Raw genomic sequence first — 57,671 nt, 5'->3', positions numbered from 1 at the left:
ATGGATATCGAAGCGGCATTAGAACTGGCTAAACGATTAATTGTGGCCCAAACCGGGAAACCCTTAGACGATTTGCCAACGAACATTCTTCGGGGAGCTTTGGAAGGTAAGTCACTCAGCGAAATTGCCGAGTCTTATTCCTGTAACGAGAGTTACGCCAAAGAAGTTAGCTCCAAGTTATGTAAACTCCTATCGGCTGCTTTGGGTGAGCCGATCGCGAAAAGAAATCTGATATCGACGCTAGAACAACGCCTGCGCCTCGAAAAACAGAACTCTGAGGCTGGGATTATACAATTTGAAGGGTCGATCGCACATCCCTCAATACCAAACCACAATTTTGTGGGACGCGAAGGGGCGATCGCCCAGCTCAACACCCGCATCAACCAAGGCGCAAAAATCATCGTCATCAAAGCATCCGGCGGTATAGGTAAAACAACCTTGGCGCGGCAATATCTCAATTCCCAAGGGTTTGATTTAGTGCTAGAAATCCCGATGGCGAAAGAGACGGAAAATATTACTCCCGTCGAAAACGTGATTGAAGAATGGCTGAAGCGAGACTTTGATGAAGAACCGGGGCGGGAATTTGGAGTGATGCTTGGCCGGCTCAAACGACAACTTCAAACGCGCAAAGTAGGAGTGTTGATTGATAACCTGGAACCAGCGCTAGATGGACAAGGTAGATTTATTCAACCCCATCGCCGCTATATAGAATTGTTGCGAATTTTGGCTGACTCGACGGTACTGTCAGTGACGCTAATTACCAGTCGCGATCGCCTGTGTGATCCTGAAGTGAGTGTCGATCATTACGAATTACTCGGATTGGATGAATCGGCATGGCAACAGTTTTTCGGCAGTCGCAATATTGATATTGATATTCCGACTCTCAATGCAATGCACAACACCTATGGTGGTAATGCAAAAGCAATGGGTATTTTGTGCGGTGCAATTCGAGAGGACTTTGACGGAAATATGGTGGCTTATTGGCGGGAAAATCTCACAGATCCGTTAGTTAAGACAGATTTAAAAAATTTAGTAACCAGTCAGTTTAACCGTCTCCAAGAACTCGACTCCGCCGCCTATAAACTCCTCTGCCGTTTAGGATGCTATCGCTATCAAGATGTGCCGACTGTGAGCGCTGAAGGATTGTTGTGTTTATTGTGGGATCTGCCAGAAATACAGCGCAGACGAGTTATTGAATCGTTGCGAAATCGCTCTTTGGTAGAATTCTGCAAAGGAGAATATTGGCTGCATCCGATGATTCGGGAAGAGGCGATCGCACGTTTGAGAGCAAGTGAAGATTGGGAAGAGGCGAATCGCAAAGCAGCAGAGTTTTGGACGGATAGTGCTAAGACTGTTGAAACTGTAGAAGATGCACTGAGGGCTTTTGAGGCTTACTATCACTGTGTAAAAATTAACGACTTTGAGCAAGCTGGCTCTGTAATTGTGAGAAGGAGAGATACCAGTTGGAAAAAGGGAGAACGTCTGGGGGTTGCGTTTTATAGGTTGGGTTTGTTACAACCAATGGTTTATTCAATTAATTCAATTATTAGCGAAGTTAAAGATAATCATATACTGAGTATGTGGTTGTATAATCTTTTAGGGGATTTCTACTGGTTAACTGGATATATAAACCCAGCAATTGAATGTCACAGTTTATCATTCAAAGCAGCGGACTGTACCCTTTTATCTATTAATTTAAGCCCTTCAATATATTTTGAGGCTAAAAAGTGGAAAACTTGGTCTTTAATTAATACAGGACTTTGTAAAATCGATTTATGGGAACTTGAAGAAGCTGTCAAATTGTTTGAAAACATAGAAGTTATTTGTAATCATCACGATTCAGAACATGGCTTGTCTAAGAATGAGAAAGACTATTTATACTGTTTAGCATTTTTGAACTCATGTTTAGGCTTTAAAGAGAGCGCTCTGAGTTATGCACAACAAGCAGAATTAGTTATTTCTAAAATAGATAATAGTTATTGGAGTAAAGGATATAGCTTATTGTTTATGGGCCTAACTTATAAAAATTTAGGAGAACCTGAAAAATCTTTTGAAATGTTCCGCCAAGCGATCGCATTTGCCGAAAAAACTCACTACACTCAGGTTAAGGCTAAAGCTTTAAGTGGTCTAGCAGAGCTTTATCGAGAACAGGGAGAATTTGCAACAGCGCTTTCCCATCATTCAGAATCAATCGAATTGCTAGACAAAATCGGCGCAAAATGTGACTTAGCTGAAGCTTACTATCAGCTTGCCTTAACTTACCAAAAGATGGGTGATGCCGAGAAGAGTCAGACTGCGTTTCAAAAGGCGATTCAACTCTTCAATGAAATGGAAGCACCTAACCAAGTTGAGAAAGTGCGAAAGGCCATAGGTAAGAGCGACGAAGTTTAGTTTTGGATATATAAATCAATACGGTTCAGTTAAGCCCGATCCCCCCTAACCAAGGGCGGGCACGGGGGCACCGCCCCTACGAAGGGGGGGACAGGAATCTTCTCAAAGTCCCCCTTCTTAAGGGGGATTTAGGGGGATCGAGACTCAGGTAAAAACGAGATTTATCAGGATTTTAGTCTTAAGTTGATACCAATGGGCTCTTGAAGTGTCCCTACTCAACTAAAGCTTGCCGCTGAGCCTCCAACAATTCTTGAATCCCGGTTTCTGCCACATCCAAAATTTGATTTAACTGACTCCGACTAAAACTTCCCTCTTCCGCAGTTCCCTGAATTTCGATGATATTCAAATCTCCATTCATTACCACATTACAATCAATTTCAGCCGCCACATCTTCCAGATAATTCAAATCTAAAAACGGCTCGCCTTCCAAAAGTCCCACAGACACGGCCGCCACTTGACGAATAATGGGCGATCGCACCAAATCACCTTTTTGCACCAACTTATTCAAAGCGTCAGCCACAGCCACAAACCCGCCAGTAATTGAAGTCGTGCGAGTCCCCGCGTCCGCTTGCAAAACATCCGCATCGACAAGTATGGTGCGTTCTCCCAATAGTTGCATATCCAAACACGATCGCAAACTCCGGCCAATCAACCGCTGAATTTCCTGAGTGCGCCCCGATAACTTCATAAATTCCCGCTCTTGCCGCTGCGGCGTAGATCCCGGCAACATTCGGTATTCCGCTGTCAGCCAACCTTGTCCGGTATTCTCCAGAAATCTCGGCACTCCCGGCTTGATTGTAACGCTGCAAAGTACCTGAGTATCGCCACTTTTCGCCAGTACGGAACCGCTAGCAAATTTGGTAAACTGTCGATCGAAACTAATCGGACGAATTTGATTTGGTTGTCTGCCATCGGGACGTTGGAAAGACATAAGCTAATTAGTAATTGGGCATGGGGCATTGGGCATTGGGCATTGGGCATTGGGACAGTTGTACGCTCGCGTAGCCGAAGTATCGGGGATTCGTAATTCTTCCTACTGACTACTGACTACTGACTACTGACTACTGACTACTGACTACTGACTACTGACAATTTTTAGAATATCCTGCTGGACTTGTTGTGGAGATTGAGCGCCATCAATAGTTAACAGTTTGTTGCGGTGTTCGTAATACTCTAAAAGAGGAATAGTGCGTTCGTGGAACAAATCGAGCCGACGCTGTAAAATTTCAGGATGGTCATCCGATCGATCGCGCTCGATCGACCTACTCAGCAAAACCTCGATCGGCACTTTCAGCCAAACGGCCCAATCTAGCTCCTGCGCCAAATCCTCTAATAAAAAATCCAACTCCTCAGCTTGAAAAGCCGTTCGCGGATAGCCCTCCAACACCCAGCCATTAAAGACATCCCACAGCAGCAGCCGGCGGCGAAAGAATTCAATCATAGTTGCGTCGGGAACTAATTCCCCTTTTTCGACATAAGACACCGCCAGCTTGCCTAAATCTGTGTCTTCTGCGATCGCCTCCCGTAGAATGTCCCCCACAGCCAGCAAAGGAAGGCTCAAATTGCTGCACAGTAGTTCAGCCTGAGTTCCCTTTCCCGCTCCTGGCCCTCCCAGAATCACCACTCTCACAGTCCCTGCTCCTAGTGCCGCGACATTCAAATTTTACGCGATGTGTGTACTTTTTCTTCACAGTCCAGGACGCCGCAAGACTCTCATCACCTTGGTTTTTTACCCTATAACTGTATAAATGTCAAGCTCCACGCCGTATTTTAGTAAAAACAACCGCTTTCTGCCTAAGTGCTAGTTAAGTTCAAAAATCGAACAAACGACTGCGAATGCCACTGCCGCTAGCTTTTGACAACTTGTATATATAGTGTTTGATCCGATGTGCACTCGGCCCAGTACACTATATATTGTCAAGCAGGCTTCAGCCGCGTCAAGGTCGGAGCTGCACTCAAGACTTAGTTGCTGATTAAATATTGCCCTATGGTTGCTCAGTTACAAACCCCTAAACTCAATTTAACCCACAGCTTGCCCTACACAGTTCAAGGGCTGGTGCAAGTTTTTACAGGCCCGCACCGCTGCTTTTTTACCAGTGTCATGGCTCAGGCCCTCAGAATTGCAGGACAGGGAGCTCCGGTGCTAGCGGTGCAGTTCCTCAAAGGGGGAATTAATCAAGGGCACCAGCATCCGGTGCGGCTGGGGCAAAATTTAGATTGGGTGCGCTGCGATTTGTCACGCAGCATTGAGAATGCTGATTTAGATGAGCTGGAGACGCGATCGATCGAACAATTGTGGGAGTATGTTCAAAATGCGGTGCGCGAAGGTCGTTACGCCTTAGTTATTCTCGATGAATTGAGTTTAGCGGTTAATTTGGGGTTGATTCCCGAAGCCGAAGTGGTGGCATTGATTGACAACAAGCCGCATCATTTGGATATGATTTTTACCGGGCCATCCATGCCCCAAAGAATTTTGGATGTTGCCGACCAAATTACTGAAATTCGCCGCAGTTAAGGACAATCATTCTATTTGCGATCGCCTGTTTAGCGATCGCATTTTTTATGTAAAAAAACAGTATCAAAAAAAAAGAGGCGATCGCTTAGCTCAAAGAGCGATCGCACGCCGATCAATTTACCAGCGACGTTACGATTGAACTACCGGATCGAACACAACACTTAATCGATCCGTCGGCACCATCCGCTTGAGAATTTTCAAGTGACCGTCAGCATCAGACCAACTGCGAAACTCACCCACAACCACCTTTTCCACATTTGGAAGTGAGCGAACTATAGTCCACGGCTTAAGACGTTTTTCTTGCAACATACTAGATAAATCTCCTTGGTAAATTGGAGCCAAAGCCAGTCCCCCTCGTTGGCCACGACCGAAGACTGGCTTTTGACTTTGCAAACTTGCCCTTCTCTAAGAACATAGCACAAAAAAAATAGTTTGTGATTATATCTTATTTTTCGCTTTTTTTAGAGCTACTTTTTACATAACAGATGATTAAACTCCACACTTATTAACTCTTTAATTCCCAACTCAAAACTATAGCAGTTCTCAATCTTGCTGAGGTATTCCCGATGCCCGATGCCCGATGCCCGATGCCCGATGCCCTATATCAAGCGTGCACCTCATGTTACTGAGAAAGGCTATATTTCATAACTAACACTTCGACTTCGCTTGGGGTGCAGCCTGACTAATAAATTCTGCCTTCTACCTTCTACCTTCCTTTTACTGAGATATTGCACCATTCTCAATAAGTTTTTTATGAACAGGCAAGATGCCTGTTCCACAAGAAAATTCACTCTTTGTGGAACAGGCATCTTGCCTGTTCTTGAGAATAGTGCAAGATGTGAGTTTTACAAATCCCGCCGCGACAGCAGAAACCAGATCCCACCCAAACCCAAAACACCGCACAAAACCCCGCCTTCCCACCCAAAAACAGTCCCCCCCGGCAAATGTCCAGGCTTTGCTTTAGAAGTAAAATTCAGCTCCGAATAGTATACCCACTGGCTGTTAACCCGCCAGCCCACTCGATCGCCAAACTTCTCCCAAACTGTAGCATCATAAACACCAGGCTTTCCCCCCAACTTGAGCCACAAACCCTTTTGCACAGAAAAACCAAATCTGCGGTGACTGTGCCGCACCCAAAGTTGATCGATAGTCTGCAAATCCTTAGCTGGAAACTTCCTAATATCTTCCTCACTCAAATAACCCCGTGAATTTTGCTGCATCACCTCCAGCATTTTCACAGAAGTTTCCTCATCAGCACCACGCCAATTTTTAGCAGCCAGCAGCCTTGCCAAGTGAGAATAATCAATACCTTTTTCGGACTCTAAATTCACAGAAATTAGCGGAGTATCAGTCACAGGTTGAGTCGGAACCGAAGGACTAACAACAGTTACCTGCTGCGACTTTTCCAGCACTGGGACAACAATAACAGGAGGTTTTAAAGCATCCAAAACTTCCACAGCCGATTTGTAGCGATCTTTAACATATTCCTGAATCAACTTATCCAAAACCTGACCTAAATCATCGCTAATTTGTGTTCCTTTTGGCAAAGCCTCCCTCCAAAGCCATCGGCCTTCAAGCGGATCGTAAAGGTCATCGTGAATGTCCCCGTAGATATCCAGATAAGGCATAACAGAAGTCAGCAAGCGAATGCAAGTCACCCCCAAACTATAAAGGTCGCTAGCAGGAACAGCCCTACCGTGACGCTGTTCGAGAGCCGCGTAGCCGGGAGTTCCCAACTTCGTTCCTGTTTTGGTGGGAGCAGCAGCTACTACCTGTTTGGAAACCCCAAAATCTATCAGCACTAACTTACGATCGCGAGCTCTGCGGATCACGTTCTCAGGCTTAATATCGCGGTGAATCACATTTCGGTCATGAACAAACTTCAATAAAGGCAACAAATCTAACAGCAGTTCGCAAGTTTTAATTTCGCTATAAGCACCGTACTTATCTAACTCATCCTTTAAATTATTGCCATCAATAAACTCTTGGACTAAATACAATCGCCCATCTTCCTCAAAATAAGAAATTAACTGAGGAATTTGCGGGTGCTTCAGTTCGTATAACCGCCTTGCCTCTTGTTCAAACAGTCGAACATATTTTTTAAAATGACCGGGCTTCCGTTGAAACTCTTGAGGAGGTGACAACTGTTTTATCACGCACAATTCCTCAAATTTGCCATGATTAACAGCTCGGAAAGTCCTACCAAATCCCCCATCGCGCAGCGGTTCAGTTGCTGCATAAAGGTCTTTTAGCAGCAGCTTTGAACCACAATTAAGACAATACTTTGTGCCTGGTGGGTTCTGACGCTTGTCTCTTGGGCAATCGAGATTAAGGCAGTATGTCATATATTAAAAAAATGCGAACAAAATTATAGTCAGGGTTTTATATTATTCAAGAGTCCGATCGCGAGCTGGTTTTTGTAGAGGCGATACCTCGAACCTTACGGAGGCGGCAGCCACCTTCGCCATCAGAGGGGGCGCTCTCACCAGACTGCCCCTGAGCAAGTATAACTCTCTTGAGGGTTTGACCTCAAACTCGAAGTCCTCATCTAACCTTAGACTCCGCTCCGTGCAATACATTTGATTTAGCGGTCAAAGAGCCACCAGATCAAACAGAAATAGTAATTTATTACCAGCCCCGTGAGTTCTGCAACGCCAAAAAAACTGAGGATTCCGCCTGAGATATAATTTTATTGCCAGAGAGAAGCACACTAACGGGAGCCACAGCTTCCGTCAAGTTCGATCGACCTTAATATTTTACCCGTAAAATATTTAACTTAACCAGGCATAATTAACAATCCAAAAATCCCCAACAAACGCACGTTAAAATAAAGACTAGCTTCCGCGATCGCCATCCGATCTCGATCAGACACTTAGCCAGTTTTCCCTGTTTCCTTTTTTCAGCTATTACCAGTTACATCTAATTCGATCGGTCTACTTAATTAGGAACCGCTAGTGACACCAAAACTACAGCCCTCTCAAACTCCAAACTCCCGCAAAAAATCACCAAAAGTACCTTGGTTCGAGCGATTCATGGCACTGGTCGCCCTAGGAAATTTAAGCCTAGTATTATTTGACATAACTTACGTCCCCGGACGAGATTTCTACTTCCGGCAACTCCCAGTTCTAACTCAAGTATACGACCCATTTAAAGGAATTAAACCCCACCGAGACACCCAGCAATATCTGGAAACCTTAGAAGAATTAAAAATTCAAGTAGTGCAAACAGGATTGCCCTCTCCCCAAGTAGCAGCCAAATTGCAGGAAATAAACAATCTGAGCGCGAAAATGATCGACGAAGATCCCTTTCGAGTAGCATCAAAAAGTGGCACCCTAGAAAAAATAAAAGACCGGATGCGCGATCGCGCCCCGAATCCGCAAGACTCCGCTAAACAATCATTCCAAAGATTCTGGAGCCCTGACTATTTAAACAAACAAGGCTGGCAAAAAGAAATCCAGTGGTTTGACTCCAAAATCAAGCCATTAATCGCCACTAACTATTACCGCGCGATCGGAGACAACGGCGAATTCACCGATAACTTCTGGCTAATCGACCTGCCATTCATTGCCATATTCGCGATCGAATTTCTAGCCCGTACCTACCTGATCAGCCGCCGCCACCGCAGCGTCACTTGGCGATCGGCCATGCTCTGGCGATGGTACGACATCTTCCTGCTACTCCCATTTTGGCGCCTGTTGCGAGTATTACCCGTCACAATTCGCATCCACCAAGCCAAAATGCCAGATCTCCAACCCATACGCACCCAAATCAGCCGAGGTTTCGTCGCCAACTTCGCCCAAGAATTGACCGAAGTTGTAGTAATTCAACTGATCAATCAGATGCAACAATCAATTACCACAGGCGAACTGGCTCGTCAACTATTTCAATCTAAAAAACAGCGCTATCTAGACATCAACAATATCAATGAAATAGAAGCGATCGCCACCCATCTAGTGCAAATAACCGTCTACAAAGTGCTCCCCCAACTCCAGCCAGACCTAGAAGCCCTCCTCCGGTACAATATTGAAAACTTCCTCAAACAATCCCCCCTCTATCAAGGATGGAAGCAAGTACCCGGTCTGGGAAACTTGCCCGAACAGCTAGCACAGCAATTAGTTGCAGAACTCTCAAAATTAGCCACCCTCGGCCCCCAAGATGCCTACGAAGCCTTCAAAATCGCCAGCGAAGACCCCATAAGCATCAAACTCTCCAGCCAGCTAGTCCAACATTTCGGGCAAGCTTTAGGAACCGAACTGCAACAGCAGCAAACCTGGCAAGAAATACAACTGCTGCTGTGCGATTTCCTAGAAGAGTTCAAAATCAACTACATTCAGCGGTTGAGCGAAGAAGACTTCGAGAAAATTTTAGAACAAGCCAAAGAACTGCAACGGATAGCCCCGCGTTAGGGCAAGTCTCCCCACGCGATGCCGGGGTAGCGGTACAACACCGCTTCCACGAACAACCAATTTTAGGCAGGCTGTCCCACCCACATCACCTTCACCTCCGCGCCACAAATCTTTGATCCTTTCCCACTGTTAATCCCGTAGGGCATAACGGCGACTTGTCGTGGCGATCGAATCCTTCTAGTCGGCTGTATCTCCAGCAAATGAAACTTGCTGGAATTGTAAAGTTTCATGTGCGATCGGCATTCTCTACGAAAGTCATCGGCAGGGTTGTGCATCACATCTTCAGCGCGGTAGTGAGTTAGACCGCCGTTAGGGTTCTCACCGGCCTGGGGTGTCATGTTTTTAGCGAGAAATGTCAATTTTTTTAGACGTACATTATATCAATTTATATGTAAGTTTGATGAGATTCTACTTTTTAGAGGTTCTCTGTAAAGTAAAGTTAAAAACTACTACACATAGCTCTAAACCAAGTAATCTATTAGATATGATTACTAACGGGTTTGCTAAAGGCTAAAATAATTTACCAATGCTATAAAAAAATAAGGCGCGTCAGTATCTTTAGTCCCCTCTTATTATACCCTTACCATAAAAAATACGTAAGTAGCCATTTTTGTTTAAGCAAGTTACTGTCTCAAACTTTTCACTAATTATTATAGATTGCTTTTCAATATATATTTCCTCAGCCTCATTTCACTAAATCCCCTGAGATTTTTCAGCCAACTCGTTACCCCAGGAGTAACACCAATCAATGTCACAGACCTCTGTAACCACTTTCCTGTCAAACCGTTTTAAAAAAAAGGTGTCCCTGCGCCTAATTTTAGTATTCCCATTCGTTCTGCAAATATTTGCCGCTGTTGGGCTGACCGCTTGGGTGTCGGTACGCAACGGACAAGAAGCTGTCAATAATGTTGCGAATCAACTCCGCAGTGAAGTCTCCGAACGCATCAATCAGAAGCTTAACGAATATTTAGAGGCTCCCCACCTAGTCAATCAAATCAATCTTGAGGCTGTCCGCCTAGGTCAAATTGACGTTCAAGACTTGCCACGCCTAGAGCGGTACTTTGTGCAGCAGGTACAGTTATTTCCGACTGCCGGTTCCATTATGTTCGGTAGTCAAAAATATGATGTGTTTATTGGGGCATTAAAACCTAAAAAAGATACCTTGCAAAGCATGGAGGCAGGCCAAGCTACAGGGGGAAGTGTTCGATTTTATGATATTACTAAAGACGGAGAGCGTATCAGGCTCATTCAGGAAAAAGCCGACTTCAAGATAGAGGGACGACCCTGGTACGTGGCTGCCGTGAAAGCAGGCAAACCAGTGTGGGGCGAAATATTTTCCTATCACGCTTTCCCAGAAATGGTTTTGCCTGCTAGTGTTGCTCTAAATGATAGTAACGGAGCAGTCATTGGGGTATTCGCCGACCATTTTTTCCTAGCACAAATTAGTGACTTTCTTAAAAGCCTAAAAATTGGTCGTTCCGGTCAAACTTTTATCATTGAGCGTTCGGGGCTAATCGTGGCTAGTTCTACCTTGCAGCAGCCATTTTTGGTAGAAAATGCGAAAGCTAAACGCATCAATGCAGCTAAAAGTACAGATCCCTTAATAAGCTCTGCTACGAAACAATTACAACAGCAATTTGGCGACCTAAAACAAATTGCCCAGCGAGAACAGCTTGACTTATGGCTCGATGGCCAACGACAATTTCTACAAGCGCTTCCTTATAAAGATGATCGCGGTTTGGACTGGTTGATTGTAGTCACAGTTCCCGAAGCTGACTTCATGGAGCAAATTAATGCTAACACCCAAGTGACCATTTTGTTGTGTTTGGGAGCATTGGGGCTGGCTACCGTTTTAGGAATATTAACCGCACGCTGGATTACCAACCCGATTCTTCGTTTGAGCGAAGCTTCTAGGGCAATCGCGAGTGGAAATTTAGATCAAAATGTGCAGGTAAAAGGCGTAGAAGAACTAGAAGTTCTGGGGCAGTCTTTCAACCTTATGGCACAACAGTTGCGCGAATCCTTTGAGGCGCTAGCCAAGACCAATTCCGAGCTAGAAATCCGAGTAGAAGAACGCACCGCTGAACTCACGGAAGCCAAACAAATCGCTGATACTGCCAACCAAGCTAAAAGTGAATTCTTAGCGAATATGAGTCACGAATTGAGAACACCACTCAATGGAATTTTAGGATACGCTCAAATCCTAGAACGGTCAAAAACGATGGCTCCGAAGGAACTCCAAGGCATCAGTATTATTCACCAGTGTGGCTCCCACCTGCTAACCCTGATCAATGACATCTTAGACCTCGCTAAAATTGAAGCTCAGAAATTGGAACTGTACGCGAAAGATTTCCATTTTCCTTCCTTTTTGCAGGGAGTCGCAGAAATCTGCCGCATCCGAGCCGAACAAAAAGGAATTGCTTTTGTTTATCAACCCAGTTCGGAAATTCCTGCAGGCATCTACGCTGACGAGAAACGCTTGCGACAGGTACTAATTAACTTACTGAGCAATGCAATTAAGTTTACAGACTCGGGACGAGTGACTTTTAAGATAGAACATCTGGAAAAGGGGACAGGGGAAAAGGTACAAAGCAATGACCAAAAGCCAGCCTCACCAATTCACAAAATTCGGTTTCAAATAGAAGATACTGGCGTTGGTATGACACCAGAACAATTAAAAAAAATATTTTTGCCTTTTGAACAAGTAGGAGACAGCAATCGTCAGGCGGAAGGAACCGGACTCGGTTTAACAATTAGCCAGAAAATTGTCGAAATGATGGGTAGTACCATTCAAGTAAAAAGTCAGTCACGAACAGGCAGTGTTTTTTGGCTAGATTTGGAGTTACCGGAAGCGGCAGACTGGGCAAATACAGCCACGATTGCCAAGCAAAGAAAGCTGGTTGGCTACCAAGGTAGAAAACAGAAAGTTTTGGTTGTGGATGACAAATGGGAAAATCTCTCAGTCATTGTCAATCTCCTGGAACCCCTCGGCTTTGAAGTAACCGAAGCTAAAAACGGTCAAGAAGGTTTAGAAAAAATAGAAGAGTGTAAGTTCGATTTGATTATCACTGACTTAGTGATGCCAGTGTTAGATGGCTTTGAGATGATGCGCCGTATCCGAAATTTGTCAGACTATACAGACGTGGCAATCATTGCTTCATCTGCCAGTGTATTTGCTACCGACCAACATAAAAGCTTGGAGGGGGGAGCCAACGATTTTCTCGGTAAGCCTGTGCAGGCAGAAGAGCTATTTGAGATGTTGCAAAAGTATTTAAAACTTGAATGGATATATGAGGAACGAAAAAATGAAAAAATCAGCAATATTCCCTTTTCCTCTGAGCCTCAATCACTTTCTGAATCGACCTCTGTAGTAGCGCCCCCGCCCGGAGAAATGGAACTCCTACTTGAACTGGCGATGAGAGGCAACGTGAAAGGAATTGTGAAGCGCAGTGAGCACCTAGAGAAATTGGATCAGAAATTTGTGTCCTTTGCTGTTGAGCTGCGCCAGTTAGCCCAAGGCTATCAGGTGAAAAAAATAAAAGAGTTTATTACATCCCACAGGATAGAAAAAGAATGAAGGCAGCAAATATCGAAACAAGTAGCATCTTAATCGTCGATGATAATCCTAGCAATCTGGACGTGCTTTCTGAAGCTTTAGCGGGTTTTGGATGGGAGATATTGGTAGCAACTGATGGCGAAACTGCCATCGAACAGGCTGAATATACTCAGCCTGATTTGATTCTGTTAGATGTAATGATGCCAGGAATTGACGGGTTTGAAACCTGCCATCGCCTGAAGGCAAGTCCGTTGACGAACGAAATTTCGGTAATTTTTATGACGGCTCTTTCTGACATAGGAGATAAAGTCAAAGGCTTTAATCTAGGGGCTGTGGATTACATTACTAAGCCCTTTGAACAAAAGGAGGTGTTAGCTCGCGTCAACCTCCATTTAACACTGCGTTCTTTGACTAAAACTCTCGCAGACCAAAATCTGCTTCTCAAACGGGAAATTGAAGACAGGCTCGCAGCAGAAGCAGCGTTACATCAGCTCGCGCAGGAGTTAGAAAAACGGGTGGAAGAACGAACGGCTGAACTTTCTCAAGCTTTGGAGAATCTTAAAAAAGCTCAAGTGCAAATCGTTCAAAGTGAAAAGATGGCTTGTCTTGGTCAACTTGTAGCTGGGGTGGCTCACGAAATTAACAATCCAGTTAGTTTTATCTCCAATAATATCCCTATTGCCAAGGAATATATTGCCGATTTGATCGAGATGACTCGGCTTTGCCAGCACAACGTTACTTCGACATCAGAATTTGAGGATAAGTCCCAGGAGATTGAGTTAGATTTTATTGTTGAAGATTTGCCCAAAATTATTGATTCAATGGCGCTAGGAACAGAGCGACTTTACAATCTTTCTATGTCACTGCGTAATTTCTCTCGGTTGGATACATCGGCACTAACGCCAGTGAATATTCACGATGGGCTAGATAGTACCCTGTTGATTTTAGGTCATCGATTGAAAGGTAAAGGCACTCACCCAGCTATTAAGGTTATTAAAGAGTACGGCGAATTACCGCTGGTCGAGTGCTATCCTGGGCAAATAAATCAGGTGTTTATGAATGTATTAGCGAATGCAATTGATGCTTTAGAAGAGTCTACGATCAGTTGTCCGCTCTGCGGGGAAAAGCAACAGAGCAATGACAATCCACAGATTCGGATCTGCACTGAAATGCTTCAGGGCGACAGAGTGGTGATTCGGATTGCTGACAATGGGCTGGGGATAACGCCGGAGATAATGCAGCATTTATTTACGCCGATGTTTACTACAAAATCAGTGGGTAAAGGGACAGGTTTAGGCTTGTCTATTAGCCGTGAGATTGTAGAAGCAAAACATGGTGGTAAGCTGACTTGCATTTCCTCGCCCGAATGGGGGGTAGAGTTTGTAATTGAGCTTCCAATCCAGCATTAGTAAGGGGACTTTTTTAGGGTAAATCTTAGTTTTGCTGTTTTGTCAAGATACCGTTAATCATGCGATCGCCCATGTCCAATCTACCAATCACCCTCACTGTCAAACTCTTGGCCGCCTATCAAGAAGCAGAGGGCTTGTCCGAACTGAAATTACAATTTCCCAAAGCAACTCCCGTATCGCAAGTCCTAGAACGCCTGAGTGCCACTCCCCCCCTGTTCTAGGAGCGATCGCACATCTTGCACCATTGTCAATAAGCTTTTTAGGAACAGGCTTTCCGGCCTGTTCCACAAGAAAATCTACTCTTTGTGGAACAGGCCGGAGAGCCTGTTAAGCGAGAATGGTGCAACATCTCAGATCGATCGCACCTGCTTGAATATCAACCAGGAATTTGCCCTCGCCCCACCCCACTCCAAAACGGTGATGAAGTCGTCCTTATTCCCCCTCTCAGCTCTCCCCTTCTGCCCTCGGACAGTCCGCCGATGCCGATTCGGTTTGTCACCGGGCGGGCGATCGAGCTAAACTGAGAACTGAGGCCTGCCTTCGATCAGAAGAAGTCCTCAAACTTCTTGGAAGAAATTGTTTTACCTAGGAGTGGGTCAAGCCCACTTTTTTTGTTGCATTAGTCGCAGGAAAAGAGCTCAGGGCGTCTGACTTGCAAGTTGAGGACTGATTTAGTAGGGGTACCCCCCCGCTTGAGATCCCCTGCTGGGATGTTGGGTAAGTCCCAAAGTTGAAGACGAAAGTCGCAGCCACCTAATCAAACCACCTCAAAGCCAAGCAATCTCAACACCAAATTTTTCCTTGCCGTGTCCGAGTTCAGGAGTTTTAACTTAAGTATTCGATATGACTCATCCCCTAATCCCACAAATCATTGACTTAGCTACCCCCGTTGCGGAAACACTGGGATTGGAAGTAGTGGGAGCAGTGTTTCACACCAACCAAAATCCTCCCGTCTTGCGGGTAGACATCCGCAACCTCCAACAAGACACTGGTTTAGCCGACTGCGAGCGCATGAGCACAGCCCTCGATGCCGAGTTAGAGGCAGCCGACATCATACCCGATGCCTACGTGCTAGAGATTTCCAGTCCCGGAATATCCCGATTGCTCAGCAGCGATCGAGAATTTATTACCTTTAAAGGTTTCCCCGTGACAGCCAAAACCACCGAACCCGACTCGCGAATCAAAGAGTGGAAAGGACTACTCCTGGGCCGGGATGAAACAGCGGTTTATCTCAATCAAAAAGGGCGACAGGTTAAAATTCCCCGCCCTCAGATTGTCAAAGTTGAACTAGACGAAGGAAAGGAGATGTAAAGGGAAGTTTTGAGTTTTGAGTTTTGAGTTTTGAGTTTTGAGATTGCCTCGCAGCAAGCTGAAAACGCTTGGCTGCGAGTTAATTTTTAACAAGCATATCTGTATCAGCGGCTTGAATAGGGACAATAAATAAATTGTTAGAGCAACAATTTCCCCTGAGCCTATTCAGTAACTCATCACTTTTCTGTCATCACTTTTACTTGAAAATTTCCCAGTACCAATTACCGATTACCAGTTACTTATTACCACAGCAAAAAAGGAGAGTTTTATATGTCAATGGTTCCCCTGCCCGGACTCAAAGAAATGGTCGAAGGTATTAGCAAAGAACGCAATTTACCCAAACACGCCGTCCAAGCAGCCTTGCGAGAAGCCCTGCTCAAAGGATACGAACGCTACCGTCGCACCCAAAAACTCGATCACTTCAGCGAAGAATACTTCGACAACTTTGATGTAGAACTCGACGCAGAACAAGAAGGTTTCCGCGTTTTAGCCAACAAAACTATTGTCGAAGAAGTCATCAATCCCGATCACGAAATCTCACTTTCCGAAGTGCAAGAAGTAGCCACGGAAGCTCAGCCGGGGAGTATCGTGCTCGTAGACGTAACACCAAATCAAAAAGAATTTGGTCGCATGGCCGCGATCCAGACCAAACAAGTTCTCGCTCAAAAACTGCGCGACCAACAGCGCAAAATGATTCAAGAAGAGTTTAAAGATTTAGAAGAAACCGTTCTTCAAGCAAGAGTGCTCAGGTTTGAGAGGCAGTCGGTAATTTTAGCAGTTACCAGCAGCTTCGGTCAGCCAGAAGTAGATGCCGAACTCCCTAAGCGCGAACAGTTGCCCAACGACAATTACCGGGCCAACGCTACATTCAAGGTTTATCTCAAAAAAGTAGGCGAAGGCTCAACTCGTGGGCCGCAGTTACTTGTTTCTAGAGCTGACGCAGGTTTGGTGGTGTACCTGTTTGCTAACGAAGTACCAGAAATAGAAGACGGGGTGGTGAGGATTGTCGCCGTAGCCAGGGAGGCAAATCCGCCCTCCCGGCACGTTGGCCCCCGGACTAAAATAGCAGTTGATACTCTCGATCGCGACGTAGACCCTGTAGGAGCCTGCATCGGAGCGCGGGGATCGCGGATTCAGGTAGTAGTCAACGAATTGCGTGGCGAAAAAATCGACGTGATCCGCTGGTCTCCAGACCCAGCAACTTATATTGCTAACGCTCTGAGTCCCGCTAGAGTAGATGAAGTGCGTTTAGTTGCTCCAGAAGGCAGGAGAGCTCACATTTTGGTCGCTGAAGACCAACTGAGTCTTGCCATTGGCAAAGAAGGTCAGAACGTCCGTCTCGCAGCCCGCCTAACTGGTTGGAAAATCGATATCAAAGATATTGCTAAGTACGATCGCGCCGCCGAAGACAGCAAATTGGCAGCAGAAGCAACTAGGCTCGAAGAACTAGCAGGCGACTACGACGCAGACGAAGCAGGCGACTACGACGAGGAAACCGCAGAATTTGAGGAAGAGGAGGCAGCCGCGACAGAGGAAACCGAAGCCGCAGTCTAAAAACTGTGACATTTACAAGATTTTCTCTCGAAGGGAGACCAGGAGGACTTGTCCCCTACTCCCCCCTCTCCCCCTACTCCCCCTCTGACAAGAAATGAAACCGAACTACCGGTGCTGTGCAAGTTGTCGAAAAATAGCTCCTAAGGAAGCTTTTTGGCGAGTAGTCAGGCTCTATCCTTCTCATCAGGTACAATTAGATCGTGGCATGGGCCGTTCTGCTTACCTTTGTCGGGAAGCCGAATGCCTCAAAGCAGCTCAGAAAAAAAATCGACTTGGGCGATCGCTCAAAGCGTCTGTGTCTGACGAACTGTACCAAACACTTTGGCAGCGTTTAGCCACATCTGACTGTACATCTTACTCTGGCCTAGCCGGACGAAAAACCGACAATAGTTCGGCATCGACTGTATAAACCCTCTTGGCAGCCCTACCAGTAATTACCGGTAGCGCCAGCTATAAAACCCCAATCCGATCTGCCCACCAGTCTGGAAAGATTTGTGTCAGATTAGATAAGGGTAGGGTACTAGCAGAGGTATCCTCAAGGTGGAAAGGCCAACTTTGAAGCTTGAGAGAGTGGGTTTTGCCAAAACTCAGACTTCGGAGTTCCAAGTTCCCAAACAGACTTGAGAATTCTTCAACCGCAGACTTCAGCGAGTTGCATCTTTTAGATAAAATTGCTGAGCGAGTACCAAAACCCCGATTCCTGACACTGAATCAATCACACCGAATGATGTCGTCATTAGCACAAAAAATCACAATGTAAAAACTGGTTGGCACAAAAGAGGGCAGAGTGGATGAACAACGGCAAAGTAAGAATTTACGAATTATCACGGGAACTAAATTTGGATAATAAAGACATCTTGGCAGTTTGCGAGCGGCTCAATATTTCAGTCAAGAGCCACAGCAGCACAATTACAGAATCCGAAGCAGAGCGCATTCGCAAAACGGCGGAAAAATACGTAGCCAGTAGCCACTCTTCCCCCGGCAAGCCAGCTCCACCCGAAAGAGCAGCAGCGCCATCTAGAGAATCTGGCCCTCACCCTAACGACCAACAAAAAAAGCAGCAAATTTTAGAAATACGCAGTCCAAAAGTACGCCCGGCTGGTGCTTCCTCCCAGCCTGCAGGCAACGAGGAGAACAAAAACCAGCCCGCGGCAACCGTGGCAACTCCTCCAAAGTCGCCTGCAGCTCAACAACTCCAGCCTCCAGCTAAACCGAATATCAATCGACCTGTACTGTCGAAGCCAAATGTCGCTGTCCCGGCGGCTCCGTCAGAAACAGCGTCAGAAACAGTGTCAGAAACAGTTTCGGAAACTGTAGGTGCGATCGCCCCGGAAACAACCGCCCAGGCTCAGGCACCTACAGCACCTCAACCGCCGTCGGAAAAGGCTCCCGAACGCACCAAGCAACCGCCGCTCGCCCCCCCTGCGCCGTCGGCAAAACTCACGTCGCCCCCAGTCAGAGGGGCATCAGAGTCGGCTAGCCGTACCCCACAAAATCTGGGGAACAAGCCGGTACTCAAACTTGCAAAAACCGAGCAAGAGCAATCAGAACAGTCAGAAACTCTGGAAGCGCCGGCTAAACCGAGCCGCCCCAGCAGACCGACACCGGGAGCTCCTACCGAATCTCGCGACACGCAAAGACCGCGCCGGGAAGGCGCTGGTGGCCCAGTCAAAACTCCACTGGCCGCTCGACCCCAGCCCGGTGGCCCGCGCCGGAGCCTGGCCCCCGCAACGTCAGCTACCGGGCTGCGTAGCCGCGGCGGTGACACCGGAGCCATAGGGGATGACACTGATGACAATGAAGAAGATAATACGCCGTTGCTGGAGATTCCTCTCCTCGAAAGGCCCTCCCTTCCTCGTCCTGCCAAAAAGACATCGGTCATTTGGGAAGAAGATGATGACGAAAACTCAGATGCTGCCAAAGCTGCCAAGGCAGTTAAGGCAAAACGTTCTCGCCTCAAACCCATAGACGAGGATGACGATGACTTAGAAAACGGCTTGGATCTGCCAGCACCAGTCACGGTCAGCCTGTCCCTAGCCCGCCCAGCTAAAGCGAAGGGACAAGCAGCACCCAAGTCAACACCAACTCCGGGCGCACCCGGAAGCAGCGGAAAAAATAAGAGACCAGGCCCTTCTCACGATAAAAGTTCTTCAGGTTCCAGCGGGGGACGCGGCAACCGGGGCAAAACAGCCGAAGCTAAGGTAGAACGTCCAGAAAAGCTCCTGCTGAGCAGGCCGATGACCGTTCAAGAATTAGCACTTACTCTGGCTGTTCCCGAAACCGAAATTATTAAGCGGCTGTTCTCTAAAGGAATTGCGGTAAATATTACCGAAACCCTGGACATTCCAGCGGTGAGGATGGTAGCCGAAGAAATGGGCGTAGAGGTGGAAACTCCAGAAAAAGTAGCTCCAGCTATCAAAGTGATCGAGATGCTGGACGAAGCGGATTTGGAATACCTCGAACGCCGTCCGCCAGTAGTAACGATTATGGGACACGTGGATCACGGCAAAACTACCTTGCTCGACTCGATCCGCAAAACCAAGGTGGCTCAGGGAGAAGCTGGGGGAATTACCCAGCACATCGGTGCTTACCACGTGGATGTGGTACACGAAGGCAAGAGCCAGCAGGTGGTATTTTTGGATACGCCCGGTCACGAAGCCTTTACAGCGATGCGGGCTCGGGGAACACGGGTTACGGACATCGCCATCTTGGTGGTGGCGGCGGACGACGGCGTGCGACCCCAGACAATTGAAGCGATCAGCCACGCGAAAGCGGCGAAAGTGCCAATTGTCGTGGCTATCAATAAAGTTGACAAGGAGGGTGCTCAGCCGGAACGGGTGAAGCAAGAGCTTACTGAGTACGGCTTGGTCGCAGATGACTGGGGCGGCGATATCACGATGGTGCCAGTCAGCGCGATCCGAGGCGAAAACCTGGATACGCTGTTGGAAATGATTCTGACAGTCGCGGAAATGGAAGACCTCAACGCCAACCCGCACCGACCGGCTAAGGGTACTGTGATTGAAGCTCACCTCGACAAGGCAAGGGGGCCAGTGGCAACTCTGCTGGTGCAGAACGGCACTCTGCGAGTGGGCGATATTGTGGTCGCAGGCTCGGCTTTGGGCAAGGTGCGCGCCATGATCGATGACCGGGGCGATCGCGTAGAGCAAGCAACTCCATCCTTCGCGGTGGAAGTGCTGGGGCTGCGGGAAGTTCCTCGCGCCGGAGACGAGTTTGATGTCTTCGCAAACGAAAAAGAAGCTGCGGCGATCGCAAGCGGAAGAGCTACCTCCCGACGAGATTCACGCCTGCTGCAAGGCGGCCGGATCAGTCTCAGTGGCTTCTCTCAACAAGCTAAGGAAGGCGTTCTCAAGGAACTCAACTTGATCTTGAAGGCAGATGTCCAAGGCTCCCTCGAAGCAATTGTCGGCGCTCTGACTCAACTTCCTCAAAAAGAAGTTCAACTGCGACTGCTGCTATCTGCTCCTGGGGAAATTACAGAAACAGATATTGACCTCGCGGCAGCCAGTAATGCTGTAATTATCGGGTTCAATACTACTCTCGCCACCGACGCTCGCCTCGCGGCTGACCAAGCTGGCGTAGACGTGCGGGAATACAGCATCATCTACAACCTCTTGGATGACATTCAAGGGGCGATGGAAGGCCTGCTGGAACCCGAATTGGTGGAAGAACCTTTGGGTCAAGTCGAAGTGCGCGCTGTCTTTGCGATCGGTCGCGGGGCTGTGGCTGGATGTATGGTACTCTCTGGCAAAGTCATCCGTAACTGTAAGGTGCGGGTGCGCCGGGGCAACAATGTCGTTTACGAAGGTGTCCTCGACTCCCTCAAACGGATGAAGGAAGATGCCAAGGAAGTCAATGCTGGCTTTGAATGCGGCATTTCCTTGAGTGGGTTTAGCGACTGGGCGGATGGCGATCTTATTGAAGCCTACCGGATGGTTACTAAACGCCGGACTCTCTCTCAATAGTTTTGAGTTGTGAGTGTTGAGTTGGAAGAGAATTTTTGAGCGATCGCAACCAAATTGCCGATCGCTCGCAACTCTTCTCTTCACTCAATACTCCCAAACTCATCACTCCCAACTTTTGTTTTTAAGTTATAGCAGCAGCAAGAAGCCAGAAGGCAGAAGGTTTTAGTTATCGAGGTGAGAAGGAAGAAGGAAGAAGGAAGAAGGAAGAAGGTTTTAGTTATCTAGGAAAGAATGCAGAAGCAATACAAGCAAAGATGTTAGCAATTAACAACGTCCTAATCGTCTTGGCTGTTGCTGAAAATTCAAAATTTAAAACTAAAATAAGACTTACGCAAAGCAACCGAGTTGCCTCCCACAATGCTCGGTTTGACCGCTAGATATGTACTCTTCGCACGGGTTTCTTGGTTAAGAGTGCGTCCCAGACTATCAAAACTCAAAATTCAAAACTCATAACTCATAATTATTTAAAGTGCGTTCTTTTTGGTCAGATCCTTTTTTGTGGATTCACCTTTCTGGGGCGGCTACACTGCCGATATTCCTGGGACTGTGCTTGCTGGGACTCGCAGTGGGTTCTCCCCTGCTCCCTGTCTGGTTAGAACTGTTTTTAGTGGCTGTAGCAGCTATTGTTCCTGTGCTGTGGATGCAGTGGTTCCGCCCTTTTTACATTTTTAGTATTTTAGTTGTGGCGGTGAAACCGCAGAATTTAACTTCTTTGCAGCAGCAGATTCTGGCTCGGTTTAAAACTAAGTTAAATCAAGGAATCGCTCTTTTTGTGGCTGTTTTGCTGGGAGTAATTTTGTGGCAACTCTACCGATTGGCTCCTCTCGCGGCTTCGGTGGCTCCCTTTCCTCCTTCCTGGCGGTGGGCTGGATTGTTGTTGGCAGTTGCTGCTTTTTTAGCTAGCAATTTGTTTTTGCAGGTGTCTGCTAGTGTCATGGCGGTTTTGCTGACGCCGGAATCAGAATTTGCAGCGACAAAACCTCATGTTTTAGAAAAAATTAGGCAGGATTTTACGATCGCGCCTTGGCAAGTCGATCGACTTTTGCCGGCTTTTGCAGCCGAGACAACTGCCGGTGTGGCTGCACCCGTAGAGTCAATTGGGCCAGCATCCGGCATAGCGAATTCGTCAGCCGGCAGTATTGTCAACCCAAAGCCTGCTGACACCAACGGCGTTACATCTCTACCCGAACAGTCGAGCGAAAAAAAGTGAAATAAAAAATCAAGAGGGGGACAATTGTAGTTTAAGCTACTTTAATTTGTACAGATGTATGCTGTGAAAAAATAGGTAAGGCCCCTCTTCTGATAGAGATTATTAATAGTCTTAATATTTAATTTTTAATTGCAAGTTGTGGATATTTTAGGTTGGCTCTTTGGAGAGAAGAATCTATAATAGAGAGTGTCAAGGTCAGCTTTAAATCCTTACAGGGGATTAAAACAGAGGTATAACAATATGGCGAATTATCTACCGATCGCACAAGAACCTCAAGCCGCAGAGCCGATCGAGCTGTGCGAAGATTCTGAAATCTGGGGCAGTCTCAAATCCGCGATCGGCGCAAGTTCAGGATTTCAACGCTGGCAGCTAGAACTCAATTTTGAGCGTCAGCAGCAAAATGCCACCATCGATCAGCAGGTTCGGTCCTATCTGCGGGAAACTTTAGAAACTTTGGCTTACTGAGTGCCGTAAAACCACCAAATATTGTCACGGTTTGTGAATTTTATAGCCCAATTCTGCTGGCATCCCCTCCAATATGCTAGGTTAATGCCGAGAGTGAGTGTCGAGAGTGAGTGTCGATCGGAACTTCGGAGATCAAATTGCAGGGGACAGTATTTCTCGGCGTTGCTGATTTACGGTATGAAAGGCTAAATATGCCAGTCATAGAAACCAGTATCCACAAAGCTTCTGCCTTTTAAACTTATTTTTTTCATACCCTAATTAAGCAACGCCCCGCAAACCCTATTTAAATTACTCACTCATCTCCAAATATTTGACTTTCCCAAGCTTTTTAGCTATGGTTGTTTCTCATAAATCATTTAGGATTGCTATACTTCAGGAGCAACTTTTCGTAAACTCTCGAACATCTATCCTGAGATAGATTTGACAGCGAAGTTATATGATTTTAGATTTGAGAATTAGGAATGACTGATTCCCGTCAGGTTTGGATCTTGCCGGGAGTTAGATTTTTTTTTAAGCTTGTGTAAAAATTAGGCAAATTTTGCACAAAAAAAATGTAACTCCCCTGTAATTGATGCAGGGTAAGCGCACCTCAAACGCAGTTGCCATCTAGATTGTAGGGCTGCTACTTTTAGAGAGTTCAGGGAGCGCTGCAACTAATACCTTCACCATATAATCATCGCTCATCGCAGCCAGTCTCGTTTTCTGGACTAAACTGCGTTTTTTACCTGTGGATTCTCGATTGAGGGCATTGAGGGCGAACCGTCGTAAAACAGCCAGGTTCTGAGGACCATGCATCGACCGAACCCGACAGGCATCTTCGCCAAAGGTGACATCTAGAACCCAATGTTGGGAGTTCTCAATGCCCCAATGCTGGCGAATGGCACTGCCAATGCGAGGGTTGTCGGCGTCTAAACTCGTGAGGTAATACTGGATCTCATGGGTGGTTTTATTCCATAACTGACGGGTTCGTTCAACGATGACAATGGTCTGTAATCCCGCCCAGTCACCCGCTTTATACAGGGCTGGCATCGCACTGAGGGGAAGGGTCCAGACCTGACGCTTTTCAATCCGATGATGCCCCGATTCCACCCTGTGTTCTAGGCTTTTCGGTAACCTGCTCTCAGATCGCGCCGTCTTAAACCAGGTCTCAACTTGGTTAAATAGCGTCGGATGATTCCCTTTTAAGCACAGGATATAGTCCGCATTGGCTCCTCGAATCTGTGCCGCGATTGCCGTTTGCGTCCCCATGGCATCCAAGGTGACAATGCAGCCGGAAATATCCAGCAGTTCGAGCAAGGCGGGAACCGCTGTGATTTCATTCGATTTATCCTGAACTTTCGTTTGACCGAGAACCAGGCGATGGTCGGCAGCCCAGGCACTCACCAAATACAAGCATTGCTTCCGGTTGTTGCGATCGTAGGAACCCTTCAGTTTTTTGCCATCAATGGCGACGACTTGGACGCCGAGATCCGTGACTAAGGTGCGAACCCAGGTCTCGAATGCGGCTTCCATCTGTTTCGGGTGGAGACGTTCAATCACCCGCCGAAAGGTATCGGGGGTGGGGATGCCATGGGGGAGTGCCCTGAAGGTGGAGAGCCAAGCTTGTTTGCTACTGCCATAGAGTTCCATGGCTTCCCACCCTTGTCCGCCTGCAATGGTAGAGAGAATCGCAACGATCAGAATATCGGATAAAGGATGCCATTGTCCCCGTTCCACTCTGGGATCTTGGACGGATTTAAAACAGTCTACTAAGCCTTGACTTAATGCTGAGACTTCTAAGGGCACGGCACGAGGGGTGCTCAGTTCCACAGCGGATGCAAATCCTTGAGACATACGGGAACCAATAAGTGGGAATGCCCTCCAGTGTTACCTGATGTCAGCCTTGAAGCGAGGAAATCTAACAAACCTTTAGCATTGAACCTTTAACATTAGTATCTGACTTATTAATCTGTATCCTGAGCTACTATTTAACGTGCGCTTACCCTGGTAATTGATGCAGGTTCAGCAACATTATGCGATCGCTCGAAGCAATCAACCGTCCTTGACCAAATCCACTACAATCTAGGCAGACGAATCTTGTTCAAAATGTCTTGCAGCCGTTCTGAAACTCCGCCCAATTGTTCTGACAAAGCTACAAGTTTGCCGTAAGCTTCAACTAAGCGATCGCCCTCAACATAAACTTCTGGAGTAGGATAATTCTTCATCGCTTCCAGCATTGTAATCTCGTTATCATTAGTTGCAGACAGCACCAAGGCAGATCTCAAAGCTTCTCGATTTGCATTCCCAGAAGGAGTGCGAATTACCTGACCTACCTCATCGAGAATTATTTCCCCAACCTTGCTGTTAAGCGTCCGATCCAAAAAGCTTTGACTGACTTTTACTGGTCTCGTCAGACTGTTGCGAACCGCTTCTGGGTCTTTTTTTGCCTTTCCCAGCAACATTTCTAACGCGGGCGACATTTTCCCAGTTTCTGCAAAAATTTCTAATTCGCTGACGGGTAAAGTCATTCGGATCGCACTGTATTTGAGCACTACCTTTTCGGCCGCCGCCGCCCCATTGCTGTAAAATACAATTCCCGCCCCCGCTGCTAAAAATAACGTCCACCGCCCTGTGAAAAATGATCGACCCATAGTAAAATCTCCCAACATCTTTTTCTACTTCGACTTTGACACATCTTATTAGTTACTGTACAGGCTAAGGTCTTCGGGAAATGCCACATTATTCGATCGCCCCAGCACTTATACCATTTTAGATTTTAGATTTTAGATTTTAGAACTGCGAATAACTGATGACGATCTTGGTCTCGGTCACGGGTCTACAGTTCCATGATTTTTGGGAACTGGTATTACCTATATCGGATGCTAGGCAAAAAACTCGGGTCAGGGCGCTGGTACGGGTCTCGCTGTACGCGGTGCACACCCTACTGATAACACTCAACCATTCAGTTTTGCGACCGCGATTCAACAGTCAACAGTCAACAATCACCGACAGTGCAACCGGAATTGATATGATTCTCTCTCCCAAGATCCCGATCCTCGCCAAATGCCTAACGCCAGCTCTTCTATCAGTGAAGGCTGGCGCTGGGCTTAAATTGATTTTATATATTTAGGGTCTTTATGAAAGCTGACCCCAATTGAACGAACTACGAGCGGTTTATGATTAGGGCCTTTAAATTTGCTGACCCCAATTGAAGCCACATCTTTATCATTACAGGGATCGCTGATAAACCAGGATTTCATAATAATTTCTTTATATTTCTAACTTTTCCTTGCCTCATATAGATTTTTGTCTCGATTTGTAAACTTTTGTTACTTCGACTTCGGGGATCGGCCCTCGCCGCGCTGCTCCCAGCGAAACAGGAACACCATCAGGGCCACCACTCCGACTTGGAGGGCAAAATTAGGCAAAGCAGAGCCAATTTCCCGGCCCGAGGCAATTTTAGCGAGGAAAACCAAGCCGCCGATAAAGCCCGAAGCGCCACAAGCTACGTAAACAAACTGTCGCAGAGGCCGGTAGGGAGTGGCCATTTCTGCGGTTAAACGCTCGTATTGTTGGCGGCTGAGGTTGCGGGGGTTTTTTGGGATGTTTGTGCGATCGTCCGAATTTGGAGCTGGCATAGATTTAAAAAATAAGTAAATTAGGATTGGGCCACAAAAACCCGGTTTCTACCAAAAATCTTCTGGCTGAGGTGGCCAATACTGTCGAAAAACCAGGTTTTTGGTACTGTGGGCGCAAGTCGAGTGAATATTAGACTACAACAAATATCTCACAACTGCCGAAACAAATCACCGCTGAATCCAAAGCACAACTGTCTGTAAACAGCCGACAAAAACGCCCAAAATGCCTCCTAAATTTACAATTCCCTGCAACTCGCTTTTGACAATTCCCTGAATTGCTAACTCCAACTCTTCAGGAGAAGTACCTTTGACTCGATCGACAATCACCTGGTCAATATTCAAAATCGGGATAGCCTGAGCTACAATATTTTCTAAATCCCGCTCTAAATAACGCTCTAAAACCAAAGCCAGTTCTTTGCTGACAATTTCCAGGGAAGCGCTCATCACCGCTGAAGTTTGCAAGCGATTGAGAATCAACCGCGAAATATTTTCCCAGTCAATAGATTTGCTCAACCCCTCAAGTACCTCTGTACCCCGCTGTTGAACATAGCTGCGAACACTGTCGCGCATAGTTTTTCGCAACTGTCTCACAGTCGAAACCGGTAAATTTTGCATCGACAAATTTTGCAGCCATTCCTGAATTCGCCCGCGAATTCCCAAAGAAATAGTTAACTCTGCTAACCGCTGATTTGTCGCCTCTCTATCATCCAGACAAAAAGTCCGCAGCCGAGTTAAAGTGTTCCGCAAACCAAACAAATTTGCTACTACCCAATAAGTGCCGCTGGTTTTTTCTCGAAACCCTTCATCGATGATCGAAATATTGCGATCCGTCAAAAAGTCAATTAAAGCCTGCCGCAGCACTTCCGGGGGTATTACTACCTGCAACAACCACTCAGCAAGCTGAGCCGCCTGAGCTTCCGTTAGCTGAATCTCCAGCAAAACTTGATCAAAAATTTGATTAAGCTGAGCTTCTAAAAAATCTTCCCGGCGCGCCAAAACTTTGAGAATTCGCGGCACAGATTCCCCCAGCAAATCTCGCAGAATGTTAGCGAGAATTTTAGCCGTTTTTTGCTCTGCGTCTGCTTTTACCTGATCCAGCGCCAACTGTAACAACCAGAGAATCACCGACTGCATCCGCTCGGTTTGCAGGAGGCGGCGCGCCAAGTTTTGCAGTTCCTGTGGCGTCAGCAGCGAACCCATAATTGTGTCGGAAATTCGCTTTGCTAAACGCTCTTGGTTGCGGGGGATCAAGCCGGGAGTGAAAGGCAACTGTCGCCCTTTGATGTAAATAGCTCGATAGGGGCGGAACAGCATTTTGATAGCTATATCGTTAGTGAAATAGCCAATAATTCCTCCCACTACAGGTGGGGCCAACAACAGCCAAATGTCAGACGGATTCATCAATAATTGGGAATTGGGAATTGTTGATTGTTGACTGTTAACTGTTAACTGTTGACTGTTGACAAGTGACAACTGACAACTGACAACAGTCAACTGACTAATACCAATACTCCCATCATAGCTCCAGCAATGGGGTAGTGGGTGGCGTTGGCAAATCCGGCTTTGTTGGCGAGCGCGACTTGCTCCTGGCCGATCGGGAATTTTTCTAAACTAGGATTAATGTAAGCATATTCTTGAGTCATGCCAAATTGCTGAGCAATGGGCACTACGAGAGTGTCTAGATAAAACTGCTGAAAGCTCCGCATTAGGGAATTGCTGGGGCGGTGGAGGTCGAGAATAGCTGCTTTGGCACCGGGTTTGAGGACGCGGTGCAATTCCTGAAGACTGCGGGGGATGTCAGTCACGTTACGCAGGCCGTAACCCATTGTGGCGCAGTCGAAGTAATTGTCAGCAAAAGGCAAGTCTAGGGCGTCAGCTTCTACCCAGGAAATGGGACTAGCAGGGGTGAGAAAAGGTCTCGCGCGCTTGGCCGCCACGGCCAATTGTTCGGCGGAAAAATCTACTCCAAATACGCAACCAGTCGGCCCTGCTTGTTTGGCCAGCAACAAAGCTAGATCCCCGCTACCGCAGCACAAGTCTAAACAAGTATTTCCTGGGCCCGCACTGCTCCATTTCACCGCCATTTGCTTCCAAATCCGGTGTTGCCCAAAGCTCAACCAGTCGTTCAATTGGTTGTAAACTGGTGCAATTCGATTAAATATAGTTTTAATTTCTTCGGCGTTATTAGTCATTGGCCATTGGTGGTTGGTGATTGGTAATTGGTGATTTGTAATTGGTAACTGGTAATTGGTAACTGCTACTTTGTCATCACATAAAAATAATTAATCCGTCCATTTATGTCATGCTGTCGCCAGTCATTAATGCTTTTTATTGTTAGCTATCCGCGAGATTTTGTCTTCTTTAATCCTTCGTTTGCTATTATTTTAAACTCAAGACAGAGAGCCGACTAATAACTAATGACTGACAACTAATGACTGATGATCCCGCCCAAAAACAGGTACAAGCTCCCGACAATCGTCGTGGAGATTCCAAAATTTTAGACTTTTGTTCAAGCTCCAAGATTCACTGCGCTGCAAGTAAATCTCAAATCTCAAATCTCAAATCGACTGACTGATTACTAATGACCCTGAAAACTCGTCAATACCAAAGCAACTTCTTGAGCGGCGAGGTGAACTGTTGTGAGTTCGTCGGGGCGCAGGGAACAAGGTTGCTTCCACTGCATGGAAATTAGGGCGATCGATCGACCTTTATGAATCACTGGGATGCTCAGGTGAGCTTGAATGCCGGATTTCTGATAGTGCGGCAAACTCGCTAGGTTGGTGTCGAGTCCAATATTCACAACACCCTGAATAGTTTGAGAGGTAATTGCTTCTCGAACCAGAGGGTCATCCGCCAGCCAATTTTCCACAGTTGAACCCGTGGTGTGACAGCCTTGGACTGGGATTAAAACATTTCCTTCCACCAGTTGCAAAATGCAAAAGTCCGCCAAAAAATTATCACTTATAGCAGTAGCAATTGGATCTAAACTTGCTTCCAAACTCGGATAATCCACAGCCGTTTGCATGATTGTTGCTAACAGTTGTATTTGATTTTGAGCGCGATCCAATTCCTCAGTCCGCTGCTTGAGAATTTCATAAGTCTCGGCCGCCTTTTGCACCACCATTTTCAGTTCGTTCGGGTCCCAAGGCTTGGTGATATACTTATAAACCTGTCCTGAGTTAATCGCATCCACCAAGTCTTCAATATCCGTAAAACCAGTCAAGATAATTCTGACCGTATTCGGAAACTGGGGCACGGTTTTGCTCAAAAACTCCGTTCCCTTCATTTCGGGCATCCGCTGGTCGGAAATGATGACGGCGACCTCGCCTTCGATGCCGAGGACTTCCAAGGCGCGAATTCCGCTCTCAGCTTTGAGAACGTTAAAATCTCGTCGGAAAGTGCGGTAGAGTAAATCCAGATTGTCTGGTTCGTCGTCTACTACCAGCATTTTGGGCTTTTTCGGTCTGTGTAGGGTCATGAGCTGGCGTTTAATTTGATCTAGCTCTGAAATGGCATTATCCATAACAATACGATAAACTCCCCTTTGTAAATTTAGGCGAGCAACTATTCTGTAACAATAGTCTCATAACTCACTTACTATTAATCTATCGCTCTGCCGCGACACGAGCCTTGCCGGTATCCAATTACACATAACTTAGCCTTAGTTTTTGATTCAATTATGACTGATACACCGCAAGATTCATCCCCTCCTGTATCTGCATCCTCCACAAATGTTGTGGATGCTGAAAAGTTAATTCGATCGCTCCGCCGCAAAGAAGGCACTTGGGTAGAGTGGGGACAGGCCTGCACAGCACTGCTAAAAGCTGGCTACAACTCTCAAAGGATTTTTGAAGAAACTGGTTTTGAGCCAATTCAGCAAAATCAAGTAAGCGTCGCAGCCCAAGTTTACACCAGCATGGTAAATGCTGGGGCTTCAGAGGAAGTTCGATCGCACTTTTTGGGCAAAGGTAGCGATATCTTATACGAGTTTCGGATTCTCTCTCAAGTAGAGCGGGCCGGGGCGGCTGCTTTGATGCTAACCCACAATTTGGATGTTGACGATGCTCGCCAAGTTGCTAAAGCGATCAAGGAGTTTTCCCACTTCGGGAGTCTCCCCCAAGGGTTCACAGACACTCCCGGCGATGCTATGGCTTACCAATGCTGGCAATTAGCGAGACAGAAAAGCGATTTGCAAGAGCGATCGCGCTTAATTGCTCGCGGTTTAAAATTAGCTAGCAGCCAAACCGCTAGGGCGCAAATCGAGCAGTTGCTCGTCGATTTTACCGTAGTTTCGAGAAAGGAAGCGCCCCGCTTGCCCGTCTACCGGCTGGATACCGAAGAACAATTGCCGCGCGTTGTCCCGGTTGTCGGCAAATTGCCGCTTTCTACGACAGATTTGCTGGCAGTGCCTTTGCCGGAGGAAATCGAGCCGTTCCGAATGGTAAAATTTTCTGGAGCCGGAGCTTGGGTGGCGATTCCCGGATGGCAGGTAATTTTGAACGCTGAAGATCCGGTGGCGGTTTTGGAAATGAGCGATCGATTGCCGGTACCGCTGCAAGGCAAAGTTGAAGAAGTTTTGATTATTGCCGATCGATCCCAAAGACAGTGGGATGCTGAGAGTTATTTCCTCGCCGATAACGCTGGCAATTTAGAATTGTACTGGTTTGAACAATCCCCGGATATTCCTATTTTGGGGCGAGTTGTTCTGGTGATGCGTCCGAAAAAGATTGTGGATGAAGACTATACCAAAGATGGATGGCAAATAGATGATTAGTCAGTTGGCAGTTGTCAGTTGACTGTTGACTGTTGACTGTTGACTGTTGACTGTTGTCAGTTGACTGTTGTCAGTTGACTGTTGTCGTTGGTTTTAAGAACGGGTTCTCCGGCAGTTCCACAATACATAAATTTTACGTGGGTGGAATGACGACTGACTAATGACTACTGACTAATGACTAATGACTACTGACTACTGACTACTGACTACTGACTACTGACTACTGAGGCGGTTTCGGTTCTTGAATTTTCGGAGCAGAATGCTGTTTCTTAAATCGATTAAAGCCGTAAACCGCAGCGGCAATTAACAGCAAATAAGGACTGTAAGCCAACAGCCAAATACCCAAACCAAACAAACCGAGCGTCAATTCACCCACAGAATGAGTCGCTTTCCCCCAAGTTTCCTGTACCCGCAAACCTAGAGAAGGTTCCTGAGTTGGTTGAGCCGAGACTGCTGCTTCTAGAGTTAAGCTAATAGTTGAATAGGCTACTTGATTTCGCAAACTTTTTAACTGAGCGTCAATGCGTTCGATCGACTCCCGAATGTTGCTCAACTCTTGAGAAGCTTTGAGTACATCGCCAACAGAACCCGATCGCTCCATAATTTTTAACACCATTTCCTCCGATTTGCGAAGGTTCCGCAGCCTAGCCTCGCTGTCAACTAATTGAGCGGTAACATCCTCAGCCGTCAGAGAACGGTTCTCTACAGTTCCGAGTTTTGCCAAAGCCTCTAAAGTCGTTTCTAAACGTTCTTGAGGCACGCGAATCTCCACAGACGTGGTTTGGCGGACACTCGAATCCGGCGGCTTTTGATTTTGGAAACCCAATATATCGCCTTGCTGTGTTTCGACAATATTAGTAACAGATTTAGTGCTGGCGTCAATAGATTTCACAACTACACTGAGTTGGGCTTTTTTAATCAGTTGGGGACGGGTTGCGGGAGTTTCTGCTGCTTTTTTTGATGCACCAGAAGTTTTTGACCTTTGGGCTGCTGGCTCCGGTGCTGGTGCCGATTGTGGAGCCGATGCGGCAACTTGGTTTTCAGAGCTGCTGGATGTAGCTCCACCGCAGCTAGGCAAAGCAATGGCTGAAGATAAAGTTAAGAATACTGCCACAGCCAAACGAGTTGTGCTGCTGTTGGCTGGGTTTGGGTTTGGCTGGTGCGGGGGGGAATTGATTTTGAGGTGAGTTTTCATTTGGGTGATTCCTATAAAAAGGCTTGGGTATTGAATTTTATGCTGGTTTTAATTTAAGCTCGAATAGATAGCGTTAGTTTAGCCGATACCGAAATGGAAACGGTAGAGGTTGCAGATTTTTTTATTCTTAACCGCAGATGAACGCAGATAAACGCGGATGTAATAATGACTGATGAATTTGATTCTGATTTTATACGATCGACAACCAAGATAGATCGCCCGGATGTAGCCTCAGCGCTTTCAGAATCAGGGGTGGCAGCAGCTTTGCGAGAACAAGCTTGCCTGAAAATTCGCGAAAGCTTGCGTGCGGGCCAGCAGGACATGGCAGATTGGCAAGGCGGCCCCCTTGCTGTTTCGGCGGTTCCGGGGGCCGGGAAGTCTACGGGAATGGCTGCTGCGTCGGCAATTGCGATCGCCCGCAACGGGCTTCACAGCCGCCGCCAGTTAATTGTCGTGACATTTACGCGATCGGCTGCTGCTAATATTAAAGCTAAAATTCGGGAAAGATTGGCAGAATTGTCTTTATCTCAAGGCGGTTTTGCGGTGCACACTTTGCACGGTTTAGCTTTGAATATTGCGATGCGCCATCCCGATTTGTCGGGTTTAAATTTAGAAAATTCAACCTTAGTTACTCCCACTCAAAGTCACCGATTAATTCGCACCTGTGTAGAACTTTGGATTGCTGAAAATCCCCGTAGATATCAAGTTTTGTTGGAAGGACAGCAATTCGACGGAGAGGAAACGGAGAGGCTGCGGCGACAATCGGTTTTGCGGACAGAAATTTTGCCACAGGTAGCTAAAACTGTGATTCACGAGGCGAAATCTTCTGGTTTGTTTCCCGAACAGTTGTTAGAAATGAGCGCTCTTGATACTGGGGACGGTTATGAGATTTTAGCAGTAGCTGGGGGTTTATATCAAAAATATCAGGCTTTGTTGAGGAGTCGGGAATTCATCGATTACGACGAGATGATTTTAGCAGCTTTGCGGGTGTTGGACAATCCGAAGGCGAGGGCGATCGAGCAAAAGCAAGTATTTGCGGTTTTTGAGGACGAAGCCCAAGATTCTACACCTTTGCAAACTCGGCTTTTGGAAACATTGGCGATCGATCCCGATCATCCTACTTTACCTCCCAATTTTATCAGAGTTGGCGACCCAAATCAAGCGATTAATTCTACCTTCACTCCCGCCGACCCGATTTATTTTAACCAATTTTGCGATCGGTGCGAAGTAGAGAATAAGTTAGCGACAATGGACGGTGCAGGCCGCAGCACCCAAGTAATTATCGATGCGGCTAACTTTATGTTGCAATGGGTAAATGGTTCGGAATTAGCGAAAAATGAAAAGCCTTTTCGCGACCAAACTATTAAGCCAGTACCCAGCGATGACCCGCAGCAAAATGCAAATCCGGCTCCCATTGGTCGAGGCTTAGAATTGCATACTCCCCGTGATATTTACCATACAGTTGAGTTGATTGGTAAGCGGGTAATTGAGTTAGTAGAAAAATTTTTACCCGCAGATTTTGAATTCACAAAAAGTGAGAAAGCTATCGATTCAGGTGCGGAAGCTAGCGAAGGGGAAAATAGTGCAAAATTGCCGTTAGAAAATCTGAAGTCAATGGCTATTTTGGTGCGGGAAAACAAACAAGGTAAGTTTATCAAAGAAGTGCTAGAAAATCCTCAAAAACACGGATTAAGCTTTGATTTGCGTAAATACGGGATTAAAATTGAGGATGTGGGAGAACGCGACAGACATTCTCAAGTACCTTGGGAAATCTTAACACTGCTGCAATTTCTCGATCGCCCCCACTCTCCAGACTACCTGAAAGCTGCCTTAAAGATTTTGAGCGATCGCCAACTGATCCCCAAACAAGACTACAATGCTTTTGCTACCAGCCCCGAACAATTCCTTTACCCAGGCCCGCTAGACCCGCAGCAGTCAGATCCCGTTCGCAAATGCCGCTATTTTTGCTGCGGTTTGCTGCAAGCTAGCTTAGAACTCCCACCCTATCAAATCATTTCATTCTTAGCCTTAGCGCTGCAATACGACCAAACAGAATTAGCCACCGCCGACAAATTAGCAGAACGGGTAGCAATCCAAACAGCCGGCAACAATTCAATGCACAATATTTTGGGCGTACTTAGCGAAATTGTAAGTTCCGAAAGATTTGAACCTGTGGATGCAGATGACAAAATAGAAGAACGCTATACCAGCAAAGGTCAACTAACAATTATTACCATGCACAAAGCTAAAGGATTGGATTGGGATTGCGTATTTTTGCCGTTTCTGCACGAACAAACCATCCCCGGAAATTTGCGAGTTTTGCCGCAATCCCGATTTTTAGGAGATTTCACTTTAGCAGAGGTAGCGAGAGCACAAATTAGAGCAAGTTTGCACGAAAAATATCCTTTACCAAATCTAGGCGAAGCCTGGGAACAAGCAGGTTATTTGAAAACAGCAGAAGAGTTTCGACTGCTGTATGTGGCGATGACGCGAGCAAAAAGTTTGTTGTGGATGGCGGCGGAGAAAAAAGGCCCTTTTACTTGGAACAAACCAGAGAATTTACAGGAGCAAAAACCTTGTCCGGTAATGCCTGTTTTGAAGCAGAGATTTCCGAGTAATGCGATATAAAAAAAGTAAGAATTAAGCTGATGTGCATCAGCTTATCATAAGTTATCTGGCGTTATAAAATCCCTATCTTTGTCGCATAATCAACTTAATTCGATTGTTAATTGTTCATTTAAATTGTATGTTGAGGGCGGGCTTACCGGCCCAACCCCTACTTCCCACAAGAGTGAAAATTTATTTTACCATGCAATTTAAATGCGGATTAGCTTATTTCCAGGGGGAAGTTTAGGTTAAAACTTTACCCCAGCGCAGCGTTACGAAGAACAAAGCAATTTCAAAACTCAAAAATTTTTGTCAACTTCCCCTCACCACTTTCCTAACATCGTGCCCTTAAGTCTCAATTCTTCTCGACTAACTAGAGCTTCGTAGTAATCGGGTTTGATTTCGAGGGCGACTCCGTAAGAGCTAATGGCATCTTGAGTTCGCTGCAATTTTTGCAAAACGTCGCCCCGCTGCGCCCAAGCTTCCCAGTTGTCTGGCTTGAGTTGAATTACTTGGTCAAAAGCGACGAGTGCTTGGGAATAGTTCTGCATTTCCCCTAGGATCAGACCTCGCTGTACCCAGCCTTGATAGTTGTCCGGCCAGACAGTAATTGCTCGATCGTATGATGCTAGAGCTTGTTCGTACTGCTGCAATTTTGACAAAGAGTTGCCGCGTTGTAACCACGCTTCAAAATTGTCGGGCACGATTTTAATTACGCGGTTGTAAGCTGCGACGGCTTCTTCGTAACGCTGCAATTTTTCCAGCGCTGCGCCTTGCTGCAACCCTACTTTTGATGTAATTTCTGCTTCTGAAGTCAGAGAGATTACTTTATCAAAACAGGCGATCGCTTCTTCGTATTGCTGTAATTTTTCCAAAGCTTCGCCTCGCAAGTTCCAAGCTTCTAGAAAATTACCTTCAATTTGTAGGGCATTGCTGTAAGCGATAATTGCCTCTTTGTAGCGTTCCAATCCTGCTAGGGCGATGCCTCTACCCAGCCAAGCTTCGGGAAAATTCGGATTAATTTGAACGGCTTGGTCAAAAGCAGCGATCGCCCCTTCAAAATCTCTCGATTCTGACAGTGTTTGACCACGCCCGATCCATGCTTCGGGATAAAAAGAATTAATTTGAATTGCCCGATCGAAACAAGCAATTGCCGCATCGGCCCACTGGTGTTTGAGGGCCATTCCTTTATAAAACCAAGCTTCGCAGTCGTTGGGCTGCATTTGCAGTACGCGATCGTAAGCTGTCACCGCTTCTGCATATTTGTGCAATTTTGCTGAAGCAATGCCCCGATTGAACCAAGCCAGACTATTTTGTGGTTGCAGTTGAATGGCGCGATCGTAAGAAGTTACAGCTTCAGCGTAGCGTTCGGTTTTCATCAAAGCCAAACCTCGGTTCAGCCAAGCTTCCCAGTTAGTCGGGACGAGTTTCAGCGCGCGCTCAAAAGCCGCCACGGCTTCAGGATAGCGCTCCGCTTGAACCAACACGTTGCCTTGCCGATACCACATGGCGGGCAAATTCGGATGAAGTTGGGTGGCTTTTTTGTAACAGGTTGCGGCTGCATCCCACTGCTGCAATTCCTCTAAAACTCTGCCCCGCTGATACCAACCTTCGTGCTTTTCTGAATTGATTTGAATTGCCGTGTCGAAAGCCGCGATCGCTTCTGAGTGATTTTGCAAACTTAACAGCCCTGTCCCGCGCAGCATCCAAGCCCAGTATTCTTCGGGATTAATTGCTGTAGCTCGATCGGCGCAGGCTACGGTTTCTGCGTAGGAGTGCAGTTGCTTGTAAGCTTTGCCCAGATTCAGCCACGCCCTGGCCCAGTCCGGCTTAATTTGAACCGCTTTTCCGTAGCAAAGGACTGCCGCTTCGTACCTTCCTGCGGCGTACAATCTATTGCCCCGATCGTAATCTGGAAATGCTGCAAAAATTCTTAAAATCGGCGGCAGCAGAGCTGGTTGGGGGTTTGAGGAGTTTTCAGGAGCCGAAGTCGAGAGGTCTGGCATACGCCTTGCACATAAAAAATTTAGTGGGATAACAAGCTTGCGGTCTTATATATTAACTTATGCTTTTCTTAATCTCGCTGCTGTTTTGAAACAAATTTAGCATATCAGGCTTGGTGCAACCAATCATTTTTACTTAATTATAGTAGGTATAAAATTATGCACCCTTCCCACTTTCGGTACACCCCTGTAAGATAGGGTCAGTCGATTTTCGATTTTCGATTTTCGATTTTCGATTGACAATCAAGCATCCAGGATACCCGCCACGTGATTCATCCGTCCAGAAATAAAAAACCTGTATCCGATGAAACTTGCCGAACGTATTTATCTCGCGCAAGTCAATGCTTAAATCTCAAATCTCAAATCTCAAATCTCAAATCTCAAATCGATTGACCGAAAGCATCCAGGATACAAGCAGATATGTCCTAATTCAGATTTCAAACCAAATTTAATATGTTAGAATTTCACGCGCTTTTAGATGTCACGGACTGTCATTGGGAGTCGATCAACTCGCAGCCGAATTATTGGTACGAAGGCCGTTGTCCTCAAACTGCCGAGCTGCTGAGACTGCCGCGCACTCGAATGTCCGAGGAGCTCGCGCGGGGTTTGATGCAGTACCTGGCGGCTGCCGGTGCCTACGATCGCGAAGGGAAGATGTACGGCATATTACTGGTGGAGATGCCTTCGGGGGAACAGGGGATACTCAAAGCATTTTCCGGGCTGCTGAATGGTTGCAGCATTGTTGAAGGCTGGGTGCCACCGATTCCGGGACGAGATCGTGTGGCTTTCGAGGAAGGCCGCACCTTAACTCAATTGGAGGTGATGAAACAGGAACTTATTGCACTGAATCAACTCCCGCAGCGACAAGAGTATGAAGGCTTAATTCGGGAGTTTGAAGTGCAAATGCAAGTTTTGAGCGATCGGCATCGCAATTCCAAGCTGCAGCGAGAAGAAAAACGCCAGTTACTGTGTCAAACTCTCACAGCAGAAACACTAGAAATTGCCCTGGAACAACTGAATCAAGAAAGCCGTTTGGAGAAAATTGAACGCAGACAATTGAAACGACAGCGGGATGAAACATTGCAGCCGCTAAAACAATTAATTGAAGCTGCGGATCGACGGATGCGGGCGCTAAAACAGCAGCGAAAAGAACTTTCCCGCGAACTTCAGACGCAAATGCACGCGGCTTACACTCTGATGAATTTTTTGGGGAAATCGATCTCGATCTCCTCATTGATGCCAACTAATTCTATTCCCACTGGCACCGGCGACTGTTGCGCGCCAAAATTGCTCCACTACGCGGCAGTACACAATCTGAAACCGCTGGCAATGGCTGAGTTTTGGTGGGGGCCGCCATCGGGGGATAAGATACAGGGAGAATTTTATGGTGCTTGTGGCGATCGGTGTCAGCCGTTGATGGGTTTTTTGCTGTCAGGATTGGATCAAAATCCGCTTGTTTCTAATAATATAAATGAGGGTTTTACGGGCGGGCTAGAAGCCCAACCCCTACTCCCCACAAATCATCATATTTATTGTGGAACGGGCATCTTGCCCGTTGCCGGCGGGCTAGAAGCCCAACCCCTACTCCCCACAAATCATCATATTTATTGTGGAACGGGCATCTTGCCCGTTGCCGGCGGGCTAGAAGCCCAACCCCTACTCCCCACAAATCATCATATTTCTTGTGGAACGGGCATCTTGCCCGTTACCGAAATGCTACCGATTATCTATGAAGACAAATGGTTGATTGCGGTCAATAAACCCTTTGGTTTGCTGTCAGTTCCAGGCCGTTATTTTGAGACTCAAGATAGTGTTTTCAGTCGTTTGCGTAACTTGTTACCGGATAGTTTTAATTTGACAGTCGTGCATCGTTTAGATTGGGAAACATCGGGAATTTTGCTCTTGGCGCGGGACAAAGAAACTAGCATTCAAGTCAGGCAGCAGTTTGCAAAAAAGCAGGTTCACAAAGTTTATGAAGCGGTGCTTTCGGGTACTGTAAAAATTGATGCGGGGACGATCGATCTCCCACTTTGGGGCGATCCCGAAAATCGCCCTTGCCAGCAAGTCAATTGGGAATGCGGAAAGCCCAGTGTTACTCGCTTTCAGGTAATGGCGAGGGAGGGAATTTGCGATCGCGTCGAGTTTTTGCCGCTGACGGGACGCACGCATCAATTGAGGGTTCATGCAGCGGATGTTCGAGGGTTGGGGATACCGATTTTGGGCGATCGACTTTACGGATGTCCGGATGCTGCGAAGCGGCTACACTTGCACGCGCGGGAACTTTCGTTTGAGCATCCGCAGTTGGGAGAAAGGTTATACCTACAGGCAGAAACACCATTTTAAGCTAAGGGCGATCGGGCAAGGATCAATATCTGTAGAATAACAAGTAATTGCTTCAGCATCCAGAGTTTTAGTTGAAATCTGTGCTAACACTAAGTCATAGTTTTATTGATTTAATCCTAAACGAGGCTGAAATATTACAGCTTTATCGCTACCGAGAGCGTTATCTAAATTAAGAGGATACTCTGTTAATTTTCGAGGAGCGATAACGAGATGGCTGACAATTTTTTTCATATTCATGTTTGTTTACCTAGCAGTAATTTTAGCAAGCAACATATTAGAGATACGCTTTGGGAACCCGATCGACTCTCAATTTTAGCTCTAACGTATAGCGGTTCTCAAAAAAGTGAGGTATGCCCTATGCCCTATGCCCTATGCCCTATGCCCTATGCCCTATGCCCTATGCCCTATGCCCTATGCCCTATGCCCAGGAGTACCTCATATGAGAGCTCGAAAGGCTATACAATAACTAATAACTAATAACCCACAACTACCACTGCGGCTCGGAAGCCATCAAAGCAGTCGCAGCCTCGCTGGGTAACGGCTTAGCAAAAAAATAACCCTGACCATATTCGCAGCCGATCGACCTCAACCTAGCTAATTGGGCCGCCGTCTCCACGCCCTCAGCAATCACATCCATACCCAAAGCATGAGCCAGCGTCACAATAGTCCGCACGATCGCCACATTCTCCCCCTCGCTTTCTATCTCCATTCGCCCCACAAACGACTTATCAACCTTCAAAGTATCCGTAGGAAAGCGGCTCAAATAACTCAACGACGAATAACCAGTGCCAAAATCATCAATTCCCAACTTGACATTAAGCTCCTTCATGTGCTTTAAAACCGCGATCGCCGACTCCACATCATCCATCACCACACTCTCAGTAATCTCCAACTTCAAACTCTCGGCACTCAAACCCGTTGCCCCCAAAATAGCCTGAATGCGATCGACCAAATCCGGCTGGGCAAACTGCTTCCCAGATAAATTTACACTCATAATCAAAGGTTGATCAAAATCAAACATTCCCTCCCAAAGCCCCAACTGCCGGCAAGCCTCCTCCAACACCCACTCACCCAGCGGCACAATTGCCCCCGTTTCCTCAGCCACCGGAATAAACTTCATCGGTGGAATCAAACCCCGCAGCGGGTGTTGCCAGCGTACCAAAGCCTCAAACCCAATAATCCTCCCGCTTGCCAAAGATACAAACGGCTGGTAGTGCAGCAAAAATTCCCGACGCTTGAGGGCCATCCGCAAATCAGTTTCCAACTGCAACCTCTCCACCGCCAAATCGTGCATCGAAGCATTAAACACCTGATACCTTCCCGTCCCCAAAGCCTTCGCCCGGTACATCGCCGTGTGGGCGTCCCGCAGCAAGTGTTCGGGCTGTTCGCTGACATTAGCAGCGGGTTCGCCCCCGATGGCAATCCCGATGCTTGCCGTCACAAACACCTCCTGCCCCTTCAACTCAAAAGGCACAATTAAAGCTTGGTGAATTCGAGTGGCCAAATCCACCGCACTAGCAACATCAACATTCCTCACCAAAATCGCAAAATCATCACCCCCCACCCGCGCCACAGTATCTGCACGGCCAATACTTGCCCTCAACCGCAGCACCACCCCCATCAGCAGTTCATCCCCCACCAAATGACCCAAAGAATCATTAATCACCTTAAACCTGTCTAAATCCAGAAACAGCACCGCAAACAGATAGCTGCGGCGGCCCCTAGTATTGGCGATCGCCCGCCCCAAGCAATCCACGAACAAATCCCGGTTGGGCAAACCCGTCAGAGAATCGTGAAAAGCATCGTAAAGCTTCCTGTAAGCACTGACACCCACACCAGTCACCACCAAACCTAAAGCCGGCGACACCAGTGGCACCCACCCGCCCCCAGTAAAAATCCCAAAACTAATCCCCAACAAACCCATCAACGCCACACCCCCAGCCAATCCCGCCCTCCCAGGGTGCTGAATCCGCCAAGCCACAACCCCGCCAACGATCGCCCAAGCAGCGTTCCACAAAATTTCCGCCCATTCCGGCCACACCCAAAACAGCGATCGTGCATCCAAAACCGCACTCAATATTTGGCTGAGCATTTGCGCGTGCAGCAACACCCCCGGCATTTTCGGACTTTGCTTTTTAACCGGGCTGTAAGGCGTCAAAAACAAATCTCTGGTACTCGGTGCCGTCGTCCCGATCAACACAATCTTGTCCTTAACCCAGCTTGGTTCAATTTCTCCCTTCAATACCTGCCTGATACTGACTTGTCGCGCCACCTCGTTCGCAGAACGGTATTTGAGCAGAATTTGGTAGCCTTTGGCGTCGAGATTTGCATAGCCGCCACTGTCAGAAGTTAAAGGCACAAATTCTGCCTTTCCCCAGTCGATTTGGTGGGGATGAACAGGGCTATTCTTCTGCTGTACTCTGTCTTTGAGATACAGCAAAGCCACTTGCACAGAAAACGATAAAGCAATCTTTTTATCTGGTTGCGAGACTGAGAGCAAATTGCGGCGTACAACGCCATCAGGATCGAGCACGAAGTCGTTAAAACCAACCCGATCAGGCGGTATCCCCGGAGGCGCCGGCACTCCCTGACTTTCTGAATCGCTCAATTTATAGATCGCCACAACATTCGGTGCTTTCAGCGCGGCCAGCAATTCTTGGTGTCCCGGCGCTTGAGGCAAATCCCGGTACAAATCCAAACCGATGACTTTTGGCTGATACTTTTGCAGTTTTGTCAAGGTTTGAGCGATCGTCTTGTCGGAAATCGGAAATCTCCCCAAAGCTTGAATATCGGCTTCAGAAATTTCCACTACCAGCAGCCGCGGATCGGAACCCGCATCTGGCTGCAAGCGCACTAACGAGTCAAAACTCCCCAATTCCCAGCTTTGCAGGCCTCCCAACTGCCGAACTCCCATATTCAGCAGCGTTACAGTCGCGCCCACAAGCATTGCAGGCAAAATCCTGACCCGTCGGTTTTGAGAACTCAGGTTGAGGCCAGTTGCCACAGACATGACATATCGAAGATTTCGAGAGAATTTGGCAGTCACAGAAAAAATATGTCGGTGCAAATTAGCTTTGCACAAGTCTGTTCTTACAGAATTGAGCTTAATATGAGATTGATTGTAATTTTTTCAGAACTTGTGCCACCACCGAGTTTCTTTAAGCTAATTACTCGATGCAGGCAAAGTATTTCTCGAATGGGAACCGGGTTTTTGAAGATTTGCCGACAAATCCTGTCTTTCATTGCTTGTTTCCCCAAATTCGCACAAGCGTTAAAATTTAGTCGATCGAACTTTCAGGATATTTTTGAGATGATGGCGAATCAACTTCCGATTCCGGTGATTGTTAACGGTGCTGCAGGCAAAATGGGCCGCGAAGTAATTAAGGCGATCGCCCATGCTAGTGACATGACCTTATTTGGGGCTGTAGACCGCTCTCCTGAGTCCCTCCACGCCGATGCCGGGGAATTAGCCGGATGCGGCCCGTTAGAAGTTCCCATCACTGACGACTTGCAAGGAATGCTGGTATTAGCAGCTCAGGAAAAGCAGTTAGGCGTGATGGTAGATTTTACGCACCCTTCGTCAGTTTATGAAAACGTGCGATCGGCCATAGCTTACGGCATTCGCCCAGTAGTCGGCACTACTGGCTTGAGCAGCGAGCAAATTCAAAAATTAGCTGAATTTGCCGATAAAGCGAGCATCGGGTGTTTGATCATACCCAATTTCTCGATCGGCATGGTTTTGCTCCAACAAGCCGCCGTCACGGCATCTCAGTATTTTGAACACGTAGAAATTATCGAGCTCCACCACAATCAAAAAGCCGACGCCCCCAGCGGTACGGCAATTCAAACTGCCCAAATGCTAGCAGAAATGGGAAAAACTTTCAATCTGCCTGAAGTTGAGGAAACGGAAAAATTAGCCGGTGCTCGGGGTTCAGTGGCCGATGAAGGGATTCGCATTCACAGCATCCGTTTACCCGGTTTAATTGCCCACCAAGAGGTAATTTTTGGTGGCGCCGGTCAAGTTTATACTTTACGACACGATACGAGTGATCGCGCTTGTTATATGCCAGGAGTATTGCTGTCTATACGCAAAGTCCTTGAATTGCGATCGCTCGTTTACGGCCTGGAAAAAATACTGTAGGTAATTGGTAATTGGTAATTGGTAATTGGTAACTTGTTACTACTGCCAACTGCCAACTGCCAACTGCCAACTGCCAACTGCCAACTGCCAACTGACTAATTATGCTAATTCCCTTAACCCGCGAAACCTTTCAAGAACTAATTCCCGCCGTCGCCACGGGAGCGCAATACAAATATATCTGGGGAAAACCGCCCGATTTTTTGAGGCGAATGTTAATATCTGCAGTCAGCGTAGTTTTCCTCCTGGTAGTTTATAACTTCGCCGGTTCCGATGTCGCGCCGCTAGTTTTAATCACCGGATTGATAGCTGGTTTGTACTGGCTGTGGGGGCCAATTCTGTGGGCGAGTTTGCGGAATGCAGAATGTCGCAAATATCAATACTGCGGTTTTTGGCAAGGACGAGTTTTGGATATATATATTACAGATGAAGTCACAAGTCAAGAAGAAACAGTCAATCAAAAAGGACAACTCGTAATAGTTGACAACCTAGAACCGCGCATCAACTTAGAAGTTGGTGACAAAACCGGATTTACTACTACACTTCGAGCTCCATTGCGGAAGGATCACCAAGGAATTGTCCCCGGCCAAGCTGCTTTAATGTTAATTATGTCAAATCAAGAAGATTTAGGCAGAATTGCCAAAGTTTCAGATATTTATATTCCCAGCCGTGACGTGTGGGTGAGCGACTATCCTTATTTACGCAGAGATTTGTTTGTCGAGATGAGCCAGCAAATTAAAAAAGGTAGGAAAAAAGACCGAGAGCGAGATAATGACAATAGAAGCACAAAAAGGAGATCGTCCGCTGATTATTAATCTGGGACTTATGCACGGGTGCGTGGGCAGAAACCGGGTTTTGGGGAGATACTTGGTTGTAGTCGCAAATTAAGGTGAAAAACCCGGTTTCTCGGAACTCATATCAATTCCGTTATTATAGGAATGACAAGCGAGGAGACGGCACTGCCGTGTCCTAAATTTTGGCTAATAATTCCGATGCAACCGGAAACGATCTCACAGATAGAATGACTACTGACTACTGACTACTGACTACTGACTGCTGACTTCTCGATCAACTGTTCCCCTCTTGGCCGTAAGCTTGCCAAGCCAAATCTACCAGCCCGTTAACAATAGCCACAGCCACCACCGCAGAGCCCTTGCGGCCCTCAATCCGAATGTGAGGAATCATCGAATCATGCAGCCGCGACTTAGCCACGTCCACCCCCACAAACCCAGAAGGAGTGCCAATCACTAAAGCCGGCCGAATTTCCTCAGATTCAATCAAATCTACGATCGCCGACAAAGCAGTTTGAGCCTGGCCCACCACAAAAATCCCTTCAGGATAGCGTCTTGCCAAAGTTTCAATCCCCCAAGCCGCCCGCGTCCTTTCCTTTTGGGGCCGCGTCAAAGCCTCCATCGAACAGTAAACCGGATTCGCAAAGGTACTTTGGATTTGTGGCGTAATGCCCACCTGCACCATCGGCACATCTACCACGATCGTAGTCCGAGCAGCCAAAGCCGCCGCCCCAGCCTGCAAAGCCTGATCGGAAAAACTAATTAAAGACTTGTACTCAAAATCAGCAGTAGCATAAATCACGCGGCGGACTATTTCGTACTCCGCCGCTGAAAAACCGTGGTCGCCAATTTCGTTATCGATTAATCCCAGACTCTGGGCATCGCTTACGTGCCATTCCATTTGTTGGATAGCTGTCGCCTGTGAGTTGTCAGGTATCAGCTTACCAGCTTTTAGTCATTGGTCAACAGTTAACTGTTGACTGTTGACTGTTGACTGTTGTCACTTGGCTGTTGACTGTTGACTGTTGACTGTTGTCACTTGGCTGCCAACTGACAACTAAGTTTCCGATGACGAAGAAGATTTGCCCAACACCGGAGTCAGGAAGGCCACCAAAACTCCGATCGCAAAACCGGACACATTCCGAACCACAGGCAACCAGTCAGAAGTCCGAGTCACCACCGGCCCAAGTCCGAAAGCGAAAAACAGAATGCCCCACAGCGGCGAAAAAATCAGCGCCCACTGCCAAGCCACCACCTGTCCCGGCTTCCGAGGCTGAGCGGCAAACCCGCAGATGACGCCGCCAACCACCGACGTAATTAAGGTTAGAACCCACTGTTCCCTCGGCAAACCGGGAACCACGCGGCATCCGCCCTGACGCAAACAGCCTTCTATCGACTCCAAAGATTCAATGATCGCTCGATCTTCCCCATTGTCCCGCACAAAAAATTGATTACCGTAGCGGGTTTGCAGTTCCACCCAAAAAGTGCGCGGCAGCAGCGGATACAGCGAGTCGCCCACATTAAAATTGAGCAAATTGCCCCCTCGGGGGTCAGCAACTAATAACACACTCTTGTCATCTAGCCCCCAATAGCTTTTGACAGCCAAACCGGGCGTGCGATCGTACTGAGTCAGCACTCGCAATTTCCAACCGGTTTCGGCTTCAAATGCCTTTAAATTTTTTGCCAAACTTTGTTCTTCAATATCCGTAAGGGCTTTAGCTAAGTCAATGATCGGCGTCTGAGTTGACGGCAACAAATCGGGATTATTGAAAGCGTGGGCCGCAGGTGCGATCGTCCACACGGACAAAGCCAGAAAAAATGCGGCAACAGAGGCTAGAAATTTTCGCGGGAAAAGCTGTGACATAGGAACTTATAATCCGGGTCTTAATTGTGAATGCTAGCTGGCGGTTTTAACCAAAGGATAAGAGAAAACTCATTTTTCTTTACAATTATTTACTTTACAGGAAGCCGAGAGCAAGGGGAAGGAAAAAATAGTTTTTGAGAAAGGGGGATGGGGAGGGGGGGAGGGGGAGAGGGGGAGAGGGGGAAGGGGGAGAAATTAGCGATCGAGCTCATCAAGGGGGTGAGTAAAATCGAAAATCGACTGCATCCCCCAATCGAAAATCTAAAATCGAAAATCGAAAATCGACTGCATCCCCCAATCAAAAATCGAAAATCTAAAATCTAAAATTGATTTGGTTTTGCCCCAACCCCCTCACAGAGAAGCCGATCGCGATCGCTCACATTAGGATTAGTTCTCAGATAATCTCCCACCCAATCGCAGCCCCTCACCAGCAAATCGTCAAGATCCAAATTCCACAAAATCACCCGATTATCCCGGCCCGCAGAAGCCAGAACCTTCCCATCCGGGCTAAAACTCACGCTCATCACGCTATCCTTGTGACCCGTCAAAGTTTTCAGCAAAGTCCCGCTGCGACTCCACAGTTTCACCTTATGATCGTAACTACCCGAAGCAACCAACAAACCATCCGGGCTAAAAGCAACGCTAGTCACGCTGTCGCTAGAACCCTTCAGCAGCGTCGCCACCAAAGTCCCATCTACCTTCCACAATTTCACCGAATTGTCGTAACCAGCCGAAGCCAGCATTTTGCCATCAGGGCTAAAAGCAACCCCCAACACAAAACTGTTGTGAGCTCCTTCAAAAGTTCTTAGCAAACGACCATCCCGATTCCAGAGTTTGAGAGTACCATCATCGCTGGCAGAAGCCAGCATCGAGCCGTCGGGACTGAAAGTCACCCCAGTCACCCAGCCTGTGTGTCCCGTCAAAGTCTTAATCAACCTGCCGTTTCTAGTCCAGAGTTTCACAGTCTTATCCTTGCTAGCCGTTGCCAGAACCTCGCTGTCGGGGCTAAAACTCACGCTCATCACGCTGTCGGCGTGGCCGTCGATAGTGAACAGCACAGAAGGCGAACACGGGAATAGGGGAGCCGAAGGACAAGGGAGAATATTATTCATGCCATCTTCTGTCAAACTCCAGACTTTCACCGTTTTGTCGTAACTCCCAGAAGCAAGTAGCTGGCCGTCGGGGCTGAAACTGACGCTGGCGACTCTCTGAGTGTGTCCTTCCAAGGTTTCCAGCAAAACCCCCGTGCGGCTCCAGAGTTTGATAGTGTTGTCCGTAGAAGCAGAAGCCAGCCTTTGGCCGTCGGGGCTAAAACTCACGCCTTGCACCCGGTTTTGGTGTCCGTCGAGGGTTTTGAGCGGCACGTCATCGAGTCGCCACAGCCTGATAGTTTTGTCAAAACTTGCCGAAGCCAAGGTTTTGCCTTCGGGGCTAAAACTCACCTGAGTAACTCGATCGGCGTGTCCCTCAAAAGTTCTCAGTAAGCGACTCTCTGGTTTAATGTTGCTAGCATCGGTTGGGCGTTTGTCGCCAACACCAGCCAGACTCCAGAGTTTGACAGTCCCGTCTGCACTTCCAGAAGCAAGTGTTTGACCGTCGGGGGAGAAACTGACACCAAATACCCACTTGCTGTGTCCCCGCAAAGTTGTTAGCAGTTCACCTTTTTTTGCTTGTGTTGAATTTTCTGTTGGTGGGTGTTTTAGTGCAGCTAGGCTCCAGATTTTCACCGTTTTATCTTCACCCGCACTGGCGATCGTTTCACCATCGGGGGAGAAACTGACGGTGTAAATTTTCGAGGGTTGTCTGTTTTCGCTGTGCCACAAATTAGCGATTAACTTACCGTCAGAACTCCACAGTTTCACAGTACCGTCATCGCTCGCCACAGCGATTATTTTGCCGTCGCGGCTGAAGCTTAGCCAATTTACGGGAGCAAATTGTTCGATCGTCCGCAGCAGCGTGCCATCGGTTTTCCAAAGTTTGATAGTTTTATCTGTAGAGCCACTGGCGATCGTTTGACCATCAGGGCTAAAAGCAACGCTGGTAACGCTATTAGTATGCCCGTTGAAAGTGGCCAGCAAACTGCCGTCTGTTTGCCAAATTTTGACAGTTTTATCTAAACTTGCCGAGGCTATGGTTTTGTTTTCGGGACTGAACGCGACAGAGGAGACGCTGTTAGTGTGGCCTTTGAAAGTTGCCAGCAAACTCCCGTCGCGCCGCCAAAGTTTGACGGTTTTATCTACACTGGAAGAAGCTATTGTCTCGCCGTCTGGACTGAAGCTAAGACCCCAAACTACATCGCCGTGTCCTTCCAAGCGGTTGCGTTCTTTAACTCCATAAACTGCCTGCTGGAGGGCAGCAGAAATCAGAATTTCGGTGTCTTTAAGAGTATACATTTGTTGGGAGTGTTCGATCTGTTTCCACTTTTTGCCAGCTCTCAAACTTTCCATCATGGCGTCAAATTTGTTGTTTGAGAAATAAAGTGCTTCCGAAGCGGCTGTCAGGGTACTGATTTCCGCTCGCTGAGTTTGAGCGACAGCTAGCTGTTTTTGACCCACAGCCCGCCACCAAAAGTTTACGGCGGCGATGGTGGAACTGGTTAGCAGCATGACGCCGATCACTGCTACTCCCAGCAGTTGTTTGAGAAAAGTATTGGCTCGGTAGAGCTGTGCTTGACTCATTTTTTTATCTGCTTCTGCTTTATGCAGTCGGGCTTCTAAGCCGAATCTTTGGCGGATTGGTCGCACTAAATAGTCGTGTACCAATTGATAGCGGTCTTCGGGCGCTTCCCGTAGCAGAAATAGCAAACCGTGACCAACTAAAATGTCTAAAATTAAGTCGAGGTTGTCGGTTTTCTTTTGTCGGTTTTCAGGGTATGCAGCGAACTGTCGCGGTAGGGAAATTCTGTTTTTGCCGATCGCCGATAATTCGGTTTCGCGGGCATCGGCCGGCTGCTGACCTGTAACTAACGAGAGTTCGTGTTTGGTTTTTATCAGTCTAACGCCTCTTTCATCTGTCAGGGAAAACAAGATTTTCCAAGCTGCGTCTTCGTTAACGGGCCCGCAGTCAGAGATGACTCTTTCGAGCGATCGTTTCACTAATTCCGCTTTGGGATTGTCCCCCAATTGCTGGTATTGTGCTAGACTGGTAATACCTTCTTCTTGCAGTTGCGCTCCTACTACCTGCAATTCGATTGGTCGCACTTCTTGCAGTTCGTCTGCTAAATCTTCTACGAAGGCATCGATCAGTGCCGGCTCTAAATAAAATTCCGCCCGTTCTGTTAAGTGTCCGATGACAGCCCGCGCGTCTTTGATAGAAAAACTCCGCAGTTGGTAGCGGATGCTTTTGTCGAGAATATTATTGTTAATAGCATCAAGATTTGGGAAGCGATCGCAATCTAGTAAGTAGTGCAAATAATCTTCGCGCAAGCACAGAATTATTTTGACATAAGGCAAGTTCAAAAACAAACGCAAAAAATTATAAAAAAGTTGTCTTTGTGCCACAGAAGTCGAAACAAAGAAAAACTCTTCAAATTGATCGAAAATCAGCACAGTTAACAAATTATTTGTGGCATTTTCGCGCAACTGTTCTATAATAAAAGAAGAGACTTCCGAGCTGCGAGCAGGAATAACCGAGCAACTTTTTTTGTGGATTTCCTGTAGTCCTTTCGAGATTAATTTACTTTCCTCTTCGGCTTGTTTGTCGTACAGTGCGCTGTTCAAAGCATTTTCTAACTCCACCAGCCAGTCGGTGTAAACTTTGACTACTACGGGCAATGTATCCCGCGCACCCGGAGTAATATTTTTCAAAGCTGGTACTAAGCCGGCATTGACTAGAGAACTTTTCCCGACTCCGCTGGGCCCGTGAATAATAGTTAATTTATGGTCGTCCCTGCTAATTCTTTCTAGCAAGCTATTGATATCTGTTTGGCGCGAGTAAGCTGTCATGGAGGCTGCGATGGCAGCTTGGTTTTGAGCTGAGGGGCCTGAAGGATTGACGGCTTGGCGCTGCTGCTGCAATTGGCTGGCTCCGATAAAAGCTCTAAATCCGTATTGATATTCGATCGAACGCTGGGTTTTTTTAATCCGAAACGCTTTAAGATACTCTCCCTGCTCGAAATAAACCGCTTGCAATTCCGTCAAAATATCGATGTAAAGTCGGGGGTCGTACTTCGGCTCGCTTTGAGATTGAGCCAACTCCAAAGAATGAACCGCCGCTTCCCACTGGCCTAGCTGCCGCAAACTTCGGGCTAAAAGTAAAAGATACGAACTCCTGTCGGATTTGGGATGTTGGATTTTAGATTTGGGTTCGTTACTTAACTCATTAGGGCCCAGAAATTCTGGATAATTTCCCTCAAACCCCAATCTCAAATCTTCAATCAGCAATCTCAAATCATGAGGCGTTTGATCCAAAATTGCCAAAGCCAACTCTGCTAGCTGGCGGGCTTGACTCCACCTCGACTCTTGCAGGGCAACTTCAGCCAAAAAGCCGTAATCTTGAGCTAGTTGGCTGGGAGTACCGTAAGTGAAGTGCAACTGCAAAGAATTTTCAGCTAATGCTTGCAACTCTCCCCAAGCTTTCAGGCGCTGCAGCACTTCTCCGAGGTGTGCTGTCACCTCAGCTACCAATTCCGGGCGTGAGGCCAGGGAGAAAGCGTTTCTAGATTGTTCCAGGCTAATCCAAGCTTGTTCCCAGTGCTGGCGGTTGGCAACCGGGTTTCTGGCTGCTTGCAAGCGGTGACACAGGGCTATGTGAAACAGCACTATGCCTTCTCTCTCTAAAAATAAAATTTTGGGGACAGGATTCGACAAGGAGGAGAAGGTTTCTGGGTTTTCGGAATGTTCCAACTTTTCCAGTTCCCAGTGGCCCGTTTTCTGCTGCCAAAATACTAAACTTTCTTGGTAGTGAATTAAGGCAGTTTCGGTTTGGTCGCTGACATAGTAATCTCGACCGAGAACGAATTGCAGGCTGGCTTTGAGGGCGGGTTCTAATTCTTCACCGCGATTTTGTAAATCTCTTAAAGCTAATTCTAGTTCTCGGCGTGGCAAAGAGCCGATCGCCAAATCGAAGGTATTGCCGGGACTCAACGGCGAATACGAGTGGATATCTGATTGTCGTCGGTTTTGAGGCTCTGAGTTAAAAGTTAGAAAGCGTTCTCCAGGGCTGATTTCGCGCTCCAGGCCGCGTTTTTCGCACTGGGTTTCGCAGGTCTCACAATTAGCGATGGTGCTGACGTTGCTACTGGCGAGTTCTTGATTGAGTTCGCCTATTTTAAATATAGTATCGGCCCGCCTAGCGAGGAAATTAATTAATTCGTCAACACCCATTTCAAATTTAATTGTGGCGGCAGCCCAACTTTTGAAATCCGGGGCCAGACGAATCATTTTGGTTACGATGTCATCTGTTACCCACAAAATTACTGGGCAGGAAAAATTTTTGCGAAATTCGTCTCGCACTTGATTGGTAGAAGCCATCAGTTCGTCGATCGCTACTACTGTTTCTAAACCGAATACCATCAAAGCCGAGGCGGCACCGACAGGCGAGTACCCCTCGTGGAAAGTGCTTGAGAGCAGAGTCGTGTAGAGGGTTTTAACTGAAGGTGGCAGGACGAGATCTTGAATTGGAACTGGGGACACTTCTCGCAGCCGCTGCGCTATTTGCTGCCGCAACTGCTCGTAGTTGCAGCGCACCAAAATTAGCGAGAATTGGTGTTGAGACATTGTGATGGACCTGACCAGAGTTTTGAGCGATCGCTCGTTGTAGTTGGCAGTTTCTTGTACCTTAATTAGATCGGTCATGGGTGCACCTCTTTTGCATAAATCAATTACCTAACCCTCGCCACTCCTGACAAAAAGCGTATTTCTACAGAGATACCCGTCTCTGTAGGGCGCTTTCTCTCTGTATAAATACGTAGTTTTCCGTACTTCTCCTATCAATACTTACATAGTTATTAGAGCCAATGTAAAGATATCATACCTTTCAATCTCAGAGAATGCTAGACTTCCCAATAAAAATTTAATGTCACCTTAGATTTTTTGATTCAGCTATATATAAAGGACTACCGATCATAAATAGCCAACTGCTAAGTTCACAATCATACCGACGGCTAGCTATTAGTAAACAACTCCGATATATCTGTAGCAGGCATTTAACACAACCGCCAAAACAATTGCCGTCCGGGGTGGGATTATGTGAAATTAAGAGCAACAGGTAAAAACAGACAGAGGGGGTCTGGCATTGCAGATATGCGAGTTGAGAGTGGGCAAAGTCCTTAGTGGCTGCAAAGTTTTACACGACAATAACATTCACCGCCTATAGCCAGTATTCAACAGAAATCAGCCAGTGGCAAAAACCGCTGACTGATTTCTGTATTGGATGGTAAAATTTCGGAGTTTTGAGCGATGAATTTTCAGTTAAATACTTTCTAAGTCCCTCGTGATATCAAATCCGTTAGCATCGGAATAGTAAATTCGAGTTCACTGTCAACAGTCAACTGTCAACCGTCAACCGTCAACCGTCAACATCATGTATGAGTGTAACCGGAAATGATATGATTAAGGGTTTTTAGAGTCGCGAAGGTATCTCAAAAATCCCAACTATTTTGCTTCAGTGCGCTGCAGCCACTCCTTATATTTTCGGGTTTCTGCTAGGGCTGGATTAATCCCAAACCAACGACCTTCTTGATCGCGGTATTCAAAGACAAACATACTTCGCAACAAGATTTGAGACTCTTCTTCGCCGGTTACACTTTGTCGGTTGACGACTTGAAACAGTAATTCCCATTCCATGTCATTGATGGCTCCCAAAAGGTCATCGCGATATTCTTGAATGACGCTTTCGAGGCATTCGCGAGAGAAGGGAGGGTCTTCGTGCTGCAAACAGCTATACAAAAGCATCAGTAGATTGCGAACGTGACCGCCACTAATCCGACAAAGCCGATCTAAAGTTTCGGGAGAGTCAAACACCTGGGAAATCAAATCAATGCGTTGATGGGGAGCAACTGCGGGGAAAGCTCTAGCTAATACTAGCTGCCGCAGCAGTGCCATTCCTTCGAGGTGGTCTTCGCCCGATCGCACTTGCACTGGTACCATCGGCATCACCTTGGGCTTGACTCCAAATCGACTGGCGAGGCGGCCGAAGTCGTTGGAAAAAATCAAAGTCAGGGGAATTGTATAGACAACATGGCAATTAAGTTTTTTCAACTGTTCGCCTCGGTCTAAAAACAGATATTCTGGCTGGGTGCGTCCGCTGGGTTTGAGGGAGGCGTCGAGGCGATCGAGGTTGTCAACGATGACTGCGAGCCCTTTTTTGCCTTGCTGCTTGAGTTCGGCGTTAGCTTTGTTGAGGAGTTCTTCGTTGATGGACTGCAAAATGCTGTTGGTGCGGGGTTCGAGATATTGCCTAAGTTGCGATCGCAGTTTGGGAGAGTCTTTAGTTTTAGCAGTCACTCTAGCAATGCCTACAGATAACTCGGCTTCCGCTGACAAATCTATGGGAGTCTGCAAAAATTCTGCCACTTCTGCAAACAGATTTGTAAAATAGCTCGGTCTGAGTTTGATTTTAGCCGATTCCATAGTTTCGCTGACTTGGCGCGCAATGCTCAGCAAAATATCGCTGATATCTACATCCCCCATGTCTAAGTCTTGGGAAGACTCAAAGTAGACGACGCAAAAACCCTCTTGCTCTAACTCAGCTTTTAGTCGAAACAATTCCGTAGATTTGCCACACCCGATATGTCCTGTAAATAGCTGACAGGTTGGCTCGTTGGGGGAGATGCGGGTAATGGTTCGCTGTAAAGATTCAATGATTTTGCCGCCACGCACGGAACCAAAATCAATGTAGTATTGATAATCCCCTGGGTCTCCCGCAACAAGGGTCTTGCTGGGGTTGCAGGCTTTATAGAATCTGTCTAATTCGAGTGCGATCACAATTGAAGCCGAATAAAAGTTAAAAAGTTAATCGAAAGTCTAAACTTTCTTTACTTGAGTTTAGTTTGATTTGTAACCTTTTGCCCTGTGGGGTAATGCCCTAAATACCCAAATAACCTTGATCTGGTAAGGGGTTTTCCCGGCGCTGGAATTGGGAATTTTTAATTAATAATTTTTTATTACTTAGCGGTATCCGTGATATTACTGATATTCGCCGGAGTCTGGGTAAATTTGCGGGGATCTGGTTAAATGGTAGGGGAAAACAGGGTTCAAGAGAGAGAGATTAAACAGTTTTGAATTTGTGCTAATGCTTAATTACTATATTGTCAAGAGGTAGATGGCTAGTTTTGGAGCGGTTTCTCAAACAGAGTTAGGGCGCAGACGCCAAAAGTTGCGGCAGCTCCGTCGCGCTCGATTGGCGGCTGTTGTGTGGCAAATGCTGGCAGCGAGCGCGATCGCCGGAGGTTTGCTGTGGTGGATTGCTCAGCCGGCTTGGTTGATTGCCCGATCAGAACAAGTGAACGTGGAGGGCAATCAGTGGCTGTCGGATAAGGCGGTGCGGTCTTTGGTGCCGCTGTCTTACCCGCAGTCGCTGTGGGGGATTCAACCGCAGGCCCTGGCCAAAAAGCTGGAGTCAACGGGGCCCATAGCTAAAGCGAAGGTGACTCGTAACTTGTTTCCGCCGAGTTTGACTATAGAAGTGGCAGAACGCCTGCCGGTGGCGGTGGCGCAGCCGACGGCGGTGTTGAGATCGAACAGTGAGAAGGAAAAAGTGGGGTGGCTGGACGCTCGCGGAGGTTGGATGCCGTCGGATAGTTATACTGCTGTACGATCGCACAATAGTTCGATCGGGCCCGGCAGCATTCCGGGAACACAGCCTCAGCGTTCTTTGCCCACTTTAAAAGTGATCGGGCCTTTGGAACAGTATCGCGCCTCTTGGCCGAAGTTTTACCAAGGACTCAGCGGCTTGACGGTGAAAGTATTTGAGATTAATTGGCAAAACCCGAACAACTTGATATTGAAAACAGAGATCGGTACCGTACACTTAGGGCCGTACAGTTCCAAGACTGCGGAGCAACTTAAGGTTTTAGACCGAATGCGACAATTGCCAAAACAGATAGATTCAAGCCTCATAGCCTACATTGACTTGAAAAATCCTGCTTCGCCGATCGTTCATTTGCCAGAACTCCCCCCCAGTTTGGAGAGTTCAACTCCCGCACCCACTCGCGCCCAGAATTGATTCTCTGTCAACAGAAGGTAGAAGGTATTGATCGATAGGCAGAATTTTTGCCCATAAGGAAGGATCGATAGGCAGGGCTTCAAATCAGCACAGTTTTTGGATAGCGCTCCGCGTCTGGGGCTAGTATCCATTTTTTTTCCTTCTGCCTTGCTTACAATTGCCTTAATCCGGTCAAGTACCTGGATGGCGTCAAGCGAGGTCTGGGCTAGCGAGGTCGGCCAAATCCGAGATTGCTAACATTAAGCATCGATCTGTGTTAGTTTTTCGCGCAACTTAGCCTATAGTTGATTGTGAATTGGCGTTTAGTTAACAAGCTCTAATCTACCATCCCCGACTCTAATGAAGCTTAATAATAGACAGGGGTCTGACCAAGACAGTCCCCCTTCGGAAGAAGTAAAAAATTTTCCGGTGGCTGCAGATTCCGCCAATCCCTTTAGACGCAAGTCTGGTTATGTAAATGTAGATAGTATTGATATCGATCCTATGGTCAATCCCAAAGACATAATGCCCAGCAGTGCTGCCAAAATCAAAGTAATTGGCGTCGGCGGCGGTGGGGGCAACGCCGTTAACCGGATGATTGCTAGCGAGGTTTCTGGTGTCGAGTTTTGGTGCGTGAATACAGATTCCCAAGCTCTGGTTCTCTCAAATGCTCCGAAACGCTTGCAAGTCGGACAGAAGTTGACGCGCGGTTTGGGGGCCGGGGGCAATCCGGCGATCGGTCAAAAGGCTGCGGAGGAATCTCGCGACGAGGTTGCTAATGCTCTGAATCACGCGGATTTGGTATTTATCACGGCCGGCATGGGCGGTGGTACGGGCACGGGCGCGGCTCCGATCGTGGCTGAGGTGGCTAAGGAAATGGGCGCCTTGACTGTGGGCATAGTAACGCGGCCTTTTACGTTTGAGGGACGGCGGCGCACCAGCCAAGCTGAGGAAGGGATTGCAGCTTTGCAAACGCGGGTGGATACGCTGATCGTAATTCCTAACGACAAGCTGCTGTCTGTGATTTCGGAACAAATGCCGGTACAAGAGGCTTTTCGAGTTGCTGACGATATCCTGCGCCAAGGGGTTCAGGGTATTTCTGACATTATTACGATTCCCGGTTTGGTGAATGTTGACTTTGCTGACGTGCGGGCAGTAATGGCAGATGCGGGTTCGGCTTTGATGGGCATCGGCGTGGGTTCGGGCAAGTCGCGGGCTAGGGAGGCTGCGATGCAGGCTATTTCTTCCCCTCTGCTGGAAGCTTCGTCTATTGAGGGCGCTAGAGGTGTGGTGTTTAACATCACGGGCGGTACTGACATGACGCTGCACGAGGTGAATGCGGCGGCTGAGACGATTTACGAGGTTGTCGATCCGAATGCCAATATTATTTTTGGAGCGGTGATTGACGAGCGGCTTCAGGGCGAAATTAAGATTACTGTGATCGCTACTGGTTTTTCGGGAGAAGTTGCGTCGCCTCCGCCTCCGGGGCGGACACAAAATGTTAATGCTCCTTGGCGGGCTGCAACTGTGCCGACGACTCCTGCTCAACAGACGCCCGATCCGAAAGCGAAACCGCCGCAGGATTTGGGATTGGATATTCCTGAGTTTTTACGCAACCGTCGCCCGCCAAGATGATTTTAGATTTTAGATTTTAGATTTTAGATTGGGGATTTTGGGATTTTAGATTGGGGATTTTGGATTTTAGATTGGGGATTTGCCATTGAATCTCCAATCTCCCATCTAAAAAATCGAAAATATCGAGCATCTAAAATCTAAAATCTAAAAAATCTAAAATCTAAAATCTAAAATCTAAAATCTAAAATTTCTAGGGTTTGGCCTGGTTCGGGTTCGAGGAGTTGGGTGGAGAGGCCGGATTTTGCTAGCAAATCGCGAAATTCGGGGATGCTGCCGATCGATCGCACTAACATTGGTAAAATGCCTGTGGCTCGGATGTCTCCCGCGGCTGTAGGCAGAAAAAACCGAGGTTTCAGTGTTTGGGCGAGGCTGAGGGCTTCTGCAGGGCCGATGATGACTTGTCCGAGGAATGGGAAGATTTGACCGATGACTGGGGCGATGGCTACGTCTACTGTGTCTATTTTCTGTTTGACTTTTTCTAATGGTGGCAGGTGCGGTTCGTAATAAAGTGTCTCGCCACTGCTTAAATCTTTGAGCAAATAGCCGTTTTCTTCCTGTCCCGGCTGGATTTGGGCTCCGGGTACGGCGGTAATTTGTAACTTTTCTTTAAAATTTAACTCTTGCCAATTTGCTAAAGATGTGATATTAGTGTAGCCTAAACTGCTGAGGACTTTGGCGGCGGTGGGTGAGGCGATCGCGGGAATTGTGCGATCGAGCTGTTCGAGTGTTGGTCTGTGGCAGTGGTCGTCTAATCCTTGGG

Annotated in this window: 41 protein-coding genes (1 of these 41 only partly in view); 21 read left to right on the top strand and 20 right to left on the bottom strand. The window is 47.2% G+C overall.

Features of this window, described 5'->3' with window-relative positions:
* Nucleotides 1-2,391 carry a tetratricopeptide repeat protein gene (locus QUB24_RS08255; protein WP_333152320.1) on the top strand — a complete coding sequence of 797 codons (2,391 nt, stop codon included), beginning with the start codon at nucleotides 1-3 and terminating at the stop codon, nucleotides 2,389-2,391.
* A 211-nt stretch (nucleotides 2,392-2,602) separates the two neighbouring features.
* On the opposite strand, the gene rph is transcribed toward QUB24_RS08255, so the two are convergent.
* Nucleotides 2,603-3,322 (bottom strand): ribonuclease PH, encoded by a 720-nt coding sequence (rph, locus tag QUB24_RS08250; RefSeq protein ID WP_333152318.1) that lies wholly within the window; start codon nucleotides 3,320-3,322, stop codon nucleotides 2,603-2,605.
* Nucleotides 3,323-3,466: 144 nt separating this feature from the next.
* Nucleotides 3,467-4,021: a nucleoside monophosphate kinase gene (locus tag QUB24_RS08245; protein WP_333152386.1), complete on the bottom strand. Its 555-nt coding sequence runs from the start codon at nucleotides 4,019-4,021 to the stop codon at nucleotides 3,467-3,469.
* 357 nt (nucleotides 4,022-4,378) lie between these two features.
* Here QUB24_RS08245 and QUB24_RS08240 point away from each other — a divergent pair, with 357 nt between their 5' ends.
* Both QUB24_RS08240 and QUB24_RS08235 read left to right on the top strand, forming a co-directional pair.
* On the top strand, nucleotides 4,379-4,906 hold the full coding sequence (locus QUB24_RS08240) for a P-loop NTPase family protein (protein WP_333152316.1): 528 nt from the start codon (nucleotides 4,379-4,381) through the stop codon (nucleotides 4,904-4,906).
* On the top strand, nucleotides 4,869-5,045 hold the full coding sequence (locus QUB24_RS08235; protein ID WP_333152314.1) for a hypothetical protein: 177 nt from the start codon (nucleotides 4,869-4,871) through the stop codon (nucleotides 5,043-5,045). Before QUB24_RS08240 ends, QUB24_RS08235 begins: the two co-directional genes overlap by 38 nt.
* Here the strand turns inward: QUB24_RS08235 and QUB24_RS08230 are convergent.
* Nucleotides 5,036-5,299, bottom strand: a complete 264-nt coding sequence (locus tag QUB24_RS08230; RefSeq protein ID WP_333152312.1) for a hypothetical protein — start codon at nucleotides 5,297-5,299, stop codon at nucleotides 5,036-5,038. The genes QUB24_RS08235 and QUB24_RS08230 overlap by 10 nt on opposite strands.
* Before the next feature lie 452 nt (nucleotides 5,300-5,751).
* Nucleotides 5,752-7,251 carry a GUN4 domain-containing protein gene (locus QUB24_RS08225; protein WP_333152310.1) on the bottom strand — a complete coding sequence of 500 codons (1,500 nt, stop codon included), beginning with the start codon at nucleotides 7,249-7,251 and terminating at the stop codon, nucleotides 5,752-5,754.
* A gap of 609 nt (nucleotides 7,252-7,860) precedes the next feature.
* On the opposite strand from QUB24_RS08225, the gene QUB24_RS08220 reads away from it, so the two are divergent.
* Complete coding sequence (locus QUB24_RS08220) at nucleotides 7,861-9,312, top strand: hypothetical protein (protein ID WP_333152308.1); 1,452 nt, start codon at nucleotides 7,861-7,863, stop codon at nucleotides 9,310-9,312.
* 62 nt (nucleotides 9,313-9,374) lie between these two features.
* Here QUB24_RS08220 and QUB24_RS08215 read toward each other — a convergent pair whose 3' ends face one another.
* Complete coding sequence (locus QUB24_RS08215; RefSeq protein ID WP_333152307.1) at nucleotides 9,375-9,650, bottom strand: hypothetical protein; 276 nt, start codon at nucleotides 9,648-9,650, stop codon at nucleotides 9,375-9,377.
* A gap of 410 nt (nucleotides 9,651-10,060) precedes the next feature.
* Here QUB24_RS08215 and QUB24_RS08210 point away from each other — a divergent pair, with 410 nt between their 5' ends.
* The 10 genes from QUB24_RS08210 to QUB24_RS08165 all read left to right on the top strand — a co-directional run bounded on the left by QUB24_RS08210 (nucleotide 10,061) and on the right by QUB24_RS08165 (nucleotide 22,800).
* Nucleotides 10,061-12,889 (top strand): ATP-binding protein, encoded by a 2,829-nt coding sequence (locus QUB24_RS08210; RefSeq protein WP_333152305.1) that lies wholly within the window; start codon nucleotides 10,061-10,063, stop codon nucleotides 12,887-12,889.
* Entirely contained in the window at nucleotides 12,886-14,277 is a 1,392-nt protein-coding gene (locus QUB24_RS08205; protein WP_333152303.1) for a response regulator, read from the top strand. The genes QUB24_RS08210 and QUB24_RS08205 overlap by 4 nt, the downstream gene beginning before the upstream one ends.
* A gap of 71 nt (nucleotides 14,278-14,348) precedes the next feature.
* Nucleotides 14,349-14,498, top strand: a complete 150-nt coding sequence (locus tag QUB24_RS08200) for a thiamine S protein (protein ID WP_333152301.1) — start codon at nucleotides 14,349-14,351, stop codon at nucleotides 14,496-14,498.
* Nucleotides 14,499-14,582: 84 nt separating this feature from the next.
* A complete protein-coding gene (locus QUB24_RS08195; protein ID WP_333152298.1) occupies nucleotides 14,583-14,801 on the top strand; it encodes a hypothetical protein in 219 nt (72 codons plus the stop codon).
* Nucleotides 14,802-15,120: 319 nt separating this feature from the next.
* On the top strand, nucleotides 15,121-15,588 hold the full coding sequence (gene rimP, locus QUB24_RS08190) for a ribosome maturation factor RimP (protein ID WP_333040953.1): 468 nt from the start codon (nucleotides 15,121-15,123) through the stop codon (nucleotides 15,586-15,588).
* A 270-nt stretch (nucleotides 15,589-15,858) separates the two neighbouring features.
* A complete protein-coding gene (nusA, locus tag QUB24_RS08185; RefSeq protein ID WP_333152296.1) occupies nucleotides 15,859-17,142 on the top strand; it encodes a transcription termination factor NusA in 1,284 nt (427 codons plus the stop codon).
* Between the two features lie 94 nt (nucleotides 17,143-17,236).
* Nucleotides 17,237-17,551, top strand: coding sequence for a YlxR family protein (locus QUB24_RS08180; protein ID WP_333152294.1), 315 nt, complete (start codon nucleotides 17,237-17,239; stop codon nucleotides 17,549-17,551).
* A 382-nt stretch (nucleotides 17,552-17,933) separates the two neighbouring features.
* A complete protein-coding gene (infB, locus tag QUB24_RS08175) occupies nucleotides 17,934-21,125 on the top strand; it encodes a translation initiation factor IF-2 (RefSeq protein ID WP_333152292.1) in 3,192 nt (1,063 codons plus the stop codon).
* Nucleotides 21,126-21,594: 469 nt separating this feature from the next.
* Entirely contained in the window at nucleotides 21,595-22,335 is a 741-nt protein-coding gene (locus tag QUB24_RS08170) for a low-complexity tail membrane protein (RefSeq protein ID WP_333152290.1), read from the top strand.
* A gap of 240 nt (nucleotides 22,336-22,575) precedes the next feature.
* Entirely contained in the window at nucleotides 22,576-22,800 is a 225-nt protein-coding gene (locus tag QUB24_RS08165) for a hypothetical protein (protein ID WP_333152289.1), read from the top strand.
* Nucleotides 22,801-23,406: 606 nt separating this feature from the next.
* On the opposite strand, the gene QUB24_RS08160 is transcribed toward QUB24_RS08165, so the two are convergent.
* The 6 genes from QUB24_RS08160 to QUB24_RS08135 form a co-directional block, all read right to left on the bottom strand.
* Nucleotides 23,407-24,633 (bottom strand): ISAs1 family transposase, encoded by a 1,227-nt coding sequence (locus QUB24_RS08160; protein WP_333152287.1) that lies wholly within the window; start codon nucleotides 24,631-24,633, stop codon nucleotides 23,407-23,409.
* Between the two features lie 221 nt (nucleotides 24,634-24,854).
* Entirely contained in the window at nucleotides 24,855-25,430 is a 576-nt protein-coding gene (locus QUB24_RS08155; protein WP_333152285.1) for an alpha/beta hydrolase, read from the bottom strand.
* 678 nt (nucleotides 25,431-26,108) lie between these two features.
* Nucleotides 26,109-26,417 (bottom strand): DUF3493 domain-containing protein, encoded by a 309-nt coding sequence (locus QUB24_RS08150; protein ID WP_333152283.1) that lies wholly within the window; start codon nucleotides 26,415-26,417, stop codon nucleotides 26,109-26,111.
* Between the two features lie 168 nt (nucleotides 26,418-26,585).
* Nucleotides 26,586-27,818 (bottom strand): DUF445 family protein, encoded by a 1,233-nt coding sequence (locus QUB24_RS08145; protein WP_333152281.1) that lies wholly within the window; start codon nucleotides 27,816-27,818, stop codon nucleotides 26,586-26,588.
* An 89-nt stretch (nucleotides 27,819-27,907) separates the two neighbouring features.
* A complete protein-coding gene (ubiE, locus tag QUB24_RS08140; protein WP_333152279.1) occupies nucleotides 27,908-28,609 on the bottom strand; it encodes a bifunctional demethylmenaquinone methyltransferase/2-methoxy-6-polyprenyl-1,4-benzoquinol methylase UbiE in 702 nt (233 codons plus the stop codon).
* A 386-nt stretch (nucleotides 28,610-28,995) separates the two neighbouring features.
* Nucleotides 28,996-29,940 (bottom strand): response regulator, encoded by a 945-nt coding sequence (locus QUB24_RS08135; protein ID WP_333152277.1) that lies wholly within the window; start codon nucleotides 29,938-29,940, stop codon nucleotides 28,996-28,998.
* A 156-nt stretch (nucleotides 29,941-30,096) separates the two neighbouring features.
* Here QUB24_RS08135 and QUB24_RS08130 point away from each other — a divergent pair, with 156 nt between their 5' ends.
* Nucleotides 30,097-31,191 carry a RuBisCO accumulation factor 1 gene (locus QUB24_RS08130; RefSeq protein ID WP_333152275.1) on the top strand — a complete coding sequence of 365 codons (1,095 nt, stop codon included), beginning with the start codon at nucleotides 30,097-30,099 and terminating at the stop codon, nucleotides 31,189-31,191.
* Between the two features lie 220 nt (nucleotides 31,192-31,411).
* On the opposite strand, the gene QUB24_RS08125 is transcribed toward QUB24_RS08130, so the two are convergent.
* The gene (locus tag QUB24_RS08125; protein ID WP_333152273.1) at nucleotides 31,412-32,386 is read right to left on the bottom strand and encodes a DUF4349 domain-containing protein; all 975 of its coding nucleotides are present in this window, start codon (nucleotides 32,384-32,386) and stop codon (nucleotides 31,412-31,414) included.
* A 165-nt stretch (nucleotides 32,387-32,551) separates the two neighbouring features.
* Here QUB24_RS08125 and QUB24_RS08120 point away from each other — a divergent pair, with 165 nt between their 5' ends.
* Nucleotides 32,552-35,014: an ATP-dependent helicase gene (locus QUB24_RS08120; protein WP_333152271.1), complete on the top strand. Its 2,463-nt coding sequence runs from the start codon at nucleotides 32,552-32,554 to the stop codon at nucleotides 35,012-35,014.
* A gap of 302 nt (nucleotides 35,015-35,316) precedes the next feature.
* Here the strand turns inward: QUB24_RS08120 and QUB24_RS08115 are convergent, their stop codons facing one another.
* The gene (locus QUB24_RS08115; RefSeq protein WP_333152269.1) at nucleotides 35,317-36,999 is read right to left on the bottom strand and encodes a tetratricopeptide repeat protein; all 1,683 of its coding nucleotides are present in this window, start codon (nucleotides 36,997-36,999) and stop codon (nucleotides 35,317-35,319) included.
* Between the two features lie 450 nt (nucleotides 37,000-37,449).
* On the opposite strand from QUB24_RS08115, the gene QUB24_RS08110 reads away from it, so the two are divergent.
* The gene (locus QUB24_RS08110) at nucleotides 37,450-39,339 is read left to right on the top strand and encodes a pseudouridine synthase (protein WP_333152267.1); all 1,890 of its coding nucleotides are present in this window, start codon (nucleotides 37,450-37,452) and stop codon (nucleotides 39,337-39,339) included.
* 102 nt (nucleotides 39,340-39,441) lie between these two features.
* Here the strand turns inward: QUB24_RS08110 and QUB24_RS08105 are convergent, their stop codons facing one another.
* Both QUB24_RS08105 and QUB24_RS08100 read right to left on the bottom strand, forming a co-directional pair.
* The gene (locus tag QUB24_RS08105) at nucleotides 39,442-39,576 is read right to left on the bottom strand and encodes a DUF6883 domain-containing protein (RefSeq protein WP_333152265.1); all 135 of its coding nucleotides are present in this window, start codon (nucleotides 39,574-39,576) and stop codon (nucleotides 39,442-39,444) included.
* 250 nt (nucleotides 39,577-39,826) lie between these two features.
* Entirely contained in the window at nucleotides 39,827-42,349 is a 2,523-nt protein-coding gene (locus QUB24_RS08100) for an EAL domain-containing protein (RefSeq protein WP_333152262.1), read from the bottom strand.
* Nucleotides 42,350-42,652: 303 nt separating this feature from the next.
* On the opposite strand from QUB24_RS08100, the gene dapB reads away from it, so the two are divergent.
* Both dapB and QUB24_RS08090 read left to right on the top strand, forming a co-directional pair.
* Nucleotides 42,653-43,480: a 4-hydroxy-tetrahydrodipicolinate reductase gene (gene dapB / locus QUB24_RS08095; protein WP_333152384.1), complete on the top strand. Its 828-nt coding sequence runs from the start codon at nucleotides 42,653-42,655 to the stop codon at nucleotides 43,478-43,480.
* 101 nt (nucleotides 43,481-43,581) lie between these two features.
* Entirely contained in the window at nucleotides 43,582-44,292 is a 711-nt protein-coding gene (locus tag QUB24_RS08090; RefSeq protein WP_333152260.1) for a phosphate ABC transporter permease, read from the top strand.
* Nucleotides 44,293-44,545: 253 nt separating this feature from the next.
* On the opposite strand, the gene QUB24_RS08085 is transcribed toward QUB24_RS08090, so the two are convergent.
* From QUB24_RS08085 to QUB24_RS08070, 4 genes are all read right to left on the bottom strand, one after another.
* On the bottom strand, nucleotides 44,546-45,169 hold the full coding sequence (locus QUB24_RS08085) for a precorrin-8X methylmutase (protein WP_333152258.1): 624 nt from the start codon (nucleotides 45,167-45,169) through the stop codon (nucleotides 44,546-44,548).
* 156 nt (nucleotides 45,170-45,325) lie between these two features.
* On the bottom strand, nucleotides 45,326-46,132 hold the full coding sequence (locus QUB24_RS08080) for a TPM domain-containing protein (protein ID WP_333152256.1): 807 nt from the start codon (nucleotides 46,130-46,132) through the stop codon (nucleotides 45,326-45,328).
* A 320-nt stretch (nucleotides 46,133-46,452) separates the two neighbouring features.
* Nucleotides 46,453-51,927 (bottom strand): WD40 domain-containing protein, encoded by a 5,475-nt coding sequence (locus tag QUB24_RS08075; protein ID WP_333152254.1) that lies wholly within the window; start codon nucleotides 51,925-51,927, stop codon nucleotides 46,453-46,455.
* Nucleotides 51,928-52,725: 798 nt separating this feature from the next.
* Entirely contained in the window at nucleotides 52,726-54,057 is a 1,332-nt protein-coding gene (locus tag QUB24_RS08070) for a P-loop NTPase fold protein (RefSeq protein ID WP_333152253.1), read from the bottom strand.
* Nucleotides 54,058-54,394: 337 nt separating this feature from the next.
* Between QUB24_RS08070 and QUB24_RS08065 the strand changes: the two genes are divergently transcribed.
* Both QUB24_RS08065 and ftsZ read left to right on the top strand, forming a co-directional pair.
* Nucleotides 54,395-55,297 carry an FtsQ-type POTRA domain-containing protein gene (locus QUB24_RS08065; RefSeq protein ID WP_333152251.1) on the top strand — a complete coding sequence of 301 codons (903 nt, stop codon included), beginning with the start codon at nucleotides 54,395-54,397 and terminating at the stop codon, nucleotides 55,295-55,297.
* 339 nt (nucleotides 55,298-55,636) lie between these two features.
* Entirely contained in the window at nucleotides 55,637-56,911 is a 1,275-nt protein-coding gene (gene ftsZ, locus QUB24_RS08060) for a cell division protein FtsZ (RefSeq protein ID WP_333152249.1), read from the top strand.
* Nucleotides 56,912-57,078: 167 nt separating this feature from the next.
* Here ftsZ and QUB24_RS08055 read toward each other — a convergent pair whose 3' ends face one another.
* Nucleotides 57,079-57,671: the 3' portion of an MBL fold metallo-hydrolase gene (locus tag QUB24_RS08055; protein ID WP_333152247.1), read on the bottom strand. 187 nt of this gene lie beyond the right edge of the window; 593 of the gene's 780 nt are visible here — the last part of the coding sequence; its start codon lies off the right edge, out of view — the gene reads right to left on this strand; it ends in the stop codon at nucleotides 57,079-57,081.

Source organism: Microcoleus sp. B9-D4 (assembly GCF_036705105.1).
Taxonomy (GTDB): Bacteria; Cyanobacteriota; Cyanobacteriia; order Cyanobacteriales; family Microcoleaceae; genus Microcoleus.
The sequence above is the reverse complement of the archived record's forward strand: the minus strand, read 5'-3'. Positions and strand labels throughout refer to the sequence as shown.

Excerpts from the sequence above, each read along its gene's own strand:
- QUB24_RS08255 (WP_333152320.1), top strand. The coding sequence starts at position 1 with ATGGATATCGAAGCGGCATTAGAACTGGCTAAACGATTAATTGTGGCC.
- rph (WP_333152318.1), bottom strand. The coding sequence starts at position 3,322 with ATGTCTTTCCAACGTCCCGATGGCAGACAACCAAATCAAATTCGTCCG.
- QUB24_RS08240 (WP_333152316.1), top strand. The coding sequence starts at position 4,379 with ATGGTTGCTCAGTTACAAACCCCTAAACTCAATTTAACCCACAGCTTG.
- QUB24_RS08235 (WP_333152314.1), top strand. The coding sequence starts at position 4,869 with ATGTTGCCGACCAAATTACTGAAATTCGCCGCAGTTAAGGACAATCAT.
- QUB24_RS08225 (WP_333152310.1), bottom strand. The coding sequence starts at position 7,251 with ATGACATACTGCCTTAATCTCGATTGCCCAAGAGACAAGCGTCAGAAC.
- QUB24_RS08215 (WP_333152307.1), bottom strand. The coding sequence starts at position 9,650 with ATGACACCCCAGGCCGGTGAGAACCCTAACGGCGGTCTAACTCACTAC.
- QUB24_RS08210 (WP_333152305.1), top strand. The coding sequence starts at position 10,061 with ATGTCACAGACCTCTGTAACCACTTTCCTGTCAAACCGTTTTAAAAAA.
- QUB24_RS08205 (WP_333152303.1), top strand. The coding sequence starts at position 12,886 with ATGAAGGCAGCAAATATCGAAACAAGTAGCATCTTAATCGTCGATGAT.
- QUB24_RS08200 (WP_333152301.1), top strand. The coding sequence starts at position 14,349 with ATGTCCAATCTACCAATCACCCTCACTGTCAAACTCTTGGCCGCCTAT.
- rimP (WP_333040953.1), top strand. The coding sequence starts at position 15,121 with ATGACTCATCCCCTAATCCCACAAATCATTGACTTAGCTACCCCCGTT.
- nusA (WP_333152296.1), top strand. The coding sequence starts at position 15,859 with ATGTCAATGGTTCCCCTGCCCGGACTCAAAGAAATGGTCGAAGGTATT.
- QUB24_RS08180 (WP_333152294.1), top strand. The coding sequence starts at position 17,237 with ATGAAACCGAACTACCGGTGCTGTGCAAGTTGTCGAAAAATAGCTCCT.
- infB (WP_333152292.1), top strand. The coding sequence starts at position 17,934 with ATGAACAACGGCAAAGTAAGAATTTACGAATTATCACGGGAACTAAAT.
- QUB24_RS08165 (WP_333152289.1), top strand. The coding sequence starts at position 22,576 with ATGGCGAATTATCTACCGATCGCACAAGAACCTCAAGCCGCAGAGCCG.
- QUB24_RS08160 (WP_333152287.1), bottom strand. The coding sequence starts at position 24,633 with ATGTCTCAAGGATTTGCATCCGCTGTGGAACTGAGCACCCCTCGTGCC.
- QUB24_RS08155 (WP_333152285.1), bottom strand. The coding sequence starts at position 25,430 with ATGGGTCGATCATTTTTCACAGGGCGGTGGACGTTATTTTTAGCAGCG.
- QUB24_RS08150 (WP_333152283.1), bottom strand. The coding sequence starts at position 26,417 with ATGCCAGCTCCAAATTCGGACGATCGCACAAACATCCCAAAAAACCCC.
- QUB24_RS08145 (WP_333152281.1), bottom strand. The coding sequence starts at position 27,818 with ATGAATCCGTCTGACATTTGGCTGTTGTTGGCCCCACCTGTAGTGGGA.
- ubiE (WP_333152279.1), bottom strand. The coding sequence starts at position 28,609 with ATGACTAATAACGCCGAAGAAATTAAAACTATATTTAATCGAATTGCA.
- QUB24_RS08135 (WP_333152277.1), bottom strand. The coding sequence starts at position 29,940 with ATGGATAATGCCATTTCAGAGCTAGATCAAATTAAACGCCAGCTCATG.
- QUB24_RS08130 (WP_333152275.1), top strand. The coding sequence starts at position 30,097 with ATGACTGATACACCGCAAGATTCATCCCCTCCTGTATCTGCATCCTCC.
- QUB24_RS08125 (WP_333152273.1), bottom strand. The coding sequence starts at position 32,386 with ATGAAAACTCACCTCAAAATCAATTCCCCCCCGCACCAGCCAAACCCA.
- QUB24_RS08120 (WP_333152271.1), top strand. The coding sequence starts at position 32,552 with ATGACTGATGAATTTGATTCTGATTTTATACGATCGACAACCAAGATA.
- QUB24_RS08115 (WP_333152269.1), bottom strand. The coding sequence starts at position 36,999 with ATGCCAGACCTCTCGACTTCGGCTCCTGAAAACTCCTCAAACCCCCAA.
- QUB24_RS08110 (WP_333152267.1), top strand. The coding sequence starts at position 37,450 with ATGTTAGAATTTCACGCGCTTTTAGATGTCACGGACTGTCATTGGGAG.
- QUB24_RS08105 (WP_333152265.1), bottom strand. The coding sequence starts at position 39,576 with ATGAATATGAAAAAAATTGTCAGCCATCTCGTTATCGCTCCTCGAAAA.
- QUB24_RS08100 (WP_333152262.1), bottom strand. The coding sequence starts at position 42,349 with ATGTCTGTGGCAACTGGCCTCAACCTGAGTTCTCAAAACCGACGGGTC.
- dapB (WP_333152384.1), top strand. The coding sequence starts at position 42,653 with ATGGCGAATCAACTTCCGATTCCGGTGATTGTTAACGGTGCTGCAGGC.
- QUB24_RS08090 (WP_333152260.1), top strand. The coding sequence starts at position 43,582 with ATGCTAATTCCCTTAACCCGCGAAACCTTTCAAGAACTAATTCCCGCC.
- QUB24_RS08085 (WP_333152258.1), bottom strand. The coding sequence starts at position 45,169 with ATGGAATGGCACGTAAGCGATGCCCAGAGTCTGGGATTAATCGATAAC.
- QUB24_RS08080 (WP_333152256.1), bottom strand. The coding sequence starts at position 46,132 with ATGTCACAGCTTTTCCCGCGAAAATTTCTAGCCTCTGTTGCCGCATTT.
- QUB24_RS08075 (WP_333152254.1), bottom strand. The coding sequence starts at position 51,927 with ATGACCGATCTAATTAAGGTACAAGAAACTGCCAACTACAACGAGCGA.
- QUB24_RS08065 (WP_333152251.1), top strand. The coding sequence starts at position 54,395 with ATGGCTAGTTTTGGAGCGGTTTCTCAAACAGAGTTAGGGCGCAGACGC.
- ftsZ (WP_333152249.1), top strand. The coding sequence starts at position 55,637 with ATGAAGCTTAATAATAGACAGGGGTCTGACCAAGACAGTCCCCCTTCG.